37 protein-coding genes and 2 tRNA genes are annotated in these 47520 nt (G+C 45.6%); 18 read left to right on the plus strand and 21 right to left on the minus strand.

The window, feature by feature from the left end; genetic code table 11:
• Positions 1-59 precede the first annotated feature (59 nt).
• Positions 60-1943: a tRNA uridine-5-carboxymethylaminomethyl(34) synthesis enzyme MnmG gene (mnmG, locus tag PGW94_RS01075; RefSeq protein ID WP_271757736.1), complete on the minus strand. Its 1884-nt coding sequence runs from the start codon at positions 1941-1943 to the stop codon at positions 60-62.
• 100 nt (positions 1944-2043) lie between these two features.
• Between mnmG and PGW94_RS01080 the strand changes: the two genes are divergently transcribed.
• The gene (locus PGW94_RS01080; protein WP_271757740.1) at positions 2044-2826 is read left to right on the plus strand and encodes a phosphoribosylformylglycinamidine synthase subunit PurQ; all 783 of its coding nucleotides are present in this window, start codon (positions 2044-2046) and stop codon (positions 2824-2826) included.
• A 510-nt stretch (positions 2827-3336) separates the two neighbouring features.
• Here PGW94_RS01080 and purN read toward each other — a convergent pair.
• Together purN and PGW94_RS01090 are read right to left on the minus strand one after the other, a co-directional pair.
• Positions 3337-3960, minus strand: a complete 624-nt coding sequence (gene purN, locus PGW94_RS01085; RefSeq protein WP_271757743.1) for a phosphoribosylglycinamide formyltransferase — start codon at positions 3958-3960, stop codon at positions 3337-3339.
• 30 nt (positions 3961-3990) lie between these two features.
• On the minus strand, positions 3991-5499 hold the full coding sequence (locus PGW94_RS01090; RefSeq protein WP_271757746.1) for a leucyl aminopeptidase: 1509 nt from the start codon (positions 5497-5499) through the stop codon (positions 3991-3993).
• Positions 5500-5949: 450 nt separating this feature from the next.
• Between PGW94_RS01090 and PGW94_RS01095 the strand changes: the two genes are divergently transcribed.
• The 3 genes from PGW94_RS01095 to PGW94_RS01105 all read left to right on the plus strand — a co-directional run bounded on the left by PGW94_RS01095 (position 5950) and on the right by PGW94_RS01105 (position 9510).
• Positions 5950-6654, plus strand: coding sequence for a protocatechuate 3,4-dioxygenase (locus PGW94_RS01095; protein WP_271757749.1), 705 nt, complete (start codon positions 5950-5952; stop codon positions 6652-6654).
• A gap of 117 nt (positions 6655-6771) precedes the next feature.
• Positions 6772-7551 (plus strand): hypothetical protein, encoded by a 780-nt coding sequence (locus PGW94_RS01100; RefSeq protein ID WP_271757751.1) that lies wholly within the window; start codon positions 6772-6774, stop codon positions 7549-7551.
• Positions 7552-7785: 234 nt separating this feature from the next.
• Positions 7786-9510, plus strand: coding sequence for a hypothetical protein (locus PGW94_RS01105; RefSeq protein ID WP_271757754.1), 1725 nt, complete (start codon positions 7786-7788; stop codon positions 9508-9510).
• Positions 9511-9602: 92 nt separating this feature from the next.
• Here the strand turns inward: PGW94_RS01105 and clpB are convergent, their stop codons facing one another.
• A complete protein-coding gene (gene clpB / locus PGW94_RS01110) occupies positions 9603-12176 on the minus strand; it encodes an ATP-dependent chaperone ClpB (RefSeq protein ID WP_271757759.1) in 2574 nt (857 codons plus the stop codon).
• Positions 12177-12368: 192 nt separating this feature from the next.
• On the opposite strand from clpB, the gene PGW94_RS01115 reads away from it, so the two are divergent.
• Entirely contained in the window at positions 12369-13151 is a 783-nt protein-coding gene (locus tag PGW94_RS01115) for an SDR family oxidoreductase (protein WP_410519514.1), read from the plus strand.
• 819 nt (positions 13152-13970) lie between these two features.
• On the opposite strand, the gene groL is transcribed toward PGW94_RS01115, so the two are convergent.
• Positions 13971-15623, minus strand: coding sequence for a chaperonin GroEL (groL, locus tag PGW94_RS01120; protein ID WP_271757762.1), 1653 nt, complete (start codon positions 15621-15623; stop codon positions 13971-13973).
• A gap of 53 nt (positions 15624-15676) precedes the next feature.
• Entirely contained in the window at positions 15677-15961 is a 285-nt protein-coding gene (locus PGW94_RS01125; RefSeq protein WP_271757765.1) for a co-chaperone GroES, read from the minus strand.
• A 249-nt stretch (positions 15962-16210) separates the two neighbouring features.
• Between PGW94_RS01125 and radC the strand changes: the two genes are divergently transcribed.
• Positions 16211-16906 (plus strand): RadC family protein, encoded by a 696-nt coding sequence (gene radC, locus PGW94_RS01130; protein WP_271757768.1) that lies wholly within the window; start codon positions 16211-16213, stop codon positions 16904-16906.
• A 147-nt stretch (positions 16907-17053) separates the two neighbouring features.
• Entirely contained in the window at positions 17054-17683 is a 630-nt protein-coding gene (lipB, locus tag PGW94_RS01135; protein ID WP_271757769.1) for a lipoyl(octanoyl) transferase LipB, read from the plus strand.
• A 366-nt stretch (positions 17684-18049) separates the two neighbouring features.
• Here lipB and PGW94_RS01140 read toward each other — a convergent pair whose 3' ends face one another.
• Both PGW94_RS01140 and PGW94_RS01145 read right to left on the minus strand, forming a co-directional pair.
• A complete protein-coding gene (locus tag PGW94_RS01140) occupies positions 18050-19393 on the minus strand; it encodes a dihydroorotase (RefSeq protein WP_271757772.1) in 1344 nt (447 codons plus the stop codon).
• A gap of 30 nt (positions 19394-19423) precedes the next feature.
• The gene (locus tag PGW94_RS01145; RefSeq protein WP_271757774.1) at positions 19424-20095 is read right to left on the minus strand and encodes a phosphopantothenoylcysteine decarboxylase; all 672 of its coding nucleotides are present in this window, start codon (positions 20093-20095) and stop codon (positions 19424-19426) included.
• A gap of 131 nt (positions 20096-20226) precedes the next feature.
• Between PGW94_RS01145 and fumC the strand changes: the two genes are divergently transcribed.
• Both fumC and PGW94_RS01155 read left to right on the plus strand, forming a co-directional pair.
• Positions 20227-21615, plus strand: a complete 1389-nt coding sequence (gene fumC, locus PGW94_RS01150; RefSeq protein ID WP_271757776.1) for a class II fumarate hydratase — start codon at positions 20227-20229, stop codon at positions 21613-21615.
• Between the two features lie 272 nt (positions 21616-21887).
• On the plus strand, positions 21888-22223 hold the full coding sequence (locus tag PGW94_RS01155) for a hypothetical protein (RefSeq protein ID WP_271757778.1): 336 nt from the start codon (positions 21888-21890) through the stop codon (positions 22221-22223).
• 38 nt (positions 22224-22261) lie between these two features.
• On the opposite strand, the gene carB is transcribed toward PGW94_RS01155, so the two are convergent.
• Entirely contained in the window at positions 22262-25534 is a 3273-nt protein-coding gene (gene carB / locus PGW94_RS01160; protein WP_271757780.1) for a carbamoyl-phosphate synthase large subunit, read from the minus strand.
• A 237-nt stretch (positions 25535-25771) separates the two neighbouring features.
• On the opposite strand from carB, the gene PGW94_RS01165 reads away from it, so the two are divergent.
• Positions 25772-25903 (plus strand): hypothetical protein, encoded by a 132-nt coding sequence (locus PGW94_RS01165; RefSeq protein ID WP_271757782.1) that lies wholly within the window; start codon positions 25772-25774, stop codon positions 25901-25903.
• Positions 25904-26063: 160 nt separating this feature from the next.
• Here the strand turns inward: PGW94_RS01165 and folP are convergent, their stop codons facing one another.
• On the minus strand, positions 26064-26870 hold the full coding sequence (gene folP / locus PGW94_RS01170) for a dihydropteroate synthase (protein WP_271757784.1): 807 nt from the start codon (positions 26868-26870) through the stop codon (positions 26064-26066).
• Between the two features lie 27 nt (positions 26871-26897).
• Positions 26898-27074, minus strand: coding sequence for a hypothetical protein (locus PGW94_RS01175; protein ID WP_271757787.1), 177 nt, complete (start codon positions 27072-27074; stop codon positions 26898-26900).
• A gap of 179 nt (positions 27075-27253) precedes the next feature.
• Between PGW94_RS01175 and PGW94_RS01180 the strand changes: the two genes are divergently transcribed.
• Complete coding sequence (locus PGW94_RS01180; RefSeq protein WP_271757821.1) at positions 27254-29977, plus strand: type I secretion system permease/ATPase; 2724 nt, start codon at positions 27254-27256, stop codon at positions 29975-29977.
• Positions 29978-30125: 148 nt separating this feature from the next.
• Complete coding sequence (locus PGW94_RS01185) at positions 30126-31106, plus strand: quinone oxidoreductase family protein (protein WP_271757788.1); 981 nt, start codon at positions 30126-30128, stop codon at positions 31104-31106.
• A gap of 29 nt (positions 31107-31135) precedes the next feature.
• Here PGW94_RS01185 and PGW94_RS01190 read toward each other — a convergent pair whose 3' ends face one another.
• Complete coding sequence (locus PGW94_RS01190; protein WP_271757790.1) at positions 31136-33730, minus strand: UvrD-helicase domain-containing protein; 2595 nt, start codon at positions 33728-33730, stop codon at positions 31136-31138.
• A 99-nt stretch (positions 33731-33829) separates the two neighbouring features.
• Here PGW94_RS01190 and PGW94_RS01195 point away from each other — a divergent pair, with 99 nt between their 5' ends.
• The 4 genes from PGW94_RS01195 (at position 33830) to zapE (ending at position 38279) form a co-directional block, all read left to right on the plus strand.
• On the plus strand, positions 33830-34723 hold the full coding sequence (locus tag PGW94_RS01195; RefSeq protein ID WP_271757793.1) for an ankyrin repeat domain-containing protein: 894 nt from the start codon (positions 33830-33832) through the stop codon (positions 34721-34723).
• 116 nt (positions 34724-34839) lie between these two features.
• The gene (locus PGW94_RS01200; RefSeq protein ID WP_271757795.1) at positions 34840-35721 is read left to right on the plus strand and encodes an SPFH domain-containing protein; all 882 of its coding nucleotides are present in this window, start codon (positions 34840-34842) and stop codon (positions 35719-35721) included.
• An 813-nt stretch (positions 35722-36534) separates the two neighbouring features.
• Entirely contained in the window at positions 36535-36867 is a 333-nt protein-coding gene (locus tag PGW94_RS01205; RefSeq protein WP_271757797.1) for a hypothetical protein, read from the plus strand.
• Positions 36868-37184: 317 nt separating this feature from the next.
• Entirely contained in the window at positions 37185-38279 is a 1095-nt protein-coding gene (zapE, locus tag PGW94_RS01210) for a cell division protein ZapE (protein ID WP_271757800.1), read from the plus strand.
• Between the two features lie 65 nt (positions 38280-38344).
• Here the strand turns inward: zapE and hemH are convergent, their stop codons facing one another.
• From hemH to rlmB, 9 genes are all read right to left on the minus strand, one after another.
• Positions 38345-39304 (minus strand): ferrochelatase, encoded by a 960-nt coding sequence (gene hemH / locus PGW94_RS01215; protein WP_271757802.1) that lies wholly within the window; start codon positions 39302-39304, stop codon positions 38345-38347.
• Positions 39305-39839: 535 nt separating this feature from the next.
• Entirely contained in the window at positions 39840-40742 is a 903-nt protein-coding gene (locus tag PGW94_RS01220; RefSeq protein WP_271757804.1) for a hypothetical protein, read from the minus strand.
• Positions 40743-41173: 431 nt separating this feature from the next.
• Positions 41174-41533: a cell division protein ZapA gene (gene zapA, locus PGW94_RS01225; RefSeq protein ID WP_271757806.1), complete on the minus strand. Its 360-nt coding sequence runs from the start codon at positions 41531-41533 to the stop codon at positions 41174-41176.
• 1 nt (position 41534) lies between these two features.
• A complete protein-coding gene (locus PGW94_RS01230) occupies positions 41535-41921 on the minus strand; it encodes a DUF4164 family protein (RefSeq protein WP_271757808.1) in 387 nt (128 codons plus the stop codon).
• A 48-nt stretch (positions 41922-41969) separates the two neighbouring features.
• Positions 41970-42257 carry an HU family DNA-binding protein gene (locus PGW94_RS01235; RefSeq protein WP_271757809.1) on the minus strand — a complete coding sequence of 96 codons (288 nt, stop codon included), beginning with the start codon at positions 42255-42257 and terminating at the stop codon, positions 41970-41972.
• A 7-nt stretch (positions 42258-42264) separates the two neighbouring features.
• Positions 42265-43158 carry a signal peptide peptidase SppA gene (gene sppA, locus PGW94_RS01240; RefSeq protein WP_271757811.1) on the minus strand — a complete coding sequence of 298 codons (894 nt, stop codon included), beginning with the start codon at positions 43156-43158 and terminating at the stop codon, positions 42265-42267.
• Between the two features lie 9 nt (positions 43159-43167).
• Positions 43168-44847, minus strand: coding sequence for a 30S ribosomal protein S1 (locus PGW94_RS01245; protein ID WP_271757813.1), 1680 nt, complete (start codon positions 44845-44847; stop codon positions 43168-43170).
• 51 nt (positions 44848-44898) lie between these two features.
• On the minus strand, positions 44899-45591 hold the full coding sequence (gene cmk / locus PGW94_RS01250; protein WP_271757815.1) for a (d)CMP kinase: 693 nt from the start codon (positions 45589-45591) through the stop codon (positions 44899-44901).
• A 708-nt stretch (positions 45592-46299) separates the two neighbouring features.
• The gene (gene rlmB / locus PGW94_RS01255; protein WP_271757817.1) at positions 46300-47073 is read right to left on the minus strand and encodes a 23S rRNA (guanosine(2251)-2'-O)-methyltransferase RlmB; all 774 of its coding nucleotides are present in this window, start codon (positions 47071-47073) and stop codon (positions 46300-46302) included.
• Between the two features lie 165 nt (positions 47074-47238).
• On the opposite strand from rlmB, the gene PGW94_RS01260 reads away from it, so the two are divergent.
• A tRNA-Tyr gene (locus tag PGW94_RS01260) sits at positions 47239-47322 on the plus strand.
• A 7-nt stretch (positions 47323-47329) separates the two neighbouring features.
• Positions 47330-47400 (plus strand) — tRNA-Gly (locus PGW94_RS01265).
• Positions 47401-47520: the final 120 nt, after the last annotated feature.

Consider the following 47520-nt stretch of genomic DNA (forward strand, 5'->3'; position numbering starts at 1 on the left):
GCAGTACACGTGGGATATTGTTTATCAGCCCTCCTCCGGTTATGTGGGCGATCGAGTAATTAGCACTTCACAGCAGACCGATGCTTGTATCGCAGATGTATTAGTATGCTTGATATTGCTGCGGGGGTTATGCCCGGTATACGGCGAGCTGCTCCGATGGAAAAAGGCTTTGTTTCCTGTAATTTTTCCTGAACCTCCTTTGACAGGCCATATACAGCTGAGTACTCAAGATCTTTGGGTATGGATAGACCTTCTTCTTCCAAAAACGATTTTATATCGGCCTCTTGCCTCTTGAGATATGGAGAATACTTGCCCTCAACTTCTACGGCCTCCACAGCCACAGTGCTAAATGACCTTAGGCTCGGCCATATGTTCATTAAGGTTTGCATATTTACGTTGGGGTGGCTAAGTAAATCATACGCGCTCTTCTTATCCCCATTCTGCGAGACACAGACACCTCGGCTTCCAAGCTCGCTAGGAGTGGCTAGGAGACCATTAAGCGCCGTGTGTAAAGCACGAATTTCATTTTTCTTTTGTGCCAATATGCCAGCACGTTCGTCAGATACTAAACCGTATGTGCTTCCGATCTCTGTCAAACGCATGTCGGCATTATCAGAACGCAAGGTAAGTCTGTACTCTGCCCTGGACGTAAATAGCCTATAAGGCTCGCTGGTGCCCAATGTTACAAGGTCATCTATCATTACCCCAATATATGCATCGCTACGCTTCAATATCAGTGGGTTTTGGTCTGAAGACAAAGAAAGCGCCGCATTAGCTCCGGCTACAATACCCTGTCCCGCAGCTTCCTCATAACCTGTAGTGCCGTTGATTTGTCCGGCAAAGTATAGCCCGCGCACTTTCTTAGTCTCCAAGGTATGATAGAGCTCTCGCGGATCCACAAAGTTGTACTCAACAGTATATCCAGTCCGCAACATAACTGCATTTTCAAGGCCTTTAATGCTATGCAGCATCTCAAGTTGCACCTCAGCGGGGCAAGAGGTAGATATACCATTAGGGTAAACCCACTTTGTGTTTAGACCTTCGGGTTCCAGGAAAACCTGGTGGCTGCTATGCTCTGGGAATCGCCGTACCTTCTCCTCTATGGACGGGCAGTATCTTGGGGCCATAACATCAACCACAGTCGATCCGCGTGAGCCTGCAAGGTGCATATTTTTTCGTATTATCTCGTGCGTATCATCGTTTGTACGAGCAAGATAGCAGGATACCTGGGGCAGGGTGACACACTCAGACATAAAAGAAAACGGCACAGGTACTTCGTCTCCTTTCTGCTCTTCAAGCACTGACCAGTTTATGCTGTCTCTGTCAATTCTCGGTGGGGTACCGGTTTTTAATCTACCCAAAAGAAACCCGTGGGATTTCAGAGCCTGAGGAAGCTTAGTGGCTGGCTTCTCACCAATACGTCCCGCAGGGAAGCTCTCATTACCTATATGTATAGTGCCGCCCAGAAATGTTCCAGTTGCTATTACAAGCCTTGTAGTCATCACCTGTTCCCCTCCTGATAGGAGGACGGAGGCTATTCTTGGGCTACCTGCTACCATGTCAACGGTGAAATCAATCACCTCTTCGGAAATTACGGTTATATTCGGATAGTTTAGGATAACATCCTGCATTGTGCGTCTGTAAACCTCTCTGTCGGCCTGGGCACGCGGCCCCCAAACAGCAGGTCCTTTACCACGATTCAGTACAGCAGAATGGATGCTGGACTTATCGGTTACCCTTCCCATGAGCCCGTCTAACGCGTCTACCTCCCGTACCACAACGCCCTTTGCTATACCACCTATAGCAGGGTTACACGACATTTCGCCGATAGACTCTACCTTGTGAGTTACTAGCAGCGTCTTTGCGCCAACACGAGCGGCAGCAGCTGCGGCCTCACAACCTGCGTGACCACCACCCACGACCACTACATCATAGCTCTGCACTCTAACCCACCATAAATGCCCATCAGACAAGATAGATGGTAAAAAGTAATATCAGTTGTGTCAAATGATGCTAAAATCCTCAGGTTTATAGGGTAGGCGCATGAAAGTTGTAGTCTTGTCTGGGCATGGTTTAAACTGTGAAGAAGAGACGCTTTTTGCCTTTCAGGAGGCCGGGCGCTACCTGAACACTCGCGTTTCTGGGAGAATCATGCACATTAGTGAGCTTCTGTCGAACCCGAAACTGCTCAGAGATTTCAATACAATGGTTATACCGGGTGGGTTCTCATACGGGGACGACACAGGGGCGGGCAACGCCTATGCGTGGAGCCTTATGAATGGGCTGCAAGACCACATTCAGGAATTCATGGAGCGGGATACCCTAATGCTGGGAATATGCAATGGGTGCCAAATCCTAATGAGGATCCTTATGCCTGATATAGCCCTTGTGCACAACGATGTGGGAAGATACCAATGCAGATGGATTAGGGTGAAAGCCTGTGGAAGCTCGGTATGGACAGCAGATGTGGGTGAGATGTATATACCAGTGGCGCATGGTGAAGGGAAGTTTTATGCGTCAGCAGATGCGTTGCAAAGTCTAGAAGAGAAGGGCAGCATAGCATTACGTTATATCAAGTCTAATGGTGAGTATGCGAATGGCGAATTCCCATACAATCCAAACGGATCGGCGCTCGACATTGCTGCTCTAACATGTGGCTCTGGTAGGGTACTTCTCATTATGCCGCATCCTGAGAGAGCTCTATTTTTCACTCAGCGGTATGATTGGACAGATATCATGCGTAAAAATGTCCTTTCAGGTGATCCTGAAGATAAGTATGCAGATGGGTTTAAAGTCTTTGCTAATGCGGTTAGGTATTTTTCGTAGCCAATAGGCTTCTGACGCGGAGAGTTAAAAACTCGACGGCGGTATGACGCACGTTGAGGAGACTCTCGCAATTTTCTGTGTGTAGGGTATGTGCGCTGTACTGTTTATTATGGTGCACTGAGCATAACCAAACAGGGATTCATGGCTCTGCTTACAATTCTGCTTGTGCCTCCGGATTGGCAGGTCAGGCACTGTGTAACTGCATCACGCCTCATTTTCACCAACACTCTGCGCTACAGCGCAATATAACTCTATTGTGGATTTCATAAGCCTTTACCAGTATGTTGGAAGTACTTTATTATTGCCTCACACTACGCGCTAAAAAACGCTGGTACGGCGCTTGCAATGTTGTATGCGGGATCTTTGTTTTCTGCGCAAACAAATACGGGCTCATAATGTACAGAAACGCCATTTATATATAGTACGACACACCCTAACCTGGTATTCCGTCACTCTGGTCGGTTAGGGTAGTTACTTCCGCATCCATATAACATTGCAGCAAAGCTGTTGTTACCCGTGGTGAAACAAGAATAAGTCCTCGTCTTCTGACATACACTGTATAGTGTCGTTGTCTTGTATCCTGACCTTGCCCTCGGCTATAAGTCTAATTGCTTTGGGATAGCACAAATGCTCTGCGGAAAGTATACGGGCAGCCAAGCTGTCAGATGTATCACTAGGAAGAACAGGTACTGCAGCCTGCATTATAATAGGTCCTGCATCGAGCTCGGGATATACGTAGTGTACTGTGCACCCTGCAATTTTAACTCCCGCAGTAAAAGCTTGCTCCTGTGCGCGCAAACCCTTAAAGGACGGCAGAAGAGAAGGGTGGATGTTGATTATCTTATGATGCCAATCCCTGACAAACTGCTCCTGCAATATGCTCATAAACCCGGCAAGACATACCAAGTCCACCTCACGCTCTCTAAGTATTGCGGTGATGCGAGCAGTGTCCAGCGGCCGCCGCCCAACAACAAATGCTTCAATACCAAAGTCATCAGCGATGGCGAGGCCTGGCGCTGACGGATTATTAGAGATCACACACGACACCGATGCTGGGAACCCATCGCTAGCACAAGCTTCGGCCAAGGCCTTAAAGTTTGAACCCCTTCCAGAAATCAATATACCTATTTTCAAAACCTGTACCGCTGTTTATTATCTATCGGTCTATTTGTTGGTTGCTACACCCTCGTGGTACTCCTGCACAAACTTATTAAGTAACATAACACCAAACCCAGTAGCACCTCTTGGTGCAATCTTAGATCCGGAGTCATTCCAAGTAACACCTGCAATGTCTAGATGCGCCCAGGGTACACCGTTTACGAACCTACGCAGAAACTGCGCAGCAGTTATACTGTCGGCGCCATGACCATCTGTAGCGATGTTTTTCATATCAGCTACAGGAGAATCTATCATCTTGTCAAACTCGTCTCCCATTGGCATGCGCCACAACTTCTCATTCACAACTTTGCCTGATTCCACTAGCTGCTCAGACAACTTGTCATCATTAGAGAAAAGACCTGCATAGTTGCCTTCGCCCAAGGCTACAATTATAGCGCCTGTAAGAGTTGCTAGGTCAACCATGAACTTGGGGGAGAATATCTTCTGTGTGTACCACAATGCGTCTGCCAGAACCAGTCTTCCCTCTGCATCGGTGTTCAAAACTTCGATAGTCTGTCCGGACATTGATCTTACAATATCCCCAGGGCGCTGCGCATTGCCATCAACTGCGTTTTCAACTAGTCCAACCACCCCTACAGCATTAACCTTAGCCTTTCGTGCAGCCAATGTCCTTATAAGACCAGCTACCACCGCGGAGCCACCCATGTCATACTTCATTTCCCACATGCCCTTAGGGGGTTTCAGAGATATCCCTCCGGTATCAAAGGTCACACCTTTACCGACGAACGCAAGAGTATCCTCATTGTCAGGGTCACCGTTCCACTTCATCACTACAAGGCGAGATTCTTTACTACTTCCTTGCCCGACTCCTAGGAGAGCCATCATACCCTCTGCCTTCAGGCGCTGCTCGCCGAGAATTTCAACCTCTACACCCATGGGAGTAAGCTCTGAGTAGACACGCTGGGCGTATTCCTCGGGGTACAATATGTTAGCAGGTTCAGAAATCAAAGAGCGAGTAAAGAATACAGACTCACCCTCCGCCTTGAGTGCGGCAAACTCTTTGTTTACTCCCGCAAGATCGCCGCGGACTGCGACTGTGATCTCCTCTACCTTGGAGGTGTGCTCAGATTTTTTGCTGTGGAAGTACTTATTAAACAAAAAGCTGCGCAAAAATGCTCCGTACGCAACCCTGGCCTCTAGTTCTGCTGGAGCTATTATCAGAGCTTTTTTAGCTTTTAGCTCTTCCAAGCGTTCAAATATAGCGCCACCCAGTTCCATCGCCATATAGTCTAGGATCTTTTCTGATTGGTCTCCTAGTCCTACAACCAGTACAGCCCTTCCTTCTGATGTAAACACCACAGGCATTGTGGTTGCGAAATCTCCTACAAACGACGTGGCTTCTTTTGCGGCCAAAACGGCTTTCGTCTCGTTGCTGCTAAGTACCCCTCCGTCCATTAGTGAGTCACTGCCTTTTAAAACACCTACCACAACAACTGCGGTCTTCAGCAGGGCAGAGACACCAGAGGCTAAACCAAGAAACGACACGCTTACCATACGAGCTACCACTTCAGCACCAACGCTACATCCGCTAGTCTAGCGGTATTTGGCCACTATATCAAGACGGTAAAAAGTTGTATAACTCACTAAAGCGGAAATTTATACATGCTCTGAATAATCACAGCACTTGCCCATACTCGGGTAGCCGACGCGCATGGGTGCTATTATGCACTTTAATGTATAGAGCTCTGGCAATTTACCACGCTGACGCGGTTTAGGATCACAGTACATTAAACAAGTGCTACTACCGGGCGTCTTGCTTTTGGTAACCATGTGCCCTTGCTTGCCTTCGCGTTTGTTTAATTCGTATAGGAGTTTGAAACGTAGTGACACATATATTAATGTGCAACCAGCACGGAGCGAAAAAGATTATTAAAGAATTATGTGCTGATGTCGCGGCGGTGGTATGTGTAACTTTGCTTTGATTAGCATCTTTAGCTGTGATAGATGGTATTGCCATGTGAGAAAGCGGGAGATAGAAGTTTGAGCAGGGGTGTCAAATCTGTACTATTCACTGTTACTGCTGCGGTGGTAATGGTTGGCCTGGGTTTATGCGCGATAGAGGCACGCGCAGTGGATTCAGTTCTTGTAAACTGCGTGGAGACGCCAGGAATCAAAGACGTGACAGATGCACAGAAACCCGCCGTTTTTAATATCTCTAACAATCTTGCTAGAAAGGCTGGAAGCCCAGATTCTGCAGAAGGGAAGAAGATTTTTCTTATTGGCAGGGTTACTGATGCACACTGCAATCCCGTGACCAATGCTAACGTCTTCATATGGCAAGCAGATTCTCGCGGCGTTTATAGCGGTGATCCAGGTTATGACAAAATGTTTTTAGGCTCTGGTAAGGCCACCACAGATAATCTGGGTAACTATGGCTTCATTACTGTAATGCCTGGTAAGCACCGCGGAGCAGACCCCAAGGTTCATTTTCTAATCAAACATCATGCGTTTCCTGATTTTCAAACGGAGATGTTTTTTGAAGGTGAAAACAGCATTCGGCATTCAAGTCTTAGCAGAATTCCCAGGGCAATGAAAAGACTGCTTACTGCCCGTCATGTAGGACAGGAATATGGGGTTGACATTTACGAATTTAATCTCACATTCGCTGATATAGAAGACACACCATACGAACCCAAAAGTGAGAAATAGAGGCACTTACGGGGCTTACTTAATTGTATACACAGCTTGAACGTGTGGCTTGGTTGCTTTTTGGTTAGTTAAGATATATACTCTGTGCTGAGAGTGTGTGGTGTGCAGGTTGTGTCCATGGGCAAGCTAGGTTTGGAGCGCAAAAAGATAGTCACCACGGGCTTCATGATTTTTGCGTGGTACGTAAGGATCACAATGGCCCTGGTTGTCTTATTGTTTTCCCCGCTTATTTTACTGCGGGTGTGCTCAATGCCCTTTTTAGGATCTCAGGAATTTAGTTGGGCTAAGGTTGTTTCGAGAAGAAGATTTAGAGAGGGTGAACGCGTTCGCCGTGGTCTGCTCCATAGGCTGATCGGTCCCGACATAAAGCAGATGTTTGCCTACAGCCATGCGCTACTGAGTAATATGGCGTTTTTTACACTTGCGGCTAAATCGGTACTGAGTATTGCTGGTAGCATTGCTAAAAAGGGCATTGAGGGGCAGTGGGAGCTTGCCGCGGTATACGCACTGGTCCCTACTACTATTCTGTTTGTAATGTCTATAGCCTACCATTATTACTCCAGGTTGTTTCAGTGCAGGGAAGCTATGCCGCTGCGGTACGAAATGAAGCTTCTGTGGCGTACTCCTGAGAAACTACACGACAGACTTGAAGATTCCACTTTGAATCTACTGTTCAGGGAGCAGGTTGGTGACGCTGTGAGTATGTCGTCCCTGTCGCGCATGGACAAGCAGTTGCTGTTTGGTATACCTACCGCTTTGACAGGGGCCTTGTGTTATGTGTACGACTGTCACACAGGGGAGGAGCTAGAAGCGCGGGAAATTCGTGCAAATGCTTGCAAGTCTGCAGGGGGAGTCTCTACGGATATTTCCAAGAAGCTTGGTATGTTTAGGGCGTAGTAGCAGGTTTGTGGGCGTAATACCTCGCTTGTAGGCCATGCGACGATGCTATATGTGTGGGTGGCAATCCATGTTGCATTGTTAGTTTTTGTTGAGTGAGGCGCTGTTACGGGGGAGTGCTGCGTACTTGCCGGGTCGTGGTTGTTATGCTTGATGCGTTTGTGCTATACTACGCTGACTGGTGGTGTGGCTTTGTGTGCGTAGCGTATAGGTTAGTATTTTTCATGTTGGATAATGGGAAAAGCAGTCCGGAGAAGAAGGAGCCGTAACGTCGAAAGGAAGGACGTGGGGTTTGTCTATGCGAAGAGCAATGATCCCAGTTTAGATGAAAAAGCCTATGACATGAGGAACAGGATATATGCTTGTTATATCCTGTGTACGTCCATTTTGTGTTTGGTACCGGTGGTGCCATATTATGTGTCGAAGGAGCTATACAAGAGGGGGTACAAACGCAGTGCTGCAGTGAGCATGGAGGTGTTTCAATACTCCCACTGTGCGTTGACCTTCAGCCTCATTTTCACAAAAGTAATCATTCTGCTGCTGAGGTATTATCCGGGGCTCTTAGACAATTTCTTCATCAAAAACAGAGATCTGTCCATATTAACCCTGGCGGCCATGTGTGCTGTGCCTGTGGTAATTTTTGTAGCCGTCATGCGGTATATCATGGCCGCAGATGTAGTCAAAACAACAGGGTGCAGCATGGTTGAAGCCCTACTGGCGAGAAGCTACCTTGCAGATATTACCCAGGGTTTACCTGCGCTTGTGTGCTATGCTGGGGAAAATGGGCCACTTTACACTAGGGAAAGTACCGCATATAAGAAGCGCTACGGCGCGGACATAGTCTTTGATGTGTATTTATACGGGACGTCATACTTATGTGTGCTGCCGGCATGCTTCGCTCTGCTGTGCAGGTTTTTCTACAATAAAAAAAAGAGAACGGCGCTATCGGTTGCTCGGGTACTAGGTGTTTCCTCACACGTTTTGATTACTAATACTCTTGTTGCGAGCTTGGTTATATTAGTGTTGCAGTGGTGTGTCGATACGGTTACTGCTGCAGGTCTGTATGCAGACAACACGGGCATAGCCCTTTTGGGTGGTGTTTTGGTATCCTCAGTATTATTGTTTGTTTCTGTTGCGTTTTGCTACCATGAGATTAGTAGTAATGTCTACGATGGCTCTACAGAGGTATCGGACAGAATAGCATTTTCTGTTTTGCAATTTGGATTACTCACAGCGGCGGTGAATTGTGTCTGTTCTTTATTCCGCACTAGGGCGCAGCTCAAAGATAAGGGGTTGGTTTACCCGACAGACTGGTTCATTCGTGATCTTGTGAGACGGATTGTCTCCGCAGTTCTACTTTTACCGGCGTGCTTCTTGCAGATTTCTTCTGTGCACATAGAGCACGATAGGAGAAGAGTGGCTGCAATAGCTAAACGTACGTACCTTTACTCCGAACTCTTCCTAGGGAACCTTGTTGTATTTTCCCTTATGTTTTATGCGTTGGTGAATCTAGCAGCAGCTCTTGGTCAATTCTCATCGGCGATTTCGGCACAGCATGGCTTGTTGTTGGGTGTTATAGCGTCTGTCATTATGTTGGTGTTTGCCATTGCGCACGACTTTTGTGAGGTAAAGTGTAAGACCGCTCTGAATGGTAAGAAATGGCAAGAGGTGATACTGGAAGATGAAGATTTGGAGCGTTGTTTGTCAAATATGGGTGTGATAAATCTGCTTGTTACCGCTATTGTTAGGGCTGTATGTACGCAACCAAACTATCAGTCCGAAGAAGTTACGACGGAGGCTCGTGACGACAGACGGGAAGAAGCACTACCTGGTGTGCTGTACTACTGTGATGCCCAAGATGTTGCGGGAAGCCGCGCCCAGCCAGAAGTCTGTGGGGCCGCAAGTATAACGTTACATGCACAGCGGGCACGCGCCCTCGTACTTTCACCCGGATGGTAGCCAAAGAGGCAAGCTAACGCGACAATGCGTGCGAGCTAATAACGTCTACAAGACCAATAGTGCCTCTCACGGATCCCCACAATGTGCCCAATCTAAGCGGCTTTCTTGATTACAAGAGCACCGTTCTCTTCATGAACCTCGAGCTTATTTCCTTCTTCTACCTTGTTTCCAAGCAGTAGGTGGGCCAGCTGGTTTTGTATGTGTTGTTGTATGAGTCTTTTTAAAGGCCTTGCACCATACGCTGGGTCATAGCCATTTTCAACCAGCCACGCCTTAGCCTCAGGCCGTAGGGATATGGAAATTCCCTTTTCGGCTATAATTTTTTGCAAATGGTTCATTTGAACATCGACTATGCACTCTATGTGTTTTTTGGAGAGCCTGTTGAAAATCATAATTTCATCTAGTCGGTTTAGAAATTCCGGTCTGAAAGACAAACGCAACATCTCCATTACGGTTTTTTGCAGCTCTGGGTTGCGGCTGTCTGCACTACTATCGACTAACACTTCCTGGCCTATGTTTGACGTTAGGACCAATATAGTATTTTTAAAATTCACCAAACTGCCTCTGCTGTCAGTCAATCTGCCTTCATCCAGTAGCTGCAACAACAAGTTAAAAATGTCGGCATGAGCCTTCTCTATTTCATCGAACAGTATAACCTGATAAGGTCTTCTACGGACGGCTTCTGTGAGTAATCCACCTTGCTCGTACCCAACGTACCCTGGAGGGGCTCCTATAAGCTTTGCTACGGAGTGCTTTTCCATGAATTCTGACATATCAAAACGCAGCAATGCAGTTCTTGAGTCAAATATAAACTCACTTAAAGCCTTGGTCAGTTCCGTCTTGCCCACTCCTGTCGGGCCTAGAAACAAGAAGGACCCCATAGGCCGTTGAGAATCCTGTACCCCAGCTCTTGACCTACGTACGGCATTGCTTACGGCAGTGACTGCCTCATCCTGGCCAACCACAACCTTCTTCAGCTCCTCTTCCATGTGTAGTAGTTTTTCTTTTTCGCTGTTAATTACGCTATCTACAGGGATTCCGGTCCACCTAGATACAATGGCAGCAACGTCATTTGCTTGTATCTCCTTTCTTAGCAAGGTTCCTGCGACTTCCTCATGTTTTTTAAGCTCAGCTTCTAATGACGGAATAACGCCATACATGAGCTCTCCAGCTCTGGACAGATTTCCTAGCCGTTGAGATTGATCTAGCTCTATCCGCGCACTATCCAAAGACTCTGTCAGCTCATGCATTTTCGTTATCTTCATTTTTTCTGCCTGCCACTGGCTATTCAAGTCAGCAGACTCTGAATTTAGATTATTTAACTCCTCGGTTATTTCCTGCAGACGCTGTTTTGAGGCATCGGTTTTCTCATTTTTTAGTGCCTCAGACTCTATCTTCAGCTGCATTATCTTGCGGTCTATAACATCAATAACTTCTGGCTTGCTGTCTATCTCTATTCTAGCTCGGCTTGCGGCTTCATCTATCAAATCTATGGCCTTATCGGGCAAAAACCTATCAGGTATGTACCTGCTAGACAGATTTGCAGCAGCTACCAAAGCCCCGTCGGTTATCCTAATACCGTGATGAAGTTCATACTTTTCCTTAATGCCCCGGAGTATAGACACGGTGTCGCTAATGCTGGGCTCTGCAACGAATACTGGCTGAAACCTTCTTGCGAGAGCCGGGTCTTTCTCTATATGCTCGCGATATTCATCAAGGGTGGTTGCCCCTATGCATCGCAGCTCACCACGGGCCAACATAGGCTTCAATATATTAGACGTGTCCATAGAATCACCGGTAGCGCCTGCGCCAACGATCATGTGTAGCTCATCAATGAAAAGAATAATTTTCCCGCTAGATGCGGTAACTTTGGCAAGGACGGCTTTAAGACGTTCTTCAAACTCGCCTCTAAATTTTGTTCCAGCAACAAGAGCTGCCAGATCTAGTGCCAAAACCCTTGCCTCCTTTAGCCATGCAGGGACATTGCCAGATACTATTGCCTGCACCAACCCCTCGACTATAGCACTTTTTCCTACGCCTGGCTCTCCTATCAAGGCTGGATTATTTTTTGTGCGACGTGATAGAACCTGTATTAATCGTCTTGTTTCATCACTTCTTCCTATGACTGGATCCATCTTTCCGGCTGCAGCAAGTTCGGTCAGGTCTTGTGTATACTTTCTAAGTGCATCGAAGCGCTGCTCAGCAGTTGCACTCTCAGCTTTTGTGCCATCACGCATTTTTTCTATCAAAGAGTTGAGCTTTTGTGCGGTAACGCCGGCATTGATAAGAACTCTAGAGACGTTGCTTTCAATGATAACCAAAGCCTGCAGCAGCCTCTCAGTAGTGACGTACATGTCTTGATTTCTTTTGGCAAGACTTACGGCCTCTTCCAGTATTTGCGCCATCTCTCTCGAAAGATTGAGATGACCACTGCCAGAACCGCTTACCACTGGCAACTTACTCAGAGACTGCGCGATTGTTCCGGAGATCCTGGATACATCCGCACCACAGGAGGAGATCAGGCTTTCCGTTAGATCACCTTTCTCGTCCAGCATGACCTTCAAGAGGTGATCAGGCAACAAGATCTGATGCCCAGACGATATTGCGAACACCTGCGCCTGCATGACGGAGCCCTTCGCCTTTTCAGTAAACATGTTCAAGTCCACGACTGCACCCCCAAATTCCAGTGAATCCATGCATAGTTAGATATGCACTGTTTGGTAGAATTTTAAGTCTGCCTAACTAAAAAACAAAGCTTTGTGGCCGCAAGCGACTAAAACCACACTAAAGTAAATGTGTCAAGACAAGATAAGTTGGGAAAACTATTTTTCTTGTCAAGGATTTCAATAGGAAGTACCATGCGACACTGTGTTGATATGACGTCAGACGGTATAGTGTCAGGTCTCTTACAAGGTAGAATAGCGCTGGTTACTGGAGCCTCCGGCAGTATAGGGTCGGCGGTGGCTAGAAGGTTTGCAGAAGAGGGGGCGAGCGTTGTGCTTGCGGCTCGCGACGTTGAGCGCATGAAGGCTCTGTGTGAGAGCATCCAGGGTCACGGAGGCGAGATAATGTTGGCTCCTATAGACCTTCAGGATTATGAAAGCGTGGGTAATCTTGCTCTGTCCCTTGAGAATAAGTTTGGCGTTCTTGATATATTAGTTTCTACGGCAGCAGTTTTGGGGAACCTGTCTCCGGTTCACGAATGTGATGTTGCGAAGTGGAAAGAGATAATAGGTGTTAATCTACACGCGAATTGGTACCTTATCAGACATTTCGATTCTCTGTTGAAACAGTCAAGTGCAGGCAGGGCGATCTTTGTGACCTCTGAGTCTACCAGGGCACTGCTAAACTACTCGTACTTTGCTCCGTACGCCACTAGTAAAGCAGCATTAGAAGCGCTAGTACAGGTGTATGCCGCGGAGACTAAACACAGCAAGCTGTGTATAAACATCGTGTACCCAGGTCAGGTAGATAGCAATATCTATACTTCTATATTCTCTGCACAAGATCAGGCCAAGCTTGTGCCTCCATACGATTTAACAGATAAGTTTGTTGAGCTTGCCGTACCAGAATGCAATGTCACCGGTCAAATGTATGACCTCTCGGAATGTTCCTCATCACCCGGTTCACGGAGCTTATAGCGTGTGTTTTCACTTGCCAGGGTGCATAGCGTTGGCTGTTACGCGTTGTTGAATCGGGATGTAGCTCTTCATGTTGGTTTGTTGTCATTTGTGATCGTAAAGAATCTACTGTGTGCGGTTTTGAGACTTACGGATAAGAATTTTGACAACGTTTTGTAGTCGACCAAACGAAATGCGTGACTATGCGTTAAAAAGATTCCCCACGAGCCATAAGCTTTACAGAAGAGCCAAAATGTGTGTCTTTTTTCTCCAGACGTGCTGCAGCATGTACTACTTCTGAGTTTTATGTGGAGCAACGCAGGTATGAGCGTAGAGGGTCAACGCCTATAAGAAGCACGCCTTATCCCGCTCTTTTTATATCGTTTAGCCGATTATTGAAGGCGTTCTTAGGGAACAATGTGCGGACATGTTTAGTGGATGCCTAATGTTACAGAAAGGCGCGTAAGCAGATGCAGCGAAGGAGCACACCTTTGGTTGTGACCCTGCAAGTTTTAACAGCAAAATGTGGAAGATGCTACATAGGCGTTATAGTACCGGGCAGTAAAGTACAGGCAGGCTAGATCGAAAAGAACGCGGTTCTATCTTAGAGTCTTCAAAAAGGGAAGCGGTGGCGATGGTATGAAAGCTATGCGTGCCACAACAAGGAGGGGACGATAGGTCTTTGAAAAGTGTGGGAGTGCAGGTCTTGTTTAATTAATACGAGGTATCACACAAAAGCGCCATGCGTGCGATGCGCCGTGCACCACAGGAAAAGCTCCATGGTACACAGCACAGACACGCTCTATAAAAATACAAAGGCAGTAAAACTGAGTGACTATACTAGAAGCCGCCCATTCCACCCATTCCGCCCATTCCGCCAGCGCCATTAGCAGCAGAATCATTCTTGTTAGGAAGGTCTACCACTACGGCATTCAATGTCATGAACACTGCAGCAAGAGAGACAGCCAAGTCAAAGGCAATACGCACTACCTTTAGAGGATCCATGACTCCAGAAGTGAACGCATTTGCATAGTTCATAGTGTCTACATTGTAGATGAGCTCCTTGTCATTTTGCTTCAACAAGTGCTGAATAACACACGGAGCATCTTCTGAACCTGAGTTCTTTATTATGCGCTTTATAGGAGCACAAGCAGCACGGCGTATTATGTCAATACCCCATTGCTCATCGTCATTCTTGCCTTTCAGGTTATCGAGAGATGACAGAGTGTACAGCAGAGCAGCCCCACCTCCTGGTACTACTCCTTCCTCTACAGCCGCTCTTGTAGCATGCAATGCATCCTCAACGCGGTCTTTGCGCTCTTTAACTTCCACTTCGCTAGAACCACCAACCTTCAGCACTGCAACGCCACCACACAGTTTTGCCAGACGTTCCTTCAGCTTTTCCTTATCGTAGTCGGAATTAGAAGCTTCTATTTGTGCCTTGATCTGGTTAGTTCTGCTTTCGATGCTCTCTGAACTACTGTCGACACTGCCAATTATTGTTGTAGTATCCTTAGTAATACGCACATGCTTAGCAGTACCCAGGTCGCTAAGAGCGATATCTTCCATCTTAACTGCAAGTTCGTCGTTGACTACGTACTTCGCACCAGCGATGACAGCTATATCACCCAGCATGTCTTTTCTCCTATCCCCAAAGCCAGGAGCTTTCACCGCAGCAACTTGCAAGCCACCACGAAGTTTGTTGAGTACCAATGTGCTTAAAGCTTCACCTTCAACATCTTCAGCGATAATCAATAGAGGCCTTCCGGACCTTGCCACATTTTCCAAAACCGGCAGGATATTTTGTACCAGATTAATTTTCTTCTCTGTTAGGAATATGTATGGATTCTCAAATTCCACCAGCATCTTCTCAGCATTTGTCACAAAGTATGGAGAAAGGTATCCACGGTCAAACTGCATACCGTCAGTCTTTTCAACTTCCAAGTCCTTGAAGCCCTTGCTTTCCTCAACAGTAATGACACCGTCACGTCCAACTTCCTTAACGCATTGAGCAATCTTACTTCCTATGTTCTTATCACCATTAGCAGATATAGTAGCAACCTGTGCAATTTCATCTTCTTCAACTTCACGGCGCATAGACATAAGAGCTGACAATACAGCGTCTTTTGCCTTCAATATACCGTTCCGAATACTTACAATGTCAGACCCAGCAGCCTTAGCGCGAGAAACTTCCTCAATGACCTTAGCAGTTAGTATGGAACACGTGGTAGTACCGTCACCCACTTTGTCATTACACTGAGATGCGCTCTGGGTAATTATGCTAGCTATAGCAGCCGCCAATGGCTCTTCAGGCTTTATGCTCTTCATAACCTTATAGCCATCTTTAGTTATTTCTGGTGAGCCATAAGGCTTGCTAATGGCGACAGTAAGACCCTTCGGACCCGCTGTGCACCCTACTGCGTCTTCGAGAGTGCGTATTACCTCGCGAATGGCCTTATCCAACATCTCACCCGAGACTACCGTATTTGACATCTCCAAACCTCCTAAACTTAAACAAATAGTACAAAAAACCGGAAAGTCTTAATCTATGCTTCCTTAGCTATTATGTCGCTTTCCTTCATCACCATAAACTTCTTGCCATTGAACTCTACTTCGTTGCCAGCCCACTGACGGTAGTAAACGCAGTCACCCTGTTTTACGGACATAGGCATAGTCTTACCATCGCTATTCAACGCGCCAGGTCCAACACACACGACTTTCCCCTTTGTTGGCTTTTTCTTCGCGGAGTCTGGAAGCTGTATCGGAGAACTGGAATTGCTATCCTCCAAGGCTTCTACTAAAACATTATCATGCAACATAGCTAGATTCATAAACTACCCTCCAAAACACCAGTGACTTACCACGACGTCACAATAACTCTAGTGGTATATAAGCGTCGCAAAATCGAATTTCAAGTGCTACTTGGTCATTTTTTTAGTTTCAGATTTAATTTAAGATGAAATAATTTCCGGTGCTAAATAACGATTTACCTGATAATTTTAGTCTATATCCTAAAAAAGAGCGGAGACGCTTTTCTTCTTTCCGAACTTAAACTTGTTGCAAAAGTAGGATTTAGAGAGATGAACGATCTGGCCGGAGAACGAAGAAAACAACAGCTGGGACATAGGGAAAGACTGCGTCAGAAACTTCTAGATGGTGACGGCGAGGGTATGCTTGACTATGAAATATTGGAATTGATTCTGTTCTCAGCTCGCAACCGAGTGGACCTTAAACCTGTAGCTAAACGTCTGCTGGAAAGATTTGGGGACCTTACTAAAGTCCTATATGCAGACATTGCAGAGCTGAGGCAGGTAAAGGACATGGGAGAATCCTCAATAGCTGCGATAGTTGGCGTAAGGGAGGCTATAATACGTGTGGCGAAAGGGGCAGTAAAAGGTAGAACCATACTTGGTAAGTGGAGTGATCTGCTAAACTATTTGAAGGTAAGAATAGGGCACTCAAGTATAGAAAATTTTCTAGTACTATATCTCGACAAACGCCATGGTATAATTGCTGACGAAATTCATAGCACTGGGACCGTAGATGAGACTCCGTTTTATGTCAGAGAAGTTATTAGAAAATCTCTGATGTACGGTGCGGTATATATTGTGGTATCGCATAACCATCCCAGTGGCGATCCTAAGCCTTCAAAAGCTGACATTCAGATAACAAGCTGTCTGCAGGAATCTTGCAGAGGAATGAACATTGTGTTAGAAGATCACGTTATCGTCACACCTAATAAGCATTACAGTTTTAAAACGAACGGGTTATTGTAAAGCGCGGAACACAGTTCTTGCTTTAACCCGTGTTTTGCGCAGCGGTGTAACGTGGCTAATGTGGTCTGCGAACCACGCATACTGATTGTGCAGTTGTAGTTTTGGGTACACGGCGCAGTCCTTGTTTTTCAGCGCATGGTATGAATTATGGATGTTGAGTGGCTTACCTCCCGTGATTTGGTCGACTACAAAGAAGCCGTGGAATTTATGGCCTCTAGAGTGGAAAGTATAATACAAGGTAATGCGCCAGAACTTGTGTGGCTTTTGGAACATGCTTCGGTGTACACTGCCGGAACTAGCGCTAGTCCTGGGGATTTGCTATTAGACAACAAGTTTCCCGTAGTGCAAACAACGCGCGGAGGGAAGTACTACTACCATGGTGAGGGTCAGAGGGTAATCTACGTCATGCTCAATCTCAAGCAACGTAACCAATGTGACGTAAGAGCATATGTGCGAAACCTGGGGACGTGGGTAGTCAATACCCTTGCCGAATTTTCTGTAGATAGTTTCTTCAGCGACGAGAACATAGGTATTTGGGTCAAGGATAAGTGGCAAGATAAAAAAATAGCGGCTTTTGGTATACGTCTTCGTCAATGGGTTACTTCGCACGGCATTGCTGTGAATATAAGACCCAATCTTCAGCACTATGAAGGCATCGTACCTTGTGGCATAAGAGGAGCAGGCGTTACATCTATGAGAGAGTTGGGGATAGAAGCTACGTTTGATCAATTTGATGAAGTACTACGGAGAGAATTTTACAAGGTTTTCCACTGCTAGAAACGCTGAAAAAATCTGCGAAGGTTTGCTCACCACCGAGAGCTCAGGGAGATTTTACCCCAAGTATATATGCGTAAATCACGTCAGGCCTGTGGCACGACGGATAATCCCCAGTTCTATGGAGGGGCCGTATCACTTTAGAGTGCGCACATTGCATGTGCTACGTTTCGCTATGTTACAGCGTAACGGCACGCAGGGCATCATCTTTTGTGAGAATTCAAAGTGCGTGACCTTGGCTTGCAGTGGTGCACACACAAATAATCTCCCTGTGATAGCCGTCTGCAGGTAGGTTTCTCACCGAAGCCCATATGCTGAACGTACTGGATGCACTGCCTCCTCCGAGGAGCTATCTAACCTGCAGTACACTTACTCAGCACGGTACACGGTCTTTCCGGACACTATTGTACGTAGTACCTTACCCTTTACGGTCCTGCCATGGAATGGCGAGTTCTGCGACTTGCTAGAAAACTTGGTCGCATCTATTGTCCATGTGCCATCGAGATCAAAGATAATCAAATCTGCAGCCAATCCCCGTGCTATTCTACCCTTAGGCAGCTTTACAATGTCTGCTGGCTTATACGTGAGCTTTGCCAGAACATCTAGTAGACTCATTTCAGCATTGTGGTAAAGCTCTAACGACAACGGAAGCAGTGTCTCCAGCCCAACTATCCCAAAGGCGCAACTGTCTAGAGGCCTCACTTTATCCTGATCAGAATGTGGAGCATGATCTGTGGCTATACAGTCGATAGTGCCGTCTTTCAAGCCGGCGAGCATGCTAATGCGGTCTTCCTCTGTTCTAAGCGGAGGATTCATCTTGGCCATTGGGCCATGTGTTAAAACGGCGCTCTCATTTAGAGTGAAGTGGTGAGGCGCGACTTCGCATGTGACATTTAAGCCTTCGAGCTTGGCTGCGCGCACGGCATCCAGAGCCTTCTTTGTTGATATGTGTAACACATGGTAGTGTGCACCGGGTACCTCACGGAGTAACTGTATGTCCCGACTTACCATAATGCTCTCAGAAATATCAGGTATGCCACGCAAGCCCAACTCTCTAGAAATCTCCCCCTCATTAATGCAACCCTTATTCGACAGATTGCAATCCTCAGCGTGCTGCGCCACGACAACACCAAGGCTCCGTGCATACTCAAAAGCCTTTTTCATCGATAGGGCATTCATTACGGGCATCCCATCATCAGTGAAGCCCAGAGCCCCTACTGCATGCAAAGAAGCCATATCACTCAGCTCATCGTCAGCTGTTGTTATCGCTCCGTAAAACTCTATATTAACGCATGAGCTCTCCCAAGCCCTCATTTTGAGATACTTAGCTACGAGTACACTATCAATGCGCGGAGATGTATTTGGCTGACACACAACAGTGGTAACGCCACCGGCTGCCGCAGAGCGGCTTCCAGTATCGATAGTTTCCTTGTATTCCCCACCTGGCTCTCGAAGATGTACGTGCAAATCAACAATACCTGGCATTAGCACGTGTCCGCCACAGTCGACCACTTCGTCAGCATTAAAACCGGGATGGCTTTGTTGCAGAGTCCCAGGAGCGAAGTCCATTATCTCGCTGCCTTTTGTGATGACATATCCTATGTAATCGTTGCCCGACTCTGGGTCAATAACCCTCGCATTTACATACGCGACTGTATACCCATCACTCTGCCCACCCTTTAGGAGGGACCAAAACTGCCTGCCATCTACCACAACGACCACGTGGGGTTATAACTCCGAACGTCAGGTTATATCCAACCCATTTAAATAGTCAATTATTTCTTCCGTGATCAACTCAGCTATTTCAACCTTCGTCATGATTTCGAAGGGTCTTACTGAGTCCTTTGTAACTATAAAAATTTTATTATAGTCACTACCCATTGCTTGTTCTTTATCTTGCACGTACTGGTAATTAGCGATAATCCAGTCGCAGCCCTTGTAAGCCATTTTGCTTTTTGCAGATTCTATCAGGTTTTCAGACTCCAGGCAGAACCCTATCACAAGCTTGGGCCTATTCTTATCTATGCTTATACACTTCGCCACATCGGGGCTGTGCATCATCTCTATCCTGTCCACGGAGTTCTTCTTAAGCTTGGTATTATGGTAATGAGGAACCCAGTCTGTAACCGCGGATGTGAGAATCGCAACGTCCACGGGTAACAGGTCTAAGCATGTTTCCAACATGTCAGAGGACGTGTTCACGTAAAATGTCTGATACAGGTCGTGCCTTGGTACTATGCTGACAGGGCATGACACTAACTTTACATCCCAGCCTATCTTTCCCATACACTCTGCTAAGGCGTAACCCTGCTTACCGGATGAGTTGCTACTGATGTGCCGTATAGGGTCAATCTGCTCTCTGGTAGAACCGGCAGTAATAAGTACGCTAACCACGTGAGGTAAACTCTCCAACAAGCCACTGCACAAATGATATCTCTCACGCATCAGGATTGCAAAAACTCTCTTCTATTTGTTAATTTTCATACTGTAGACGGAGTATGCCAGCCGCTGTACAATGAACCGTATCGGTGTCATGGGGGTAGGGTATGGATGTCAGGGTTGAATCCGACAGTATGGGTAACATAGAAGTTTCTAGCGATCGTTATTGGGGGGCTCAAACGCAGCGGTCCCTTCTGAATTTTGAGATTGGTGAGGAAAAAATGCCTCTTCCCCTTGTAAGGGCTCTGGGGGTTGTAAAGCTTGCGGCTGCCCGGGTAAATATGAATAACGGGAGCATAGATAAATCTGTCGGAGAAGCCATTTGTACTGCGGCCAGTGAAGTTGTAGAAGGGAAGCTCGATGGAGAATTTCCACTCGTAGTTTGGCAAACTGGCTCTGGAACGCAAACCAACATGAACGCTAACGAAGTGATAGCGAACCGAGCGATAGAAATTCTTGGTGGAGAGCGCGGTTCTAAAACTCCTGTACATCCAAATGATCATGTAAACTGTTCGCAGTCGTCTAACGACGTGTTTCCCACTGCCATGCACATTGCTGCGGCCGTTGAGGTGGAAAAATGCTTGCTACCCAATTTGCGTGTCTTACACGGTGCACTACAAGAGAAGGAAAAGGAGTTTTCTGACGTTGTTAAAGTTGGCCGCACTCATTTGCAAGATGCGACCCCGCTGTTTTTGGGACAGGAGTTTTCTGGGTATGCATATCAAATTAAGCAGGGGATAGAACGGATTCAGTCCGCCATGAAGTGCGTATATCAACTAGCTCAGGGCGGCACTGCTGTGGGTACTGGGCTAAACACCAAGAAAGGCTTTGCTGAGAGTTTTGCTGCAGAAGTCGCTAGCATTACAGGATTGAAGTTCATAACTGCGGAAAACAAGTTTGAAGCACTTGCGACGCACGATGCACTGGTGGATCTTAGTGGCGCACTCAATACCTTAGCGGTGAGCTGTATGAAGATAGCTAACGATATAAGATTGCTTGCATCAGGGCCCAGATGCGGAATAGGAGAGATTATACTGCCCGCAAACGAACCGGGGTCATCAATTATGCCAGGTAAGGTTAATCCTACGCAGTGCGAAGCAATCACTATGGTATGTGCGCAAGTTATGGGAAACCACGTGGCAATAACCGTAGGAGGTTCAAATGGACATTTCGAGCTCAATGTGTTCAAGCCCGTAATTGCGTACAATGTCTTACAATCTATAAGACTATTAGCAGATGCATCTCTGAGTTTCGCGCGAAAATGTGTTGTTGGCATAAAGCCTGATTTAGAGCGCATAGACAGCCTATTAAGAGCATCTCTAATGTTGGTTACTGCGCTGAATCGTCACATAGGATACGACAACGCTGCTAAGGTCTCCAAGTATGCCTTTGACAACCGTGCTACACTCAAAGATGCTGCGGTCACTCTGGGGCTGATAAGTGCAGAGGAGTTTGACAAGATTGTAGATCCAACAAAAATGGTGTCACCCAGCTAAGGCCTTACTGCGAATCTTTGCAGCAAGGCACTATGCTGTACGTTTACTCAAACCGTTTTGGTATCTATCGGAAGCAAAGTGTTCGGTACGGTTCTCACTGTGTTTCTTGTTACGAGCAAGGCATCTGTTCCTGGAACAGCGATTGCCTGCAGAAGGTTGTTTGGAATGCGCGTAGTTTGTCAATTGATGTATGGTACGGCAAGTTTGTAATTGACACATGTGTTGCAGCATGGTACCACTAAAGCCCTGGATGAGCATTTTCGGTGGTATGTATGTCAGGAAATGACGAGTACAAGGAGATCATTAAGCAGTGTATCGGTAGCGTCAAGGAAGTCTTCGGTGAAGGCAGATTTGATGATGTTGTTGCTTCAATAATGAAGATGCAGGAGAAAGTTCTTGCTTCTAGTATGCAGCAGGAAGGTTCCGATGTAGCTGGGCAGATTGCGGCTGATGGCGGGCAAGCGATAGCTTCCGTTGAGAGTCTAATAGATGGTCTCAGGGAGGAGTTGAAAGAAGAGCTTAGGGCCGTAAAAAGGAGAATCCTTAAGTTGGAAAGGGCAGTTTACGGTGTGCCTCAGTCTGGTGGTACTGCACCTAAAGAGGGCTAGTATTACTGCTTTCTTGCGCGAGGTTTGCGTAGGGTGTGTTACTTTACCTCGCACTTCCTTCTATGTTTCAGGTTTCTTTCGTGATATTCCTGTATGGGTCTCGTTTTGGGCTTATTTCCCTTAACTAGCTCTTTTAGCGCTTCTAGCGTAGCTTTTGCTGCGGCCAATGTGGTGCAGTGCGGTATTCTCTTCATCATTGCTGTTCGTCTGATGTCTGCGCTGTCTGACACGGTCTTCATGCCTTCGGATGTGTTTATTACTAGTGCTATTTCATTGCTGTTTAGCATATCAACTATGTGAGTGCTTCCTTCTCTAACCTTATTCACACGGGTTGATGGAATATTTAGCTCACTCAGGTACAGCGTTGTTCCTGTAGTTGAAAAGAGCTCAAATCCGAGCTCGACCAGGTCTTTTGCGACTCTAGCAGCAGCGGGTTTATCACTGTTTTTTACAGATAGAAATACCCTTCCAGATGTTGGTAACTCATATCCTGCAGCTGACTGCGACTTTGCAAACGCTAAGCCAAAGGTTTCATCTATACCCATGACCTCTCCGGTGGATTTCATTTCCGGGCCAAGCAATGGGTCTATACTGGCGAACCTTGAAAATGAAAATACTGCTTCTTTTACCGATACATACGGCAGCTCACCAATTTCATTGTCACAAATTGAAAGCTTTTTCCCTAGCATGATCTCAGTAGCGAGTTTTGCTACGGACACTCCGGAAGTCTTCGCAATAAATGGTATAGTTCGGCTTGCCCTGGGGTTGACTTCAAGAATATAGATTTCCTGTCCTTTGACTGCGTATTGTACGTTTATTAGCCCCTTTACATTCAATGCCAGAGCAACTTTTACGGTGTATTCGGAGATCAAATCTATGTATTCCTTCGCTATAGTACGGGGAGGAAGAGAACACGCAGAATCTCCCGAATGTATACCTGCTTCCTCTACATGTTCCATTATGCCTGCTATATAAACGCGCTCTCCGTCACATATTGCGTCCACATCTACTTCAAGGGCATCATTCAGAAATTCATCTATGAGCAGTGAGCCAGATAGGAATACGCTTCTATTGTACTCTAAGTACCTATGCAGTGCGGTACTGTCCTGCACTATGGCCATGGACTGCCCACCTATTACATACGAGGGACGGAGTAAAACCGGGTATCCAACCTGTGCCACGTTTGATAGCGTTTCTTCTGCGGAATTGGCAGTTAAGCTCCTAGGCTGTCGCAACTCCAACCTTTCAAGCAGAGACTTAAATTTCATGCGGTCTTCAGCGAGGTCTATGGCATCAAAGGATGTTCCTACAATATTTACATGTTTTTCCTGTAGCACTTTTGCCAACTTTAGCGGCGTTTGACCACCCAGCTGTACTATGACCTTTACCGATGCGCCGCCCTGAGACTCATTCCTAATAATGTCCAGTACGCATTCTCTAGTAACAGGTGAAAAATACAGACGATCTGATATGTCATAATCCGTAGATACAGTTTCCGGATTACAATTTATCATTATTGCTTCTAGACCCAGCTGTTTTACTGTAAATGCAGCGTGTACACATGTATAATCGAATTCTATACCCTGACCAACACGATTCGGGCCACTGCCCAGAATTATTACCTTATCCCTTTCAGTAACATGTGATTCACATTCAGGTACGTTGAAGGAATCTCCCTCGTAGCATCCATACATATAAGCGGTACTGGTGCGGAATTCGCCTGCACAGGTATCGATGCGCTTATATACCGGAAAGACTGCTAACGTTTCACGTAGGTTTTCCACGTATTCAACATCAACACCACCTAGCTCTGCTAATCTGGCATCAGAAAAACCCATCTTTTTGAAGTACAGCAAACCTTCTTTCGTTGTTGGTAGGCCATTTCGTTTTATGTTTTGCTCACAAGTAATTATGCGGCTTATCTGCTGTAGAAACCACGGGTCATAGTGCGTAATTTCGTTAATTTTTTCTATGCTTATACCAAGACGCAGCGCGTCGGCAATCATCAAGATTCTACTCAATGAAGGGTTTGCCAGAGCTTCATAAACCTGCTCGAGACTGGTTCCCTCTTCGAAAAATTCGTTCAGTCCTGTATACCCAACTTCAAGGGAACACATTGCTTTCTGTATTGCTTCAGGTAAAGACCTGCCAATCGCCATTACCTCTCCTACAGACTTCATGGATGTTGATAACGCCTGGTTTGGCACTCTAAATTTTGCAAAATCAAAGCGCGGCACCTTTACCACTATGTAGTCCATTACAGGCTCGAATGATGCCGGGATCGAGATTGCGCAGTCATTAGATATTTCATCAAGAGTATAGCCAACTGCAAGCTTCGCGGCTATTTTGGCTATAGGGAACCCTGTTGCTTTTGATGCCAGTGCAGAGGACCGTGAAACACGTGGGTTCATCTCTATTACCAGGATTCTGCCGTCGTGCTTTGGATCGACTGCAAACTGCACGTTGGATCCTCCGGTCTCTACTCCAATCTCCCTCAAGATATCAAAAGAAATACTTCTCATCTTTTGATATTCCTCATCACGGAGGGTGATTGCGGGAGCTACAGTTATGCTATCTCCAGTGTGAACGCCCATAGGGTCGATGTTTTCGATAGAACACACCACGATGCAGTTGTCTCTGCAATCTCGCATGACCTCCATTTCAAACTCTTTCCACCCAATAATGGATTCATCAACCTGAACTTCTGCGATTGGGGACATTACATATCCCAGCTGTACAGCGTCATAGAATTCTTTCTCTGTACGGGCAATGCCGCCGCCTATCCCGCCTAAAGTGAAGGAAGGCCGTATCACTGCAGGCAGACCAATATACTCAAGTACTGGAGCTATTGGTTCCCCCTTCTTTATCACGACGCTTTTGGGACATATTGCGCCAACTTTTTGCACAGCAGCTCCGAATAGTCCTCTATTTTCAGCCTTTCGTATTGCCGTGGGGTTTGTTCCTATCATCTTGACGTTATTGGCGTCTAATACCCCTTTGTCATGTAGTTCTAGGGCAACATTCAATACTGTCTGACCCCCTACTGTGGCTAGAAGGGCATCAGGCTTTTCTTTCAGTATTATCTGCTCAATGAATTCTGCAGTTATAGGCTCTATGTATGTGGAGTCTGATAAATCAGGATCAGTCATAATAGTTGCGGGATTAGAGTTCACCAGTATGGTCCTATAACCCTCTTCTTTCAGTGCCTTACACGCTTGTGTGCCGGAGTAATCAAATTCACATGCCTGTCCTATGACGATAGGCCCGGCTCCTATAATGAGAATGCTTTCGATATCAGTGCGCTTTGGCATTTAATCCGCGTTTCTAACAAATTCCGAGCATGTTACTACTAATGGTGACAAAAAGCAAAAGTGTACTGTATGAAGATGTATAAAAAATTTAACTAACTTCATGCTAGGGTTAGCAACCTTGTAGTGATGCTTGTTTTGTGGTGCGTAGATAAACATGTGCCTGGTATTACAACAGCATATTAACACGTATTTTCATGTGTTCCTGAAGTGCATTCGGAAAAAGCATTTCTGTAGGCCATGTCCGTTCTTCTATTGCGAAAAGATGGCGCAATGACACTGAAAGACGCTTTGGATTTAGCGCTATGGAAGCGCGAGCTGCATATTTTAACATTGCTGCGTATTAGCTATATGGATGATAGGATTGTGTAAGCAGCTTCACACGATATCACAATTCCCTTGTATGCATTTGAAAGTCAATCTAGTAGAAGATTAGCTTGAACGTTGCTGTAACTCTAACCAACAACAAAACTGTAGCATACATTTGTCGCGAAAGTCGAAGTTTCGTATCTCTAAGCTGACAATAGAGAGCTCACGTAGCATCACCAAGAAGCGAAGCTATTTTTTGCGCTGTTTTTGTTAGTGCAACGTCGTGTACCCGCAAGAAATCAACGCCCTTTTGGACGAGAAACATTGATAACATTGCTGTTGGAGCATCACGATCCTCTAAGGCTACTGGAATCGCTGAAAACATGGACTTGCGTGAATGGCCGACATACGTTTTGAACCCCATGTTCATGAACTTGTGTATGTTGCGCACAATGTACCATGAGTACTCAGGCCTTTTTCCGAAACCCAACCCTGGGTCAAGAATTATACGTTCTCTCTGTACCCCCTTGGACAGCAAGATATCAACCCTGCGCATGAACCACTCAAGCATCTCATCTACGAGCTTTTCCGGAGGGCCTTCAGCGGTGTGCGCCCGGGAAGTTGGTATTCCCAGGTTATGCATTATGATTATGGGCACGGTACTTTGAGCAGCGACTGCCGACATATCTATGTCTAAGAGCCCGCCCTGATCGTTTATATAGTCTACTCCACATTCTAGAGCACGCGCGGCAGTCTTAGCATTACGGGTATCTATACTTACTTCCACGCCGGAGTCATGGGCGAGCCTCACTACCTCAGGCAGCACGTTCTCGAGCCTTTTCCATTCCTCATCACATTCTACAGACGTAGCATCAGGCGCCGTAGATTCTGCGCCCACATCTATTATGTCAGCTCCGTCGCGTATTAGCTTTTCAGCGTGCTGGATAGCTGCGGCCGACTCTAAAAATTTCCCGCCATCGGAAAAGGAATTAGGAGTTACGTTCAGAATGCCAGCAATCTTCGTAGACATAGCACCACACAGCGACACAGTAACACCCTACCTTATTAGCAAAACTGCCGAAGCCACCGTCATTGCCTGTAGCACAACGCGCAACAGCATTATCTTATTTTTGTATTTTTCATAAAAACTCCCGCCCACAGACGAAAGCACCACCCCGGCGACCAACGAAAGGACAGTCAGAACCGACAACACAATAACGATCAACAAACGCATGCTAATGCCGAATTTTCCGGAATTCTATTCCAAATTTGCGCAATATACAACACCGATTTACCTTATGCTAAGTGAATTTTTATAGTAATATCCAGGCTTTACGGTGGCGCAGTTCCTTGCGGTAATACCGTTGCATTTTAGGGGTATATGTGGAAGGTGTAAAATTCGGCTTTGCCGCGATGAAGGAACTCAAAAAAAGTGTACTTTATCAAACATTAGAAAAATGTAAGAGCGTATTTTGGTTTGTATTCTGGTTTAGCTCTGCCATAAATGTTTTAGCGCTATTTTTACCTCTGTACACTTCTCAGGTTTTGGACAGAGTACTTTCGAGTGGAAGTGCGTCGACGCTTACCATGCTTAGCATCGTTACAATGTCTGCTCTGCTTTGCTCTGCTTTGTTGGATGTTTGCAGATCTTTGACTATGGCCAAAGTTGCCGATTGGATAGATCGAGAAGCCACTCCTGATCTCATAGTACGTGCCATAAGCTTAATATCCGTTAAGGGCTCCGCATCAAGCGGAGAGGTTATACGAGACCTGGGCATGGTCAAGGGGTTCATAACCGGAATTGGTATTTTTTCCCTATTCGATATGCCGTGGGCATTTGTATACCTTATTGCCATATTTATGATACACCCCATTACCGGGATCATCTCGGTGGTAGGGATCATTCTACTGGTCCTCATGGCAGTTTGGAATGAACTTGCTACGAAGAAAATAATGCAAGAGGCCAGCGAGGAAAGTGTCCGCAATATTGGTTACATTGATGTTGCCAGCAGGAATGCGGAAGTCGTCGAAGCAATGGGTATGATCAAGCATATAGTGTCGGAGTGGTCGACCAGAAATGATCAAAATAGGGGATTACAAATTAAGGCTCAGAGCAGGTCTAACGCCATCATGGGTGTTACAAAGTTGGCTCGCTCTACGTTGCAGATAGCGGTAATAGGTGTGGGAGCCTGGTTGGCAATACATGGCCAAAAAACCGCGGGTGGAATTATCGCTTCATCCATACTTATGGGGAGAGCCTTGGCTCCATTTGAGGCTTCGATAAATACTTGGAAGATGCTGCAATCTGCGCGGATTTCCTACAGGCGACTTCAGACCTTATTGCTCACCGCGCCCAAGCGAGATCAAGCTATGTCTCTTCCTACTCCAAAGGGTGCTGTGGTAATGGAGCGCGTATTTTTTACTCCGTTTGGCAGCTCAAAGCCTACCATAAAAGGTGTATCTTTTGCGGTGCCCCCTGGGTGTAGTGTTGGGATTATAGGGGCAAGCGCCTCTGGAAAGTCCACCCTAGTTAAATTGCTTGTTGGTGTTTGGAAGCCCATTTCTGGTGTTGTAAGGCTTGACGGCGCCGACGTTTACACATGGAACAGAGAAGCTTTCGGAAGCTATGTTGGTTATCTTCCTCAGGATGTAGAGCTATTTAACGCTTCCGTGAAGACTAATATAGCTAGGATGATGCCTAATGCAGAGCCAGAAAAGGTCATAAAGGCGGCTATTATCGCTGGGATTCACGATATGATTCTGCAGCTACCTAACGGGTACGATACCATCATAGGCAGTGGCGGCGTAGTTTTGTCTGGTGGTCAGAAGCAAATGGTTGGGCTCGCGAGAGCGTTTTACGGCGATGTTAAAATGTTGGTATTGGATGAGCCTAACGCAAATCTTGATGGCAAGGCTGAAGCTAGTTTGATTCAAGCATTGATTTATGCGAAGCAGCAGGGAATTACCACATTTGTTGTTACCCACAAAATGCAGTTATTGAGCGTTGTAGATCAGGTTATCGTCATGGATGACGGTATGATGAGCACTATGGGTAGCAGAGACGAAATTATGAGCAGATACGCTGCGAGTAAGCAGGCGCAACAGGGACCAAAACCTGCCACCTCGCCTCCTGCTGATGCTGTGGCGAGAAATGAACAGCCTAGATTGCCTGAGGAAAACAAAGTTTCTGATGCCAACAAAACAGACGCAGGTGACGATCCTGCCATGAGTGATAACCGAAAAAATAAAAGCAGAGCCGGCGAGGCAGCTGCAAGTGGTAATATGAGTACGGGTAATACCCACAGTACTTCTAAAGGCAGCGTGGCCTCTGAAGCCGGAGTCCAGAATATTTCAGGGAATAACACTTCAAGTAAAGTCCAGGCATCTGGCGTGCAGTCTGATGTGAATGCCAATGCAACCGGTGACGAAGTACCGGGTAATGTGCATGAGTCATCCGGAAGAACAGCTGCCGGGACTATCTCACAAACTGGCGCTGCTGGCCAGGAGGATTCCAATGAGAATTCTTCAAGGGTAATACGAGCATCTGGCATGCAGGCTGCTGTGAATGCTGGTGAAACTAGTGATAGTGTACCAAGAAGTGAGCATGGGTCTTCTGGGAGGACGGCTGTAAGGTCCGCTTTACAAACTGATGCCTCTAGGCAGGTGGATGCTAATGAGCATTCTTCTGCGGTAGTTCGGGCATCCGACAAGCATGATGCCGTGAATGCTGATGCATATAGTGACGGTATGTCAGGGAGGGCGCGTAGGGGAACGTCTTCCAAGCTTCCTTCGAAAAATACTGAAAATGCCTCACGAACTACGCGCTCAGCGAAGGCATCGGATCGCACAAATGCTGAAAAGGCTAGTGCCATGGGTGATGGTGCAGGCTCTTCGTCGGAGACTGTATCCAGAACTTCTAGAAAGGGATACCCTAAGCTAGGTGCCGTTGCTGGCAAGAAAGTTTCCGGGGATACACGAGCCTCTGCAAGAAAGTCGGCAAGGCAGAGAAATACAAACAGAAGTAACATCGGGGGTGCAAGCGCAAAGAATCATTCTCACACCGGAGCAAAATCTGTGCGCAGGACTGGAAACAGGTTTTCTAGAAACAAGAACGAAGGGAAGACAGAGACTGAGTGACCAGTATAAGCTGGTGTAAGGTGTTTTCTTGGTGAAGGCTTTGTTACAGTGTGTTGCTGGTTTATTATGTTCCACAGAACAGGGTTTGTGCACTTTGCTTTTTGTTAACAGTTATGTGTAATATGTTGAGGGGAATTTGGTAGGGCTTATGGCAAAGGCGGTTGTTATTGAAAAGACTGGGGCCCCCGATGTTATGCGATTTGTCGATGTTGATGTGGGGGAGCCTGGCACAGGGGAAGTGCTTGTTGAGCACACCGCTATAGGGCTTAATAGGTTTGATATAGAATGCAGATCAGGGGCTAGAAAACCGGGTTCGCCCTTTCCGTATACTCCTGGTGTTCAAGCTGTGGGGGTTGTTAGGCAAGTTGGCCTTGATGTTGAAGCACTGAATGTGGGAGATAGAGTAGGATATTGTACCGCCCGGGGAGGAGCGTACTCTGAATGTAGAATAATTGACCAAAAGTATCTGTTTAAGATATCCAACTCAGTAGATGATGACGTTGCTGCAGCCTGCATGTTCAAGGCTATGACTGCTCACTATTTGACGCATAGGGTCTACGATGTGCGCCCTGGTACGTTTGCATTAGTTCACGGTGTTACAGGGGGAGTTGGTAATATTTTGTGCCAATGGGCTCGATATAAGGGATGCAAGGTTGTAGGAGTTGTAAGCTCTGCAGGAGGTGTAAACGCCGCAAAGGAAGCAGGATGCGCTTACGTGGTTGAACATAATGACCCAAACGCATCCAAGGAAATTATGTCAATCACCGGTGGTAAGGGCGTAAATGTTGTATATGATCCCATAGGCAAGGATGTAAGCCACTTATCCTTTAGTGTCCTTGGTGTTTTCGGATTGTACATATCTTTTGGGCAGATTTCCGGGGCTATTCAAAACCTTAGTACATCTATGTTAAGTACGAGGTCGTGGTTTGTTGCCTCACCAAGTATTTACCATTACAAACACTCACGGCTTGAGTTAGGTCTTACCGCCATGGAGGTTTTTGAGGTGATTAGGAGAGGGCATATAAGAGTTGACGTGGGGCGGGTATTTGCCTTCAAGGATATAGTCAAAGCACACACGGACCTAGAGAACAGGAAGCTTGTTGGTAATAGCATTATAAGTCTTAAGTAGGCTGGTGGGTTTTTCGACACGTGGGTGTGTTAGTTCTCTGTGTATAGGACTTCTATTTCGTCTGGGAACATCGGGGGCAAACAGGATCTTTTTGTTTTGAGCACTTGTGCTCCGGCTGTAGTTATAATTTTATACCAAGATTTATCATTAGCTGCTCCTGTGCCCGCAATATAGAGCTCATCTTCTGCACGAGTCATAGCTACGTATAACAGCCTCAAATATTCGTTATATTCTTCCTGCTTTTTTTTCAGCTTTAGTTCCTTGCAGTGGGAGTTTGTTTCGTTTGCACACCAAAACGGTGCATCATTATCATCAAAAACTACTTGTAGCTCACATTTTGGTACTGAAGTAGTGTCTGGTAAAAATACTATGGGCGCTTGCATACCTTTTGCGCCATGTACAGTTAAGATCCGTACTGCGTTCTTTGGAGCACATATATTGCTTTTTACTATTGGGTTACTGTTTTTGATCCAGTGAATAAAAGGCTCAAGCATGCACAGATTCTGTGACTGAAATTCGATAATGAGATTTATAAACTCTTCTATAATCTCTTCCGATGATTGACCCAAACACGTTAGTAGTTGCTTCTTATGCTGTGATAGAACGAAAGAGTACAGATCTAAAGGGCTGCGATTCTTTGACAGTGAAATTAGCAATTTCAAATGTTTTACAACATGCCCTGTTGATGGCAGCAACTGCAATTTGTCCCACAGTGAGTGCTTTTCTTCGGCGGGAGCGCTGTTAATTATGTCATACAGCATGCTGTCAGTGTATCCGAATAACGGTGATTTCAGCAGAACGGCAAGGGCCATGTCATTGTCAGGTAGTAGTAAAAATTCACCCAAGTTTACTAGATCCTGAATGACAATGTGGTCCATTAGGCTGAATCTGTCTCGACCGACTACAGGTACATTTAAGAGTTTTAGCTCTGACATCACCTGGTCAACAAATACACTTCTATGACGAATAAGAATTAATATATCCCCCGCCTCAATAGGGCGTTTTTTAGATAATAATACCCTTTCAGTTTGTATCCATGAATGAATAGTTTTGGCTATAGTTTTTGCCAATAGGGACGTGTTCTGAGTGCCCATAACGGGGGTGTGTGCGTTTTCTAAATCCCAGGCGTAGGTCCTTGTGCGCGGTTCTGAATGCAAAAGTGGCCAGATTTCTACATATCCGCGTTCATTTATCCGGCAAGTGGTATGCCTTATTTCTTCAGACTGAAACGATACCTGTTCCCGCAGAGTATTAAAAACCTGATCTACTAGGAAAAGTATTGGTGGTGTTGAACGGTAGGAATCACTTAGTTGTATAGTGATTGAATCTTCGCTGCGTCCTGTAAAGTATCGGTGCATGAAATGAAAATAATCGGGACGAGCATCCTGGAAGCCGTATATGGACTGCTTCACGTCGCCTACTACGAAGAGAGTTCTTTTGTTTTCGTTCTTTCCCCATCCGGAAAAGAATTCATTGCAAAGTTCGGCTATTATGCTCCACTGTTCCAGACTGTTATCTTGCGATTCATCCACAAGTATGTGGTCGATCTTGCCATCTAAGCAGAACAATACCCAGTCTTTGTTATCAGGATTGGAAAGAAGCTCTGTTACAATCCTCATGATGTCGTCATAGTCGATATAATGGCGGAGTTTTTTCTCATCGTTGTAGAGCTTTATACACTGACGCACTATGTGCATTAGATGAAAAGTACGCTTGGATATTCGTGATGTGTAGTACTGTTCGGCAAATTCCAGGAGCTGGTCCTGTATATTGTGGATCAAATTGCCGGTATTAGGGAAGTCTTGAAGAACTTGTTTACTTGCTATACTAGGGATATTTTTTCTTTCTAGTGACTTCAGGCATATGAATGTTTTTAAATAATCCTCAATTATCTGGTGGTTTTTATGAAATATTCCGTTAAGAGCACGAAGTTTAGATGAGATTTTTCTATCTCTTATGCCGCCAGAAGCTAGTGCATTTAGAAGTTCCTCCGGGCATTGGAGAGAGTGGTAACATATATCGTATGGGATAGGGCCGGTGATTTTGGGTTCTTTATAGGTCCTGCTCATGATTTTGTAGACGATATCAGAGAGTGTGTGCTCTCTGAGCTCGCATGAAACCTGTTCTAAATGTTCGGCAAGGCAGTCGCTGCTGTGTAGCATCTGGGAAAAGATAGCAGGATATACTTCCGAAAGTTCTCTAACGCTAAAGTCGGGGGGAACGCCTGTTTCCGTCGGGAACGAAGATATAAGGGATTTACAGAAACCGTGCACTGTTTGCACCTTAAGCGTATCAGAGATGCTAAAAAACAGTCTGCGCGCCCGGTTAAGAAGGGCCTTTGTTGCGGGTTGGTAGCAAGTCTTACTTAATACATCTGCCAACTCATGTTCAGGCATTAATATCCATTCTTCTGCTATGCTAAAGACCCTTTCTCTGATTTCATATGCTGCGGCATTGGTGAAAGTTAGGCATAATATGTTCTTTTGATCTGCCATGAGTAATCGAATGACTCTGTGGACAAGCATTCTTGTTTTGCCTGAGCCCGCGGATGCGCTAATCCATACACATGCTCTATCTGGGTCTGTGGCGTCTCTGCATAGGTTGTCAAGTTGGGTGTTTTCCATTTTGTATAGCTTTTATATTTCTTAATATTTATGTTAACTGTTAAATTACCCTTTGTAGGTAGAACGGTAGGATTAATCTAAACTAGAGAGTAGCGTAACATGTATGTTGTGAGGAGAGTTTTTTTTGCTGTGACGCTCGGTGTTATGCTGCATGGAAGCTATGGTAACGCTTCTAACTACTTTGAGGGCTCTGGTTATGACATGATGCATAGTAGTGAAGCCGTGCACGAGCAACTTCAGAATAGTGAGGTGCCTAACAAAGAGGAGAACTTAGACTACTCCACAGATTTCAGCGAGCTAGATGCATACGACGAACAAATTGTGGCCGTTGAAAGCGAAAATGGTGAGAAGTTTGAAGATGAAGCGCAAGACCCAATAGGCACAGAGCAAGGTGACGATGAGGACTCCTTGTCGGGTGAGCCAAGTGATGCTGCTGAAGGCAGTACTAGTGATCAAGTTGCACCAGAAGTCGATGTGCCTGATGAACAGGACGAAGACCCTGAAGAAGTGGGTGCTCGGCCTGGGAAGGCATGGAAGCATCGTCGCATAGCACATCCGGTGATAGAAATCGATGATGACCGAGATGGAGAAAACTCCCACATTCCTAATTTTCACACATTTGATGCTCTGTACAAAAATGCATTTCATTGTGCTGGATCCAATAATGTTCAAGGACTAGTTGCGGTCTTGCGTGAACTAGCTGATCTTGACAAGGAACCGAGCTTTGTGCTTGAAAAATTGCGCACAAAGGATGGCGACAATCTACTGCTGTATGCAGTTAAACATGACGCCATAGACGCTGTTAGATTCCTCTTATACATGGGATCGGATGTATATGTTACCAACAAGAGTGGCGAGACTCCATTAGAAATAGCGGTGTCAAATGGCAAGGCAGATATGATAAACGTTGTTACCGAAATGCAGGTGGGGCTCAATGTGGAAAAGGAAGATGAAGATGATGTTGTTCCCGGGCTAAACACTGCTTCGAGGTAACTGATACTTTGGGTATGATTCTTCATTGTTCCAACTTTTAGTGGTAAGCACTACGACGTATGGTTAAGGGATATGGTTGGTTTGATCAAAAATGTTAGATTTCCAGGTATGTAGAAATGTATACAAATGGCGGAGCTGAGTCGGTACGCAATATAGAAAATAGGAACCTATTGGTGGTGAGCGGGTACACTGCCATAGCAGTTTCTGCACTGGTGACAGTAGGATTGGGATGCTTGTGCGTTTTTAGCGGCTTTTCACTGACGTCGCTGATAGTGTCTGGCCTTTGGGGGTTAAGTTTAGCCACATTAATGCCGAGCTGTCTTTTTACCAACGGGCCAAACGAAGCAAAAGTTGTGATTTTTTTTGGTGAGTATATAGGCACAACGTCAAAAACGGGTCTGTTATTTTCTATTCCATACACCTCCAAAAGGAGTGTATCGCTAAAGGTGGAGAGTACTAACACTTCGGTTATGAAAGTGAACGACTCCGAGGGTAACCCTATAGAGATAGCAGCTGCCATAGTATGGAGAGTTACTTGCCCTGAGAAGGTATGTTTTAATATAGAAAACTACCAGGGCTTTATATCAGTACAAGGTGAAACCGCGTTGCGGGAACTTGCTGGAAGCTACCCGTATGATGCAGAAAATGGGGCATCGCTTAGACAAAATTTTTCTGAAATCTCACAAAAGCTCAAAATCATGCTCCAAAGCAGAATGGGAATTGTTGGCATAGAAGTTGAAGATGCGAGAATATCGCACCTCGCATATTCTTCAGAGATAGCGCAAGTGATGTTGCGCAGACAGCAAGCCAAGGCGATATCAGAAGCCAGAGTCCATATAGTAAAGAATGCTGTGAACATGGTGGATGAGGTTTTACTGCACTTGGAGAAAAAGCACAAAATAAGTTTGACTGATGATCAAAAGATAAAGTTTTCAAGTAATTTACTTGTTGCATTGGTATCTGATAGCGACACGCAGCCCGTAATAAACGTAGAATAGTAGCCTCTGTTGGCCGAATCTGGGGTACTATACTCATAATGTGGTATCCAATATATGGTTTATATTAGCTGTAGTTTTGCCATTTATCGCAGTTAAAATGCTTAACTTCCTAGAGCTGCACTTATGGTTATTCCACTGAGATGACTGCATATAAGCTTCAAGCCCAGTGGGTTTGCTGTGTGCTATGAGCAGAGTTGTATATGTTGCAACTACGGTTGGAATGTAATCCTATAGACCCATATCGGTGTAATTCTAGAGAGTGGCGAATATCATCCAAAAAATGTAGGGTAGTAGCGTGTCCTTTTCTGTACTGTGGTGTTGAGTAGAATTTGAATCTGGCCCTAGTCTTCATGTTATATGCAGTAGATGCATTTATCCCGTAATCAGAACGCTCGCCCCTAATAACCCAGAGCAAGTCCTCAAGTTCCCGTATAGTAGCGTAATAGACATCATTTGTGTCAGCACAACGTAACGTCGAATCTACGACTCATTTGCTTCCTTTAGAGCTTAATACACAGTGGTATACGGTGGTGCATTGTGTTCGAAATACGTGCCAGTGTTAATGAGGAGAAACATTGTGTTGCTACAGCGTTAGCCGCCGCAAGTCATAGTGGAAAGGTGCAGTTTTTGATCAGCTTATTATGAAATATCTAATATAATTATACTAAATCAGGCATACACATGAAAGTGCCGACCAATGGGAGATTATCGATCGTAGTTCCTGGCGAAAAGCTGATGTATGCCAATACATGACTTGATTTTTTATTATACCTAAGTTTTGAATCAAGCAATTTTCCATCTGAAGGGATAAAAATGAATTCTGATTTATTGGGTTTTTATAATTACCATGGTGTATATGAAGGATTTTCTACCGATCGTTCCTATAGCTTAGAGGACGGGGAAACCATCAGTGAAAATACGCGATACAGTGCACTATGGGGCGCGGTTATTCTGCAGGCTATGATAGATATTACCTCCAACTACAAGAGAACGGAAAACAACTTGGAGAAAACTAAGGCATACAATTGGATCAGTGATATGCACAGTGATTTTATTACAGTGTGTCACTTTGCTGGCTACAATCCTATCTATGTTAGAAATAAAATGCGGAGCATGTTGTCCAGATCACAGAAAAAACGTAAATAGACGGGCGTATTACGTACCGGTCTTAGGCAGTAGCGTCTGTTGTCATGCAAGGTGTGGGAGAAGTTTTAGTAGGTTATTGTGCTATGCTGTCGCACCACCAGTGCAGACCTCTGACTCGTGCGCGCAACTTTGTCTGCGTGCTCGTGTCGCGCACAGCTCCGTGCGAGCCATGATACCATCGAAAATTGTATACTGTATTAGCTCTAATAGGCTAGAGTAAGTGGTGTCTACCATCAATAAGCCGTGTATTATCCTGTGTTGCAACATTTTTGCGGTAGATTTATCTCGTGGTAACATAAAAATCCTGGGGAGGAACCTTGCGTCTTATCGGAGAGCTAATGGGTGCGCTTAATAAAAATAGTATACTGTCTGCATACGAGGAAATGGTAGCACGGGGCGATATACTCTCAGATGTGTACCAGGCGACCATTGTGGATAAATTAGCGAAGTATACAGATGTTCCAAGTGGTAGATGGAAGTTTTGGCGAAAACGGGTATCTCCTCCTAATAAGGGAATATACCTATACGGCGATGTAGGAAGAGGAAAATCGCTCTTGGCGGGGCTGTTCTACGAGCATTGCGGTATCGTTCACAAAAAGCGTATGCATTTCAATGCGCTGATGAAAAGTTTGCAAGATCAATTGCATCTTGCGCGGTGTAGCAATACACAAGGATTTGATCAGATGGCAGCCTCGATAGATACCATAATAGAGGGAGCTGAGCTTCTATATTTGGACGAAATCCAAGTACGAGATATATGTGAGGCAGTCATGTTGCACCGCGTGTTTGCAGCGTTGTTTTCGCGAAAAATGCTCGTTTTTATGACGTCCAATTACCATCCAAGAAAGTTATATGAAGATGGCGTTCAGAGGGAGTTGTTTGTTCCAGCTATTGAGCTTTTAGAGCAACAAATGGACGTCATAGCACTGCAAGGACCAAAGGATTACCGTGTGATTAAGGGCATGAAAGGTGATCGCAAGTTCTATATCGGCGAAAACTCAAGTAAAGATCTACGTAAGCTGTTCTTGGAGATAATCAACCATCAACCGACGGAAAAGGCAATATTCACTCTTGACCACAGGGAGTTGATAATAACAGAAACTTACAACAAGACTGCATGGTTTAGTTTTGAGGACTTGTGTGGGAGTATAAACCCGCTATGGACAGCCGATTATAGAAAAATAGCCGAGAATTTCACAGTAATTTTTATCGATGGAATACCTGTGTTTGATCAGTACCTGCAAAACGAAATGCATAGGTTTATTGTCCTTATAGACGAACTATATGAGCACGGAACCAAAATATTTTGTTCTATGGCAGCTGATATAAACAACCTATATGTGGGTAAACCTGCGGTAGATATTAGGAGAGCAATGTCGCGTTTGGCAGAAATGGGCTCTGCCCTATGGTAAAGTTGGCAGACAGGCAAGTCACGTCGGGATGAAGCTCATTCTGCATACGGGGAAGGCTCGTGTTGCTACTGACAATTACCGAGAACAATATCCTTCAGACACTCGATAAATATCGAGTCTGTGCCCAGAGCAGGGACCCGGAAAAACCTACGCTCATCAAATAATGCTTTGTACTCTATGTCGAGCTCTACGCACGTTTCAGAGTTTTCGGAAACGAAAGCCACCGGCACTACAACCACAGGAACATTATCGCTATTAGCACGGAGCAGCTCTGACGTCGTATATGGCTCAAGCCACTTCAAAGGCCCGACTTTGCTTTGAAAGCACAATACGTAGTCCAGCTTTTCTATTCCTAAATTTGATACTATAAGGCGCACTGTCTGTTGTAAAAGTTGCATGTATGGGTCCCCTCGCTCAATGAAAGAAAGGGGCAGGCCGTGGGCAGAAAACAGTATTCTAGGAGCGGGATGTACCCTGGCAGCTTCGCGGTATACCGACATAATAAGCTCGCTCATAGCATCGATATACTTTGCGTTCTGATTATAGTTCCAGACAATGTGTGTATCGAAGGTAATGCCGGTTTTGTGTGAGTTATGGAACCAATCCTCTATTGCAGACTGTGTTGTAACACAAGAATACTGGGGGTACATCGGAAGTAGAACAACTTTGTCAGCATTGTAATCGCAAAGCAGCTTTAGAACGTTTGCAGCTCTGGGATCTGAGTGCCGCATGCACACGAACACTTTATAATGGTTATTACCTTCACGGTTCAAACTGCTCTCTAGTGCTGAAGCCTGCTTTTCAGTCTCGTACAGCACGATTGATCGTCCGCCCATGAGTTTATAAATTTCCACTGCGGCCTTAGTCCTGAGCTTAGATAGAACCTTTGCTATCAAGAATCGAAACGCGGCTGGAACATCAATAATGTGCCTATCGCTGAACATGCTAAAAAGAAACTCTTCAACATTGTCCAGGGAGCTCGGGCCACCTAAATTTAGCAGCACAACAGCAACTTTTCTTTTCATACGGAAATATTGCCTTCCAAACTGGGATTATACACTTTCAAATACTAAATTTCCAAAGTCTTATTCAGAACTATAAGAGCACGAGGTTCTCAGTGCGGGTGAAAGAAAGGTAATGCTAATGAAAGGGAGTATGTGTCCAGTTTGAGCGAATAGCAAAGGTATTATTCTACAGAGCCGTATCACGCGTCGACACTTATATGCCAGCACGAGACAATAGCCCCTCAAGGTAGCGAAATAAATGTGAAGGACATCGCGGTATTTTCAATGTTGTGTGCTGTAACAACGTTGGGGGTTACGTAAAATGCTGTGGCAAGTCGGAGAAGGGAAAGAAGTACTCTATGCGTTGTGTCAAGAAACAACAAATCCCCTTGGCGGAGCGTACACAAAAGCGTAACATCTCCGCCATTTAACGGTGGAACTGTAACACACATACAGATAATCACAGAAGGCATATAACCCCGTACAATTAGCGGCATTCCTGTACTAAAGTTCCATACAACCATAATCTTGTCACTACTGGCAAGTCAATGTAGTGTTAAGACGCCCGCGCACTAACAACACTTGCACCTGGTAGGTCGCCTTGCGGAGTTTTAGCCGATGTAAGAGCTAATATTCCAGTAAGCGATGCTCGTGGAGGAAACTCATCAAAATTTTTGGTTGCTGTCGCATGGAGCGACCGCATCCCGGATAGTCCGAGAGTTGCCACCCATAGCGTATCGGTTGCACAAGCAAGAACAAGGCTAAACAAATCATCGATTTGATCCGCGGTGTCGGAATAAGAGAATGACAATTCACAGGATATACAACCTTTCTTCTGTTTGCTCATTTTCCAAACATTTCCGAGTGCAGAGAAAGTGTCGCGTATGAATATGGGTACAAGACACAGTGTTTCAATAAGCAACAAAACTAAAGAGCATACGAGCGTAAGGAACCGAGGGATCACAAACAGTAAAGAAACACCGTAAGCTTTCCAAAGAGATGGAGTTTTCGGTGATGAAACTTCGTGACTGAATGTAGCGTCGCGTACTCCGTCTTCAGCTAATCTACCGCCTTCCATTACGGGGAACGGATATCCGCGCGAATACATAGGATGTTCAATAGTTGGGCATTTACTAATTATCTTCGTTAACCTCACGAAAAGGCACACAGAAAACATTGTAGCCCAGCAGATTGCTATGCATGCAAGTATAGGCATATGTGCGTAAAGATGTAATCCAGCAAACATTACCGGCATTAATATAAACATCTCAATGGAGGGCAGTATACCTTGTTTCATGCTCTTAAGAGCTGCAACTTTCACGTAATGTTGCCTTTCTGCGGCGGCAAAATCCATGTTTTTTCTATACAGTCTTATAAATACCGCTGCCTGAATATACGATGAAAGGGCTATTACAGACTTCGCCGAACCTGCGACACCGCAAAATACCGACTGTCTCATATACGCAGCTAAAATTTGTAACTTTCTGTGTTTCGCATCAGATGCGACATCGGTGTCACAACAGTTTCCAACCATAAAATTTTTCTCCGGTTTATATATTTTTAAGAGTTGTGGTAAAAATGTGAACGTAATTCACTAAAACGCCCCAGTACTGATACTAGCGAAATCACTGTTCTTCAAGTGAGCCAAAGAGGAACTGCAAGTCTATTGCGGCAACACGCCGCCAGGAAGTCACTAGTTACCAAACAGTGAGACATAATAACACCTTTTTACCCTAAAAACAGCAACAGTTTTACCCGCGTGTAACTCATAACTACAAGCACTACCGAGGATATAAGCACCTATCAGCATGATATCAGGACGATACATGCAACCAGTGATACCATCACCACCAGGACACGACCTAAAAAGCCGTCAATGTGTTATTAATCCTACTTTTCCACACTCAAGCTGTCAGCAATTTCATTTGTTGTAGATATAGTACTCCGCAGCAGATTCTTCAAAGAATCTATGACTTCGGACCCTCTTTCACACTGTGCTTTATACTCTGACATATGGCACTCCGCTTGACGCAGAGCGTTTTCTAATTCCTCAACCTTGTCTTCCAGCTGCAGCCCTACCAACAAAAGCAGCAGCGTATCCGAAGCCTTGCTCCGCTCGTAACCAGGTACTGCAGCATTGATTCTGTTACTTAGGCGACTAGCCAACTCCTCCAGTCGGGCACGCTCACCCTCGCGACAGGCTACCTTGTATACGCTCCCTCTTAAGACAACGTCCACAACTTGCTGCATGTTACTCATCGCTACCACTATTTATTCCTTTTGATACGATTGAACTTACAAGCTCCACGGAGGCCCCCAATCTGTCAACCAGTTCAACACAAGTGGCTCTCCAACCGGAACAAGCAGCTTTAAGGCTTTGTAGCTCATTTTCAAGGCCCGCGTTCCGCTCCGCAAGCTCGTCAACCCTTTTTCTAAGCTCCAGAACCTGTGAACCACTGTACTCGCCGGCTCCGGACTCAAACCTAGCGGCCAAAGAACTTTGCAGTCTGCTAAGCGAGCGGCGCAAGTCCTCAGCGTACTCTTCAATATCCCCCACCTTCAACGCAACGACGAACCAAAAACCCAACGCACAGGTTATTACAGATAACAACAACATGCAATCAATTTTCAGCAACACTTACGTGCGCTGCCAGCCATTTTAAGTAATACCGAACGCTACGATTTCCTAACCATCACTCTTATTACTAGAGGCATTCACGGCTTTTATTAGTTTTTCACTTGGACGGAAGTACATTCTCTTGTAACTCAGCTTACTTAGCCCTAAGTGCGAACTCTTCAGATTGTAACTCCTGGATGAGAATGAACCAAAGCCACGTAGTTCAACACGGCTCTCCTCACGGATATGATGCAGTATCGCATCGAAAAATATGTTCAATATCTGCGCGATTACAGCCTCCCCCAGAGTGGGATTCCTTCTCGCCATACGCTTTATTAGATCTGATTTCAAAGTCATACTGCTATCACCCACCAACAAGTGCAACGTATAGTGACCTTGCCAAGGTCGTGAGTAACATGTGGAACCCTCCTGAGTCAATGCCGCGACGATACTCCAGGTCTTTTACTGTCAGCTTGACATCCAGATTTCGATTTGTATGTAACCACTCGAGCGCTTCACGCTCGCCGCCGATTTCATCTACGAGCCCAGCCTTTAGGGCCTGCGAGCCAGTGAACACTCGGCCATCAGCAACCCTAGAGGCCTCTTCCTCGGAAAAACCCCTCCTTTCAGCAACAAGGCCCACAAAGTAGCGGTGAAAATCATTTACGACCTCACGCATTAACTCTTCGGATTTTGGAGTCAACTCTTCCAAAGGTGACGTAGAAGCCTTCAATTCAGAAGTCTTTATCGTCTTCAAAGAAATACCAAGCTTCTTAGCCAATTCCGAGATTCCGATGTATTGCGACAGCACACCTATAGATCCGGTGATAGTGCCGTTTCGCGCAACGACATGATCAGCGGCCAGCGCTACCATGTATCCTCCGGAAGCAGCCACATTCTCTAACACTGCAACAACAGGTTTTTTTGCGGCTATGTTTCTGATTTGTTTATAGACAGTTTCACTATCACCAACCGTGCCGCCAGGGCTGTCTATCCGTAGCACCACAGCCTTTACCGCATTATTGGTTTCAACTCTACTTAGCAGCGCATCCCGTGCTCTGTTTTTTCCGATCGTATTCTCGATGCTCACCCGGGCTATGTAACCCCCACCAGCCATAGGCACATTGGCGAGTGAAAGCCCGGAGAAATCAATCTGCGATACGACTACCACAAGGAGGCCAGCGGCAACAAAAAAAAGCGCACGCCATCTCGACACTTTAGACGCTAACGTCTCAATCTTCAATAAGTAGTCGAACACACAAAAAACCTACTGTAATGACAAAACAAGACTATATGCTCCTATCATCAATACCTCTGCCTCCACTCTGTCACCAGGGAAGAACTTCTTGTTTTCAGGCAGATACTTCTGCTCTACGAGCACATTGAAACTCTCTGACCCATCGAAAACGTCAACCATTACGCCAACATCCTCTAACACCTTAGATACTGTTACAGGTATGCGTTCTCCTAAACCTATCCTACGCAATAACCCAAGGAACGGATCATGTTCTATCTGTTTTACACCCAAGTCTATCTTGTTCTTGTTTGTGTTGACCATAAGGATTTTGGCCTTAAGACAATCACCAACATTGTACTTTTTCAGTGCACTCTCAGGTGAACCACTCCAACTTAGTTCCGTCGAGCGTATAAGACCTTCAATACCTGAATTAGTGTCATCGTCAATAAGTGAAACAAACATACCAAGGTTGCTTATGCTCTTCACCTTAGTATCCACTATGGAACCCACAGGGTGTTTAGCAATGAATGCTTCCCAAGGATTTTCCTTGCATCTCTTTATACTCAGACTCATACGGTTCTTAGCTGCATCTAAGCTCAGAACCTTAACCTCAACTTCCTCACCCCGCATGAATATCTGGTTCACAGGCAGATGACTCCTAACCCAGCTAACTTCTGATACGTGTATCAGCCCTTCAACGCCTGTTTCTAATTCAACAAATATTCCATAGTCCTCAATGCTTGTGACTATACCGCGGTGTATACTGTCCACAGGGTATTTCTCCTCGACATTGGCCCACGGACTTTCCTCAAGCTGCTTGACACCCAGCGATATCTTCCTATTTTCCCGGTCAATTCTGATAATTTTTGCCTTCACAGTCTGTCCACATGAGAACACAGCTGATGGGTGGCTAACACGGCTCCAAGAAATGTCAGTGATGTGCAACAACCCATCTACAACACCAACTGTTGGTGACTCATGTATCTCAATGAACACACCGTACTTCGTAATGCTCTTAACCTTACCCTCGACGATGCTGCCTTCCTCAAGCTGACTCAAGAAGGAATCCTTAGCATCTGCAAGTGACTCTTCGAGGACAGCCTTACGAGATACAACCACATTGCCCTGTTTTTTGTCCATCTTCAGGATGCGGAACTTCTGCTTCTTACCGAGCAAAGGAGTTATGTCCTTTACCTGACGCAGACCAACATGACTCGCAGGCAGGAACGCCACTACACCGCCAACATCGACCGTGTACCCACACTTAATGGAACCGAAGATGACCCCTTCTATATCCAAGTTTTCTTCTGATGCTTTTTCAAGCTTCTGCCACAACTCATCTCTAACAGCCTTTTCACGACTCAGTATGACACTACCGCTCTTGCCTTCAGTCTTCTCTAAGTAAAGCTTAACTTTTGAGCCTACAGAAACCTCCTGCTTGCCCTCACCAAGCTCGAATTCTCTTACAGAAACAACGCCCTCTGACTTCAGCCCAGCGTCTACAGTTATGTATCCGCTATCCATGCAGATGACAGTTCCTTCTATGATGTCACCCTCACGAGAGCCTCCGTCTAAGAGTTCCGACAGCATGCCCGACAGGTCAGTCTTTTCCAAATCCGCTTCATCAAACCCATGACTGACGAATCTATTAGACTGCACCACACTGATGCTACCAGAGGAATCACCCCGCAAACCCACACCTGATGACATAAACAGAGCCCGAAAAACCACGAAAGGCAATCATATACTCTACAGACAGTTTTACAAGAAGGTTTTTATTTTTTTCATCAATTCTTGCAACGATTCTTCTCTATTCAGGTGTGAGTTATTCAGATATAAGGACCCCTCTGAGCGTCGCAATGGAGCGACTTTTCTGCATGAATCTCGTATGTCCCTTTCGAGAATACTTGAGAGCACTTTCCTATACATTGTTCTCCGACGTCCACATGTTGAGCGGAGCTGCTTGTAGCGTCTCAACGCTCTTACCGAAGCATGTGCCGTGACGAATATTTTGATATCAGCGTCGGGACACACAACTGTTGCTGTATCCCTTCCGTCCAGAACAACGCCGCACTCAGACGTACGCACAAACTCTTGCTGTATCACTAGCAGTGCTTCGCGCACCGCGACATTCCTTGCTATTATGGAGGCGGCATTCCCTATAGCCTCTGTGCTATATGAGGATGCATCCCCCTGCAGGTGATTGAGAATCTCGTCCTTATCTTCAGGTTTTATGTCTAGTTTACCGGTGTTGTACAGAGTGGGCATGTAGCGTTCTGCAAATTTTGCGGCAAAAATCCTGTAGAGCAACCCTGTATCTAAGTGAACAAAATTCAAAGTATCAGCTATGGACCGAGCTAGCGACCCTTTGCCCGAGGATGCAGTGCCATCTATGGCTATAACTACGCGTCCACGAATGCTTTGCGTGGGAATACAGTGGTTCATAAATTTCATATACCTGTCAGAAAATTATGTGTGTTTACCGTGAGCACGAAAAAGTCAATAACGTTGGCGCTGAGACCCATGTTTTGCCACGATGTAATGTCCATACAGTTCCACAAAATCACGTATGACAACATGCATTGCCTCGCCCATAAGCGCAACAAAACCCCTCTATTGTACCACTGTATGATTTTATACAAAAAATAAACAGTTACTGGGCTTCGCAAAGCTCATCTTGCATCCATGATCCGCAAAGTGTTTTTGTTAGCATGATGTAACGCCATCAAATAGTCCTATGCGTGGCATAAAGAGCGGATGTAATTGTTCAGCGACTCAATCAGCTGGAACTGTATAGCTATGAAACAAAGAAGCGTGATGAGCACGAAGCTATAACAGGCGGCTTATCAGGTTCGCGCCTAGGTATCTGAGGAGTCCTTAGTGAGTGCGGAGATTATTCAGTTGAAACAGCAACATAGATTACACAGGGCAGTATAGAAGAAACTTGCCTAGAAGGCACAGGCGCCATGTATGCGACTACCACTCAGGTGCCATTGTGGAGGCATGACCGTTTGTCATTCTGCAAGTTACGCGGCAAGTCTACATCAGTTCCCCTGCATACTGGTCCCCACAAGTCGTAAAACATCGTTACTCAACTTGATCCTATACTGCGTTCCGTATAGTGCCCTATCACAGTCAAGATGTGTGTGAGGCAATGTTGCCTTATTCTTTCTGAAGAAACATGGAATACATCGCAATAGCAGCGGCATTGGACACATTAAGACTTTCCATTTTTTCTGACATTGGTATATTGACGAGATAGTCGCAATGCTTGCGCGTCAATTGACGCATACCTTTCCCTTCGGCGCCCAGTACTACGACCCTACGTGCACTGAACTTTGTTGCGTGAAGAGATTGTCCTTCTGCGGAATCTAGCCCATAGCACCAGTAGCCTTCATGTTTTAGGTATTCTAGAGTCTTAACAAGATTTACTACGGATACTACAGGAACTACATCAGTGGCTCCGCTCGAAACTTTCGCCATACCGCAGCTTTCTGAGGGGGAATTATGTGCTGGGAGCACCACTGCATCCACGTTAAAACACGCGGCAGAACGCAATATTGCCCCTACGTTGTTTACGTCAGTCACCTCGTCAAGGATCAGAATCGTAGATGTAGCTGAAGCGTTAGCACACGATACTATGTCCTCTATCCTTGTGGTAGAGCTCCCATAGCGTCCAAACAAAGGAACTGCTCTGAGCAGCACTCCCTGATGGGATGCCTTATAGCCTAGCGCTGTATCAAGTTTACTTATGTCAACTTCACGTACTGGTACACGTCTGCTACGCGCTAACGTCGATATACTACCGTTCTTTTGGGTTTGACCCTGGGCGAGTAGCACTTCTGCACATATTCTGTTTGGATTTTTCAGTGCCGCTATACATGCGTGTCTCCCGTAAATCCATACGTACTGCCCATCTTTTTTAGAGCGATTCATAGTTTTTATTGTTGTAAAGATAATAATTTTTGCATAACTTATGCAGTGAGCATTGTAGGGGCAATTTTTTTTGAGGCAACTCGGGAAACTGTGGCGGTTTTTTTGTGTTGCTTTTCTGAATTATGTGCTATTACAGGGGACGTTGCTTTGGACCTAGCCTCAGGAGGAGGGGTGGCCGAGTGGTTAATGGCAGCAGACTGTAAATCTGCCCACCTAGCGTGTTCGTAGGTTCGAATCCTACCTCCTCCACGGCTATGCGGGTATAGCTCAGTGGTAGAGCACCAGCCTTCCAAGCTGGGAGCGTGGGTTCGACTCCCATTACCCGCTCTTTATTTACTTTTGTGGGATGGTTTTTAGTAGAGTGTTGATTTTTCGTTGTTTGGTAATGATAGTATGACAGAAGGAAGGAAGCCGCATATAAACGTGGGAACGATAGGGCACGTAGAT

The organism is Candidatus Anaplasma sp. TIGMIC, from assembly GCF_028204095.1.
Lineage (GTDB): Bacteria > Pseudomonadota > Alphaproteobacteria > Rickettsiales > Anaplasmataceae > Anaplasma.

What these genes read in the sequence shown, in the direction of transcription:
- PGW94_RS01090 (WP_271757746.1), bottom strand. Translation starts at nt 5,499, where the DNA reads ATGGTAAGCGTGTCGTTTCTTGGTTTAGCCTCTGGTGTCTCTGCCCTG.
- carB (WP_271757780.1), bottom strand. Translation starts at nt 25,534, where the DNA reads ATGCCAAAGCGCACTGATATCGAAAGCATTCTCATTATAGGAGCCGGG.
- PGW94_RS01095 (WP_271757749.1), top strand. Translation starts at nt 5,950, where the DNA reads ATGGTATTGCCATGTGAGAAAGCGGGAGATAGAAGTTTGAGCAGGGGT.
- PGW94_RS01185 (WP_271757788.1), top strand. Translation starts at nt 30,126, where the DNA reads ATGGCAAAGGCGGTTGTTATTGAAAAGACTGGGGCCCCCGATGTTATG.
- PGW94_RS01220 (WP_271757804.1), bottom strand. Translation starts at nt 40,742, where the DNA reads ATGAGACAGTCGGTATTTTGCGGTGTCGCAGGTTCGGCGAAGTCTGTA.
- folP (WP_271757784.1), bottom strand. Translation starts at nt 26,870, where the DNA reads ATGTCTACGAAGATTGCTGGCATTCTGAACGTAACTCCTAATTCCTTT.
- PGW94_RS01155 (WP_271757778.1), top strand. Translation starts at nt 21,888, where the DNA reads ATGTCAGGAAATGACGAGTACAAGGAGATCATTAAGCAGTGTATCGGT.
- PGW94_RS01195 (WP_271757793.1), top strand. Translation starts at nt 33,830, where the DNA reads ATGTATGTTGTGAGGAGAGTTTTTTTTGCTGTGACGCTCGGTGTTATG.
- groL (WP_271757762.1), bottom strand. Translation starts at nt 15,623, where the DNA reads ATGTCAAATACGGTAGTCTCGGGTGAGATGTTGGATAAGGCCATTCGC.
- PGW94_RS01190 (WP_271757790.1), bottom strand. Translation starts at nt 33,730, where the DNA reads ATGGAAAACACCCAACTTGACAACCTATGCAGAGACGCCACAGACCCA.
- PGW94_RS01205 (WP_271757797.1), top strand. Translation starts at nt 36,535, where the DNA reads ATGAATTCTGATTTATTGGGTTTTTATAATTACCATGGTGTATATGAA.
- PGW94_RS01115 (WP_410519514.1), top strand. Translation starts at nt 12,369, where the DNA reads ATGCGACACTGTGTTGATATGACGTCAGACGGTATAGTGTCAGGTCTC.
- PGW94_RS01175 (WP_271757787.1), bottom strand. Translation starts at nt 27,074, where the DNA reads ATGCGTTTGTTGATCGTTATTGTGTTGTCGGTTCTGACTGTCCTTTCG.
- zapA (WP_271757806.1), bottom strand. Translation starts at nt 41,533, where the DNA reads ATGCAGCAAGTTGTGGACGTTGTCTTAAGAGGGAGCGTATACAAGGTA.
- radC (WP_271757768.1), top strand. Translation starts at nt 16,211, where the DNA reads ATGAACGATCTGGCCGGAGAACGAAGAAAACAACAGCTGGGACATAGG.
- PGW94_RS01100 (WP_271757751.1), top strand. Translation starts at nt 6,772, where the DNA reads ATGGGCAAGCTAGGTTTGGAGCGCAAAAAGATAGTCACCACGGGCTTC.
- PGW94_RS01245 (WP_271757813.1), bottom strand. Translation starts at nt 44,847, where the DNA reads ATGTCATCAGGTGTGGGTTTGCGGGGTGATTCCTCTGGTAGCATCAGT.
- PGW94_RS01180 (WP_271757821.1), top strand. Translation starts at nt 27,254, where the DNA reads ATGAAGGAACTCAAAAAAAGTGTACTTTATCAAACATTAGAAAAATGT.
- cmk (WP_271757815.1), bottom strand. Translation starts at nt 45,591, where the DNA reads ATGAAATTTATGAACCACTGTATTCCCACGCAAAGCATTCGTGGACGC.
- lipB (WP_271757769.1), top strand. Translation starts at nt 17,054, where the DNA reads ATGGATGTTGAGTGGCTTACCTCCCGTGATTTGGTCGACTACAAAGAA.
- PGW94_RS01165 (WP_271757782.1), top strand. Translation starts at nt 25,772, where the DNA reads ATGTCCGTTCTTCTATTGCGAAAAGATGGCGCAATGACACTGAAAGAC.
- PGW94_RS01235 (WP_271757809.1), bottom strand. Translation starts at nt 42,257, where the DNA reads ATGACTTTGAAATCAGATCTAATAAAGCGTATGGCGAGAAGGAATCCC.
- fumC (WP_271757776.1), top strand. Translation starts at nt 20,227, where the DNA reads ATGGATGTCAGGGTTGAATCCGACAGTATGGGTAACATAGAAGTTTCT.
- hemH (WP_271757802.1), bottom strand. Translation starts at nt 39,304, where the DNA reads ATGAAAAGAAAAGTTGCTGTTGTGCTGCTAAATTTAGGTGGCCCGAGC.
- PGW94_RS01200 (WP_271757795.1), top strand. Translation starts at nt 34,840, where the DNA reads ATGTATACAAATGGCGGAGCTGAGTCGGTACGCAATATAGAAAATAGG.
- rlmB (WP_271757817.1), bottom strand. Translation starts at nt 47,073, where the DNA reads ATGAATCGCTCTAAAAAAGATGGGCAGTACGTATGGATTTACGGGAGA.
- PGW94_RS01125 (WP_271757765.1), bottom strand. Translation starts at nt 15,961, where the DNA reads ATGAATCTAGCTATGTTGCATGATAATGTTTTAGTAGAAGCCTTGGAG.
- PGW94_RS01080 (WP_271757740.1), top strand. Translation starts at nt 2,044, where the DNA reads ATGAAAGTTGTAGTCTTGTCTGGGCATGGTTTAAACTGTGAAGAAGAG.
- PGW94_RS01105 (WP_271757754.1), top strand. Translation starts at nt 7,786, where the DNA reads ATGGGAAAAGCAGTCCGGAGAAGAAGGAGCCGTAACGTCGAAAGGAAG.